Here is a 51,815-nt window from a genome sequence, read left to right on the forward strand (position 1 = left end):
ACCGACGAGACCACCCTGCCCACCGAACTCACCGCATAGCCTCAAAACGAGATCACCGAGTGGCCGTCGATACACCACTCCAGCGGACGTGACCCAGACCGAGACGGCTCACCCTGAACGGGCTGAGAACCTGGACGGGGTGAAGCCGCTGCCAGTGTGGTTCTTCGCCTTCGAAGGGATCGCCGGCGCGGCGTTCGACCTGTGCAAAGCCTGGGACAAGGCGTGGATGGTGCTCATCGCGTTCGGCGCGGTCAACATGATGGTGGGGCTCACGGTGTTCCGCCGGCGGGCCAAGGTGGTGCGGGCCATGCTCAACAACACCCGGTCCCGCAAGATCCTGGCCGGGCTGGTCGCGCTCCGGTTGGGAGTCCACCTCCTGCTCTCCGCGCTCGGTGCCCCGATAACCTCGGCGGTCGGGCACGTCGCGATCAGCGTGGTGATGGCCGGCACCACGGTGGCGTTGCTGTGGTTCGACCAGCGTGTGGCCTTCCGCACCCTCGGACTCACCGCACAGGCCCAGACCGTCCGATGACGTCGCGAGCCGAGAATCAGTCACGATCAGCCGATGCTTGCCGGTAAAGGAAGTGCGCGGCTGCCTCGACCGCCTCCTTCCTTGAGCTTCTCGATCGGGACGCCCCAACTCTCTTACCAATCATTGAGGTTGACCGCACACGCGGCGACCGACTGCAACTCCTTGGATAGTCGAAGCCCCAGGCGACGTCCCGCCAGATTCGGTAGACGCCGAGCGCGGGGCCGAGGGAACCGTCATCATCTGCTCGGCCAGCCAGTAAGCCAATGCCCACTTCGCAGCCCGGGGCGTGGCGGGCACCTCGACACCTCGGCGCTCAGGCGGGCCCGGGTGGCGCGGAGCATGACGCTGGAGGAGGCCGCCGACGCCTTGAACGCGATCACCGGGACATCATCGAAACGCGCGGGAGTGCGCCCTCGGCCGTGGCCGGGGGCGCACTGAGGGCCCTACGCCCCGCCTTCGGCGGTCCAGATCCGGCTACGCAAGTCCCTTCCGCGCGGCGCCTGCACCCGCCATGGGTCGATGCGCAACAGGTGGTACTCCGGGTCCGTCGGTCCGCCGCGCCAGTAGCCGCGGGGGTCGTAGCCGACCCCGGGTGGGCTGCCCTTGCGATAGAGCTCCCACGCGTGGTGTTTGGTGGGCTCGTCCTCGACCCACCTGGAGACGCTGTCGATGAACACGGCGTTCTGCCATGGGTTCCAGTAGGAGTAGGTGGTGTGCGGATTGTTCGCCAGATGCGCCGACTTCACCGGTGTCCTGTAGGCGGCGAGCCAGCCGACGGGGCGGCCGTCGATGACCTCCCAGATGGGCAGGAGTATGCGCGCCCGGGGGCGGCCCTTCTTGTCGACGGTGATCATGGTCGCGTATGCGATGTCGCTTATGTACTGGAAGAACTCGCTCTCCACGTCGGAGAAGGAGCGCGCTTTCAGCGCCATGGCGCCACCTCCATCTCTGCGGGGCTCATCGCGCCGCCCCTGCCGTCTCGGCCCCTTCGCCGACCGGCAGGAACAGGGCGTAGGACAGCGCGGCCAGCACGAGGCCGCCGAGGATGACCCGGGCGTTGCCGAAGCGGTCGACGAGTTTGGGGGTAAGGGTGGGTGAGAGTGCGGCGTCGATGCCGATCACCAGGAGCGCGAGGCTGGTCTGGACCGTGGACCAGCCGCGCAGCTCCCGCAGATACAACACGGCGATGGACTGGAAGCCGAAGAAGCCACCGGAGAAGACCAGAGCGGCGAGGTTGGCGCGCACGAGGGAGCCGCTGCGGAAGATCCCCAGCCGCACGAGCGGGGCGGCCGCCCGGCGTTCGGTCAGTACGAAGACGGTGAGGAGCGCGAAGCCCGATGGAGAACCCTCCGGCCGCGGTGCCGGAGTAGACCAGGAGGGCCTTGTCGCGCAGTGACCCTTCCCCGAAGCCGGTCGTGATGATGGACAGCCCGGCAGGAGTCATGAATGCGGCGGCGACTCCCGTCACGAAGCGGGCGACGATGAGCGTGCGTCCATCGTCGGCGAAGCCGCCCAGGCCGGAGAAGAGCAGGAACACGGTGAGCCAGAACAGAAACATCTGTCGCCGGCCGAAGAGATCCGGGGGCTGAGCCAGGCCCGCCAGCCTCTCGAAGCCGTACAGCCCCTCGAAGCTGTACACCAGTCCCTCGACGACGAGGCCGAACCGCTGATGTTCTACGACTTCCCTGCCGCGCACTGGATGAGTCCGTCTGTCCCCGGCGGCTCCCGGCCGGGTCTGACGGACCCTGAGTAGGGTCGTGGCCATGACCAACGCAAAGGGCCGGTGGCCGAAGGTGGACTTGGAGAGCGGTGTCGAGGATGCCGTACTGCTCATCCTTGAATGGCTCGGTGAGCAGGGTGTGGGGGCCATGATCAGAGTCGATGCAGAACGCATGCAGGAGGGCCGGCCTGCATGGACCTTCGCTGCCGGCGGTGGACCGCTCCAGGGCGGGATGCGGGCTGATGGGGCGTCGGTGGCGCAGTGCATGGGCCGAGCACTGTTCAAGCTGCGAGAGGCCGGACTGGCTGTGCCCTTCTGAGCGGTCACGTGAACTGGCCGGTCATCCCATGCGCAGTGGTTTCGTGCCGCTTCGTGGTGGGTGGGGTGGCTGAACGCCTGCCCCGTCACGAGGACTTGTCCCACGTTACGGCGTACCGCCGGGTGATGGTTTGTCGATCCGGACGGGTCGCGCGGACCGCGCGGGCGGCGTCAAGCTCTGGGGCTCGGAAGGCTGCCCGGGACACCGTGCCAGGTCGATTGCGTGCCTTCGTCCGGCTGCTTCTACCCATGGGGTGTGCGCGCCGGTGGCGTCTACGGTGAGGCCGTGCTCGTCGACGCTCGGACGGCCGAGCGTCAGCCAACGGTCGTATGCGGCCGAGATCTCATCCCACAGGCGTCGCGGGCCGGACTGGGCGACGGCGAACCGGTCGTTGTGATGCCCGTCGTAGTCGACGGTGACCCAGGATGGGCCGGTGGTGTCGGCCACTTCCAGGCGCACCGGGGCGTGGTCGCCACTGGTGTCCCAGGCGAAGGAGGCGCCCGGAACACTGAGACCGACATGGAATTCGGCGTCCAGGTCGCCGCCGGCGACGGCCCACGGCGAGAGCGTGCTGGTGGCGGTCTGCGGGGGGCCGTCCGGGGTGGTCGGGCCTGGGGTGCCGGGGGCGGGGTGGGGGCAGCGCATGGGCATGAAGGCCGCGAAGCGGTGGAAGCGACCCTGTGCGCTGCCGTCTTGATGTGTGGTCAGTGCCAGGGTGCCGTAGCAGCACCAGGCCGAGTTCCAGGGGGTGATGATGCGTCCGCCCGGCGCGGTCTGTGCTGTCCAGGCGGGAGGAAGACGGTCGACGGAGAACGTCGCGAGGATCAGGTCGTAGGGCGCGCGGTCCGGCCAGCCGGCGGCAGCGTCGCCGCGGACCACCTTCGGCGTGTAGCCTGCCGCGCGCAGGTTTCGCTCCCCCACGTCCGCGAGCGCCGCGTCCAACTCGATAGTGGTGACTGCCTGATCGCCTAGGAGGGCGCAGAGCAAAGCTGCGTTGAACCCGGTGGCGGTGCCCAATTCCGCGACGTTGAGCGGGCGGGACAGGGTGGCCAGACCGGCGAGCAGCAGCGTGCGCAGCACCATCGACGGCATCGATGCCGAGGACGTGGGCAGGCTGTCGGTGAACTGCGTGACCAGGGATACGTCGGAGTACGCCGCTTCCAGCCAGCGGTCCGGATCCACTGTGCGGTCGCAGAGGTCATAGCCGCCTTGCCCGTCGCTGCACCAGACGCGCTCGGGAAGGAACAGGTGTCGAGGCACCGTGCGCAGCGCCCGCTCAAGGGCGGGCGGTACGGGGCGATCGAGGAACTGGGTTACCTGGTCAAGCAGTTGCTGGGTACGGGCGGCGGTTGCCGCGGGCGCGCGCACGGCGTCGGCTACTTCTGGTCCGGGGCCGGCGGCGGGGGCGGGGGCGGCGGAACGGGGCGGTTGGGCTGATGCCCGTCGTCACCGATGGGGCTACGGTGCTTGGCCTGCGCTGCTGGTAATGCGCCCACGGGTCCTCCGTGTCTCTTGTGCGGATTGCGGTGCCCACCGTAGACAAGATCGGTGACCGTGTGTAGGGCGCCTGTGGTGAGCCATTGCCGGCGCTCACCAGGGGGGCGCGTCCCAGCCGGCCTCGGTTCGGTATCTGGCAGTGGTCCCTCATGTCGACGCCGTCACGCTGTACGGCGGCAGAGGACAGCAACCAAGCGGTCCCAGCAACCCCGCGTCCGCGCTCGGAGCCAGGTTGGCGCCGGCCACGCTGCGGTCCGCCGCTGCCTTCACGCGACTTCTACCTCCAGGTGGCGGCGACCGCCGGGGCCTCGGACCTCCAGCGCCTCGAAGCCCCAGTTGCGCAGCACCTCTTGGCACCGCCGGAGGTGGTCTTGCTCCTGGTAACGCGCGCCACTCCCCCGCGACCCCACCCAGACGTGCCCGCAACGATTCCGCGGTCAGCGCTCCGGGGGTGCGGTGACGCGCCCAGCATCGGGCGGTGGACGCGGCCCGGACCCGCGCCAACCACAGCGAGGCAATCCCACGAAGGGATGAACATGCCGTTCGAGTGCCCGCCCCGCCCCGCAATCAAGGCCCTGTCTGCCCTCGACCGCTGAAGAGAACATCCGTCCACGATCTGCCCCTTCGTCACCCGTTACGGGGAGCGGAACGGACCGTTCTTTAGAGCACCTGTACCCCTCGCCATCTCCTGGAGAAGTCATGAATCCTGCGCTCGCCCTCACGCATCGTCCTGTTCGGTTCGAACGACGGCAGCCCACGCCCCCGGCGGCCGGTCTGCCCAGGCGCGTTGTTGACGCCTCTTCTCGCCGTGCACTGCGCTCATCCCGTCCGGATGCGTGGTGGTGGGCATGAGTGCGGACGAAGAAGCCACGGCCCCGCCATCGCGGCAGCGGGCGGACCTGCCCGGCCCTCGCCAGGAGCCGCTGGGCCTTCCGCCGGCAGCTGTGCCCACGGCACCGGGGGACGGTGATGTGGCCGATGAGCTGGAAGAGGCGTACTGGTCGGTCTACGACGGCGCCGCGGCCAAGTCGACGGTTGGCGAGGTCCTGGTACGGCTGCCGCGCATCGTGGGACAGATCGGTCGGCTGGCGTGGCAGGCCGACCGGTCGGCCACAGTGGCGGTCGTGGTGTTGCAGCTGGTCTCGGCGGCGACGGCGGCCTTCGGTCTGGTGGCGTCGGTGGGGGTGCTGCGGGAGTTGTTCGGCCATGGGCCGACACCGGACAAGGTCCGCAGCGCGGTGCCGCAGATCCTGCTCGTGGTGGGGTTCCTGTCCGCGCGGGCGCTGCTTGAGGCCGGAGTCGCCGTCGCGCAGGCCCGGGTGACGCCGAAGATCCGTACCGCGCTGGAGTGTGACTTCCTGCGGTTGACCGCGCACGTGCGGCTGGAGGTCGTCGACGATGCCGACTGGCACGACGACGCCTACCGCGCTTCCGACCGCGGCCTGTTCTACGCCCGGCAGATCGTCGGCCAGGTCGTCACCCTGGCCTCCACGCTCCTCGGTCTGATCGGGACGGCCGGCGTCCTCACCTCACTGCACCCCGCTCTCCTCCCCCTGCTCCTGCTGTCCGTCCTGCCGGTGGGCGCCGCGGCAGTACGTACCGCGCGGGCCCGCTTCCACAGCTTCAAGCGGTGGAATTCGCTCCAGCGCCGGGTGCGGGTGTTCTCCTGGCTGCTGCTGGAGCGGGATGCCGCCGCCGAACTGCGCTCCGACACCGCCCAGAACGCCATCCTGGACGAGCACCGCCGGCTGACCGCCCGGATCGCCGACGAGGACACCCACCTCGGCGTGAGTTCCGCCGTACTGACGCTGGCCGGCCGGGCCGTGGGTGGGATCGGGACCGGCGTCACGTATGTCGCCCTGGGAGCCATGCTGATCTCCGGGTGGCTGCCCCTCGCCGCCGGTGCCGGCGCGGTCCTGGCGATCCAGACCGGACAGACCGCGTTGACGCGCTTCGTGGACGTGGCCCACTTGGTCTACGAGCACGCCATGTGGGTCGATGACCTGCTGAGGTTCCAGGAACGCTGCCGTGGCCTGCAACCCCGCCGACGGGCGCAGACCGCCCCCGCCACCGTCGCAGACCTCACTCTGGAGGACGTCGGCTTCACCTACCCCGGCAAGGAGACGCCCGCCCTCAGCGGTGTCTCGATGACGCTGCACGCCGGGGAGACGGTCGCCTTCGTGGGCGTCAACGGCTCCGGGAAGAGCACCTGTTCGCGACTGATCGCCGGGCTGTACGAGGCAGGCGAAGGCACGGTGCGCTGGGACGGGGTGGATGTGCGGGACATGGACTCCGAGTCGCTGCAAGCCCGTGTCGCCACCGTGCTCCAGGACCCGGTGCACTTTCCCTTCAGCGCCCTGGCGAACCTCACGGTCTCCCGCGGCACGCTCACCGAGACCGACCCTCAACGGGCGTTGGACGCGGCGCGGGCATCCGGAGCCGAGCAGGTCATCGCCGGTCTGCCGGGCACCTGGCAGGCGGTGCTGTCCAAACGGTTCCGGGGCGGCCAGGAGCTGTCGGCCGGCCAATGGGCCAAGATCGCCGTCGCACGAGGGCTGTACAAGAACGCTCCCGTGCTCCTGCTCGACGAGCCCACCGCCAGCATGGACCCCAAGGCCGAACACGCCGTCTACCAGGCGGTGTTGCGCAACAAGGCGCGGGCCGACCAGATCACCGTGCTGATCTCGCACCGGCTGGCGAGCGTCGTCGAATGCGACCGGATCTACGTCTTCGACGGCGGGCGGATCACCGAGGCCGGCTCGCACCAGCAGCTCATGGCCCTCGGCGGCGACTACGCCCAGATGTTCACCCTCCAGGCAGCCGGCTACCAGGCCGCCCCCGTGGCCTCCGACTCCGACCCCGGGACGGTGCTTCCGTGACCGAACAGACCACACCGACCGACTCGGCCCTGCCCCACCAACGGCCGCCGGCGAACGCATCGACGCTGATCTACAACAGGGCCGGCGCATACCTGCTGCACCTGCGGGACGACATTCCCGGAATCTGGGAGCCAGGAGCGTGGTCGCTGCTCGGCGGCGGCCGTGAACCGGGCGACAGGTCCCTGGAGGATACGGCCAGACGAGAGCTGCGAGAGGAGGCCGGTCTGGACCTCCTCGACCTCGCCCCCTTCGCCGTGGAAGAGGCGCGCGACAGCGACGGCAGGACCGTCCCCGTCCAGATCTTCACCGGCCACTGGGTCGGCGACCCCGCGACGTTGAACCTGACCGAAGGCGCCATGCTGCACTGGTTCCGGCCAGAGGCCCTGTCACGCCTTCGGATGGCCTCCTCGACCCGCGACCTGATCCGCCGCCACGCCGAACTGCTCCGCCTCGACGGCCTGGGGACCGCCGCCGAGGGGGCTGCCGGCAACAACAGCCCGGCCGACCGGCCCAGCCCCCCTTCAACACCGTCCAGAGGCGGAAGCACCGTCCTCAACGTCATCGGTGCCCATCTCTACCTGGAGGACGCCGACGGCAAGGTCCTGCTCGGTCTGCGCCACCCCGATTCCGCCTACGCAGGCTCCATCTGGCACTTCCTGGCCGGTCACTGCGAGCAGGAGTCCGCCCTCATGTGCCTCGTCCGCGAGGCACATGAGGAGGCGGGTCTGCTGATCGAGCCCGGCGACGTCGAACTCGCCCACGTCGTGCACCTCGTGGACACACCCGGCGGCCGGCCCCGGATGCAGCTGGTCTTCCGGGCCCGCCGGTGGTCAGGGACTCCTGAAGTCCGGGAGCCGGACAAGTGCAAGGGCTGGCGCTGGTGGCCTCCAGACGGTCTCCCGGCGCAGACCGTGCCCTATGCCCGGGCCGCCATCGAGGGCATCCGCGCAGGGCGCCGCTACACGGAAACGGGCTGGTCATGACCGTTGGGACGAGCCAGGGAACGGGCCCGACCGGCACGCCACCACGGCAAGGCAGCGCTTCCCGGCCGGGCGGGAGTGAGGAACTGCTCGCGGTGCTGTACGGCGGCGAGAGCGTACTGATCCAGCACGACGGAGAACCCCAGTCCTCCCGCGCGGCACGGATGCCGCCGCCACCGTCGAGGACGGCTCACTGGCCTACCTCACTCACGTCCTGGTCAAGGAAGGAGGGACGCCTGAAGAGTGCCGCTCCGAGTTCATCGTCCACGCCGTCGGCCCGGCCGGCGCGGAGCTGACGGAGCGGATGGCCGCCTGCGTACGGTCCTGGGACCAGCACGTGCGCGGGACCGGCGACCCGCAGCTGACCGTGCACCCCGCGGGCACGCCCGACCACGAACTTCCCAGCGGGTACGTCCTGGACAAGACCTCCTCCCGCCTGGTCTTCCAGTGGCCGGGCCGGCTCCCCGCCGCACAGACCATCGCCGAAGCAGCGGTCCTCGCAGAGGCCGGTGGCCGATGACCACGAGGACGCAGCAGGTTACGCCGCCGTCGGTGGGGCCCGGCCCGGTGGAGGAGGACATCTGGGAGACGGTTGTCCGCCTTGCCCGTCGCTTCGACGCCCACGACGACGCATGCGGCCTGGACCAGGCACAGCAGTGGACCCTGCAAGTACTGAAGATTGCCGAGGAGACCGGCGAAGCCTCCCAAGCCGTCATCGGTGCCCGCGGCACCAACCCCCGCAAGGGCGAAAGCCACACCTGGCAGGACGTCCACGCCGAGGTCGCAGACGTCGTCATCACGGGCATGGTCGCCCTCGCCCGCATGCGTCCCGACGACGCTGAACAGTACCTCCGAGATCAACTGGCCGCGAAGGCCGGCAAGTTCCTTCCGGCCGCGCCGGCCACCGGCCGGCCGTCCCCCGGGGAGACAGCATGAGTGGCACGTGGCTGCCTCCCGAGCGGTGCATCGCGACCTTGCCCCAAGCCAGGTCACTCCAGGATGCGACCACCCCAAGATGCGGTCACCCCAGGACGACGGCCGACTCTCCGGCCGGAAGTGCGCACGGCCCGCGGCGCCGGGCACCTCGTCGACTCTGCCCAGTGGTCAGGGCGTGCGGGGAGCACCGAGTTCGACGACGCGGACGAAAGTGACCGGTCCGCCGTCTTCAGGGGCCTTGTAGGCGTAGGGACGGTCGCTGGCCAGACGGGCGGAGGCTCCTGCGTCGAGGGGGATCGAGCGCTCTTCGGTTTCCAGCAGAAGCGTTCCGGTGCTGACGAGGATGAGTTCCTCGGAACCCGGTGGGTCGGGTTGGGCCAGATAGTGATCACCGGGCGCCAGGGTCCACTCCCACAGTTCCGGGCCGCCGCGACGGGCACTGGTGACGTGCAGCAGAGCGCGACTGCCTGCGGGGCTGCTCCAGACCTCGACCGCAGTGGAGACGTGGCACGGTTCGGCGGCGGGCGGGGCGATCAGGGTGGCGAAGTCGACGTCCAGAGCGCGGGCGATCTTGTCGACGGTGACCAGGCTCGGATTGGCCGTGCCCTGCTCGATCTGGGTGAGCATCCGCCGGCTGAGGCCCGCGTTGTCGGCCAGCGTCTGGACGGTCAGACCCGCACCCTGACGGCGACTGCGCACCTCGCGGCCGAGGCGCTCGATGAACGGCGGGGTCGGGCCACTCTCGGACGGTGTTGACACAACACTCCCCTTCATGCGCACTATGTTGCCCACCATGAGCAACATAATACCCGCGACGGAGCGTCTGCCCCACCTTCCGCCCGACGATGTGCTGGCCGCGCTGCGCACCGCGTTCAGCAAGCTCGCCGAAGGTTCCGCAGTGCAGCCACCCCAGACTCTCACGCCTCTGCCTGGCGGCGGCGACGTCATCGCCTACCAGGCGGCGCTCGACGACACCTACGGGCTCAAGATCTCCCCGTACCTCCCGCGGACCGGCCGGAGCGCCGTCGTCACCGCCTGGACGCTGGTACTGAGCACCCGCACCGGTCGTCCCTTGCTGCTGTGCGACGCCCAGGCGCTCACCCTGGAGCGCACCGCCGCCACCAGCGCCCTCGCCGTCGACCACCTGGCCCGGCCCGAGGCCGCCACGCTCGCCGTCATCGGCTCCGGCTCTCAGGCACACGCGCACCTGCGCTACGCCCGCGCCGTCCGCGCGTTCACCTCGGTGCGCATGTACTCGCCGTCGCTGACCGGGGCCAGTGCTCCAGACGGCGTGACAGTGGTGGACAGCGCGGAGGAGGCCGCAGCCGGCGCGGATGTCGTGCTGCTCTGCACCTCGGCGGCGCAGCCCGTCATCGACGCGGCAGCTCTGCCGCCGGGCACCGTCGTGACATCGATCAGCACCAACGCGCCCCGCGCCCACGAGATCCCGCCCTCGGCACTGCCCGCCATGGAGGTGTACGGCGACTACCGGCCGACCGTCACCACGGCGGCGGGGGAAATGGTCCTCGCTGTGGAACGGGGCCTGTGGTCCGCCGAGCAGCTCCGCGGTGACCTGCCCGAGCTCGTCACCGGCACCTGCCCGCTCCCGTCCGGTGAACAGCCGGTCTTCTTCCGCTCGATCGGCTTGGGCATCGAGGACCTCGCCATCGCCCGCCTACTCAAGCACCCCTGACCCCACACCCCACCGCGCCCCGACCACCTCCACTCCATCCGCACACCAAACGTCGAAGAGGCCACCATGTCCTTCACACCGTTCGAGCTCGAAGCATGGCAGTCCCGCTACGAGCGCAGCGTCGCCCACAACCTCGCCGACAGCGGCTGCCACCCCGTCGGCCTGGGCGAACTGCTCACTGACGCCCCCCACGCGATCCGGCGCCTCCTGGCCATCGACCTGAACTACCCGCCGGTGGGCGGAACCGACTCCCTGCGCGCGCTGATCGCCGACTGGCACACTGCCGCGGCCGACAACGTTCTGGTCACCGTGGGCGCCGCCGAGGCGAATGCCATCACTGTCGCCACCCTCGTCGGCCCGGGTGATCACGTGGTCGTCATGGAACCCGGCTACCGCCAGGTTCGCGGCTGCGCACTGAACGCCGGCGCCGACGTCGACGCCTTCCCCCTCGACCCCGACCGCCAGTGGCGCCCCGACCTCGACGCCCTTGACCGCCTGGTCCGGCCAGACACCAAGCTCATCGCCGTCACCAACCCCAACAACCCGGTCGGCACCATCCTCACCGAACCCGAGATCGAGGCGATCATCGCGGCCGCCGACCGGGTCGGCGCCTGGATCCTCGCCGACGAGGTCTACCGCGGCACCGAACGCCTCACCGACCAGACCACCCCGACCTTCTGGGGCCGCTACGACAAGACCGTCTGCGTCGGCAGCCTGTCCAAGGCCTTCGGTCTGCCCGGGCTGCGCCTGGGCTGGCTGGTCGCACCGCCCGCAGTCGTGGATGCCACCTGGCGGCGCCACGAATACGCCACGATCTCCGCCAGCACGCTTTCCATGCACCTCGCCGAGACCGCCCTGACCCCGGCCACCCGTGACCGGCTGCTGACCCGCAATCGCACCCTGGTCCGCGACGGCTACGCCCGCCTCCAGAACTGGATCGACGACCACGAGGGACTGCTGTCCATCGTGCCGCCCCATGCCACGGCCCTGGCCTTCGTCCGGTACCACCTCCCCCGCCCCAGTCTGGAGGTCGCCGACGCGCTGCGCGTCCACGGCAAGGTCCTCGTCGGTGCCGGAGCGCAGTTCGGCGTCGAACACCACCTGCGCATCACCCACGGCCTCGAAGCCGACTACCTCGACGCCGCCCTCACCAGCATCAGCAGCGTCCTTGCCGAACTCGCCTGACACACCGACAGACGGGCGGGCGCGACACCCCATGCGCGCCCGCCCGGATCGGTCCCCTTCGGGGTGGTCGCTCCTTGCCGGTCAAGCCGCCGCACTCCGCCACCGACGAGCATTGCGTGCGGCTGGGGCGGTTCGGGCCCGCAGCGGAACAGTTCTTCATCGTCGACGACGAGAATGCGGATGGTCATGCCGCCTCCTCCACCGCGGGAATCCAGGCACGGACCTGGAATCCGCCCCCAGGGCCCGCTGCGGCGAGAAAGGTTCCCCCGAGGACGCTGATCTGCTCACGAAGTCCGTTCAGACCGTGGCCACCGCTGGGCAGGTCCAGCTGCGGCTGCGCCGGGGGAACGTCGTTCTCCACGGTGACGCATACCCAGCCAGGGAGGTAGTGCAGGTGCACAACGGTGGGAGCGTTGCCGGCGTGCTTGTGCACGTTGGTCAGTGCCTCCTGTACGAGTCGGTAGGCGGTGCGCTCCACGGTGCCGCCGAGCGGGTACCGCTCGCCCGAGATCCACGTAGGTTGCCAGCCACCACTGCATGTGACCGGGCTGCCAACCCACGGACCAGGACCTGCCGACGGTCTCGGCCAGGAAGGCGGCACCGGAGACCACCACCACGACTCCGCGCGAGCCCCCGCGCCGAGCCGCGGCGTACAGGGCGATCGGAAACGCGGCGCGGGGCGTGAAAGACGGAAGCGGTGCGAGCACCAACGCCGCGACGGCGACGGCAACGGGACAGCGGCGCCGCACAATCAAGGCCAGACCCACCACAATTCCCAGGAACCGTATGGACAGACCTGAAATCGTCCAGGAGGCATTTGCGACGTACAGCACGTTCACCAACGTGACCACGGTGGTGATGCCGATATCCAGCAGTAGCTCTCTCCTGGATCCCCACCACCACCAACGAAATGTCCGAGGGCGCAGGCCGGCCATGAAGAGCCTGAGTCGGTGTGGATACGGCAGACGATTCGAATCGCCCTCATGGCCAGAGGGAAGCCGCGCTGTCGGCTCGTTGTTCGGCGCAGCAGCAAGGACCGCCGGATCGGGACGTTGCATCTGGCAGATCCTAAGAGCGGCCATACGGCTGGCAAATGCACCCACGAGCTGATCTGACGTTGCCTTCAGGCATACCTCACAGCGGTATTTCCTCATCCTTTCGACCGACGACGCCCAGCCGGCGTCTCTGCACGGACGATCGGACGCCGGCATGCCGTCGTCCTGTTCGTCGTTGTCGTACCACCCGCCGTTGGCTGCGAGAGCCGGCGGATGGCCGGCGGTCAGTGATGCGGGAGCGGGGCCGGCTGCCGCGCGAGGTGGTCGCGGCCCGGCCGGTCCTCGTACGGCGGGCAACGCCCGTGACGGGTGTTCGCGCCCCTCTTCAGTCGAGGGGGCCGCTTCGCTGCCGTGGTCGGGCGATGGCAAGAAGTATTGCGTCGCCACCGCCGGGGCACATCCATCAAAAGAGAGCCGTGCCATGCAACGAAAGTTACAGAGTTCATTTCGGAACGGCCCGGAAGTACTCACCCGACGACAAATCCGCCCTCCCACTGGGCAGGAGTCAGGATCTGTTTCTGGACGCCCTGTTATTCGGGAGATACTCCCTGCCTGCCCTCTCTTCTTGAGAATTCCTGACCCAGCGGAACCGGATCGGGAACCATCGCGTCTTGCGTGGCGATATGCGCTTGCAATGACCGCGAGCGCGCCGGAACCGCGAACAGCACCACCGCCGAAGAGAACTGACACCGGAAAGAGCCTCATGAACGAACACCTCGCTCACCAGCCGCCGACAGCCCATATCCAGGCAGGCGCAGCCACTGCCCCCAGGGCGGGCCTGAGAGGACGTAGCCGCCGCCAGGTCATCGCGGTGCTGCTACTGGTCTTCGGGGGGTACCTGCTGCCGGTGGCGGGCTGGCTCGTCGGCAGCGTCATATGGCTGCTCACCCCGGGATGGAACGCTCGGGCCAAGACGGCCGGGGTGCTGGTCTGGCCGCTGTGCACGCTGGGCCTGGTAGCCACCAGCGCCGCTACCTACTGGCTGATCCTGCCCTTGGGCGACCCGGTCGCCTCCATCGCCACATCGCTCTTCCTTCTGGTGCCGAGCAGTTGGTTCCTGCTGCTGCTGACGGCCGCCTGGACGCTGCTCGGCTCTACGGGCGCAGCGCGCGGTGGGGAGCAGCAGTGACGAGAGCGCGGCACGCGGGGAGGCGAAGTGCGCTCATGGTGACGGTGCTGACCGTGGCCGCCGCCTTGTTCACGGGATGCACACAGCCTCCGGACGGGGCGGCGTCCCGGTCGGCCGGCACACCGCCGCCGCCGACGGTCACGGCTGCCGAGCAGCCGGGTCCCAGACTGCCCCGGCTCTCTCCCACACCCCGTCAGATCCGCCGCACAGGGCCCGATCTGGCGGTCCCCGGCACTGTGGATGTGGTGCGCGGTGAGGGTGCCGACGACGCTGCGGTGCAGCGCATCACCCAGGCAGTGCGCTCGGCGGGCGCCACCGACGTACACGTCTCCCCGCCCAGGAAGGCGACCGCCGCCGGCCGGCAGCCCCTGACCATCGTCGTCGGCCGGATCGACAGTGAGCCGGTGCGCGGTCTGCTCGACCGCAGCAACGCGTTCGGCCGTGGCACGCTCCCCGCAGAGGGCTACCAGATCACCACCGGCTCGCTGCGAGGCCGCGCGGGCGTGGTGCTGGCCGGCAAGGACATCGACGGCGTCTACTACGCGGCCCAGACCTTCGCCCAGCTCGTCCGTCGTTCGGCCATCGCGGGAGCATCGGTCGTCGACTACCCGTCCATCCCGCGACGAGGCGTGGTCGAGGGCTTCTACGGCACGCCGTGGACCCACCAAGCGCGCTTGGACCAGTTGGCCTTCTACGGCCTGATGAAGCTCAACACCTACCTCTACGCACCCAAGAACGATCCGTACGAGCGGGACCGGTGGCGCGACCGCTACCCCACGGCGCAGGCGAGGCGGCTGACCGACCTGGTCAAGAGCGCCCGCGCCCACCATGTGCGCTTCACCTACGTACTCTCCCCGGGCAAGTCCCTCTGCAACAGCTCCGCAGATGACCGGGAGGCCGTCATCGGCAAGCTCCAGTCCCTCTATGACCTGGGGATACGGGACTTCGCCATCGCATTCGACGACATCCATCCACTGCCGGTGTGGAGCTGTGCCGCGGACTTCGCCCGTTGGGGGACGGTCACCGAACAAGCCCTGGCCGCCGCCCAGGTGGAGTTGCTCAACCGCGTGCAGAGAGAACTCATCGACCGCCACCGCGAATTGGGGCCGCTGTGGATGGTCCCCACCCAGTACAGCGACCTGTCCGACACCCTCTACAAGAAGACCCTGCGCCACCAGCTGGACAAGCGCATCGGCATGATGTGGACCGGCACCGACGTCCTCCCCACCAGCGTCACCTCCGACCAGGCACGCGACGCCGTCGCACTGTGGGGTCGCGATGTCATGCTGTGGGACAACTACCCCGTCAACGACTCCGACCAGACCACCGGGCGCCTCCTGCTCGCCCCCTACGCCAAGCGCGCCAGGGATCTGGACCAGCACCTGTCGGGCGTTGTGCTCAACCCGATGAATCAGGCTTCGGCCAGCAAAGTCGCCGAATTCACCGGCGCCGACTACGCCTGGAACACCCGCGCCTACGACCCGAAGGCCAGCGCACGGGCAGCCATCGACCGTCTCGCCGGCGGAGATGCCGCGACCGCGCAAGCATTGCAAGTCTTCTTCGACACCCAGCACATGGCCCCCAGCTGGCGCGGCGCTCCCTGGCAACCTCAGGCCCCCGCCCTGGCCACCCGGCTGGAACGTTTCGACAAGCAGTGGGCAAGAGGCGAGAAGCACCAGGCCGCAGAACAGCTCGGCGCGTACGGCCACTTGATGGCCGCGGCACCCGAGCAGATCAGAACCCACGTCGAGGACCGAGGCTTGGCCGAAGAAGCCAAGCCCTGGCTGGACGCTCTCACCTTGTGGGGCCAAGCCCTCACCGCCACCTGCGACGCGCTCCAGGCACGCCTCGACGGGAAGGCGGAGCGGGCCGACGAGCTGCTGACCCTCTCCCGGACCACGGCGCACCAGGCGTCAGAACTGCGCACCATCCGGGGTGCCCCCCGGCCCCAAGGCACCGTCAAAGTTGCCGACGGCGTACTCGACACCTTCCTGAAACGGGCCCCTTCACTCCGCTGATCACGCCAAGCGCCTCAACCAGGGACGAAGGCGGCGCTGTGTGCATCGCTCAGCCGCAGCGCCGCCTCGGAACCGGCCGCGGTCGGGAACTGCCGTCATGCCGCTTGGTGGCCGAATGGCCGCTCAGCCGAGCTTGTTCAGCGCTGCGCCGATCCGTTCCACCGCCTGTGCGACCTTGTCCCGGCCGTACGCGGTGAAGCACAGCCGGAAGTATCCGGGAGCGGGGCAGAACAGCGTCTGCCCCGGTAGCAGCTGCACCTGCGCCTCCTTCTCCAGGTACGCAGGCAGCTTCAAGGGGCCCTGGTACCCGGGCGTTGCTAGCCGTCGTTCGGGCCGGGGCGGGTCCGCGAGCGGAAGGTGCGGCGGTAGGTGTCCGGGGGCACGCCGACGGTGCGGTTGAAGTGTCGGCGTAGCGTCGTGGCCGTGCCCATGCCGGTGGCTGCCGCGACGGCATCGATACTGTCGTCGGTGGCTTCCAGCAACTCCTGGGCGTGACGGATCCGCTGGGTCAGCAGCCACTGAAGCGGGGTGGTACCGGTCACCGACTTGAAGTGGCGGCCGAGGTTGCGTGAGCTCATCCTCGCCTGACGGGCCAGGTCTTCCACGGACAGCGGATGGTCGAGCCGTTCGATCGCCCAGGGGAGCAGCTCGGCGAGCGGGTGGTCGTCCCGGGCGGGCACCGGGGCGGTGACGAACTGGGCCTGGCCGCCGGCCCGGTGGGGCGGCACGACCAGGCGGCGGGCGATCGCGTTGGCGGTCGACGAGCCGTGGTCGAGGCGGACGAGGTGCAGGCACAGGTCCATCGCGGCGGCCTTGCCGGCGGAGGTGAGGACGCTGCCGCTGTCCACGTAGAGCACGTCCGGGTCCACCTCCACCCGGGGGTAGCGGGCGGCCAGGTCGCCGGCGTGTGCCCAGTGCGTGGTCGCGCGCCGCCCGTCCAGCAGCCCGGCCGCGGCCAGCACGAACGCGCCCGTGCAGAGGGAGGCCACCCGCGCGCCTGCCTCGTGGGCCGCGCGCACCGCGTCGACCAGGTCGGCGGGCGGGTCCTGGTCGACGTCGGCCCAGCCAGGGACGATCACCGTGTCGGCGCGTGGGAGCCGGTCCAGTCCGTGGTCGGGCTCCAGCCGGAACCGGCCGACCCGCACGGCGGCCGGCCCGCACACGACCGTGTCGTACCAGGGATCGGCCATGCCGGCCGGGCCGTTGCCGAAGACCTCGTACGCCACGGACAGCTCGAAGTGCAGCATCCCGTCGGTGACGGCCAGCGCGACAGTACTCACGTCCGTAATTGTATGGGTCATGGCGTTCCGGACACTCGTGTGGGAGGCCCGCCATCGTCAGGATGTCCACGGCAGATCATTCGAGGACGAGGGGGAACCCATGGCATCGAAAGTGGCGGTGTTCGGCGCGTACGGGCACACCGGGCGGTTCGTGGTGGCGCAGCTGCGGGAGCGCGGGTTCGTCCCGGTTCCGTCCGGCCGCGACACCGCCAAGCTGCGGGAACTGGCGGCGTCTCATCAGGGGCTCGACGCCCGCCCGGCGTCGGTCGGCGACCCGGCTTCGCTCGACCGCGCGCTGGCCGGTGCGGAGGCGGTGATCAACTGTGCCGGGCCGTTCGCCACGACTGCCGCTCCCGTGATCGAGGCGGCGCTGCGAGCCGGAATCCCGTATGTGGACGTGGCGGCCGAGATCGAGGCCAACGTGGACACGTTCGCACACTTCACGGACCGCGCCCGCGCCGCAGGAGCGGTGATCGTCCCCGCGATGGCGTTCTACGGCGGCCTCGGTGACCTGTTGGCCACCGCGGCGATGGGCGACTGGACGGCGGCCGACGAGGCGCACATCGCCTACGCGCTGAGCAGTTGGCACCCCACCGCCGGGACGCGCGCCACGAGCGCGGTCTCCCGGCAGCGACGGAACGGCCGGCGCTTCGTCCACACGAACGGGCGGTTGGAGTACCGCCATGACGACCCGCCGAACCTGAAGTGGCCCTTTCCCGACCCGATGGGCACCCGGGCCGTCATCGGGGAGTTCACGATGGCCGACGTCGTCACCGTCCCCAGCCACCTGTCCATCCCCGAGGTGCGCACCTACATGACGGTCGAGGCGGCCAGGGATGTGCTGGCCCCGGACACACCGGCGCCGGCCGCGGTCGACGAGCAGGGACGATCCGCGCAGACCTTCCTCGTCGATGTCGTCGTGCGCGCCGGCGGCGTGGAACGGCGCGCCGTGGCGGAAGGCCAGGACATCTACGCCGTCACCGCGCCGCTCGCGGTGGAAGCGGTGGACCGTATCCTCACGGGACGGACCAGCACGGCCGGTGTCGCCTCCGCCGGCGAGATCTTCGACGCGCCCGACTTCCTCCACTCGTTGTCCCCGCACCTTTCCCTCCAACTACCCCGGTAGCGGGCGGAACTCCACGCTGTGCGCCGGGCTGCTCTCGTCGCGGTGGGCCTTCGTCGCGCGGCCGGTAAGGCCTCCGCCACTCCCCTGCCCGACACCGGAGTCCAGGCCATGTGCAGGGCGTCACGGCGGCCGCCGGGCGGCGGTCACCTCGCAGCCATCCACATCTGGTCTGCGAGGTGACCGCCATGGAACTGTCCAGTACACCGGCAGCACCAGCAGTGTCGTGTGGTTGAGGACGAAGAGGCGGTTGCCGCTGGCGGCGGTGGTGCGGGCTCGGCTGCCGGTGAGGGCGTATGTCCGGTGGGCCGCGCCGGGGTGGCCGCCCGACCTTCCGGACTTCGCGGCCGGCAGCGTCAGTCGACGGCGAGGGCGAGCTCCGGCTCGGCCGCGGGTATGTCGGCACTGCGGCGCCGTCCCAGCACTCCCGACAGCGCGATGAGCAGGCCGATGGCTGACAGTGCGGTGACGGTGAGCAGAGCGGGGGTGAAGCCGGCGAGCAGGGCGTCGGGGCCGGTCTTGCCTTCGCCCCCGGTGGTGAGGGCCGCGGTGACGACAGCGAGCCCTATCGCGCCGCCGACCTGCATGGAGGTGTTCAGCAGGCCGCCGGCCAGGCCCTGCTCGTGGTCCGGGATCCCGGCGGTGGCCTGGATGTTGAGGGACGAGAAGGCGAGGGTGAACCCGATACCGAGCAGGGTCATGCTGGGCAGCACACCGACGGCGTACGGGGCGTCCCGGTCGATGACGAGGAACAGCACATAGGCGACGAGGTGAGCGATGACTCCGCCCGCTATGGTGCGCGAGGTACCGAGCCGTTCTATCAGGGGCTCCATGCGCGGCGAGCCGAAGGCGACGATCAACGCGGCCGGAAGGAAGCCGAGCGCGGTCTGGAGCGCCGACCACTGCAGCACCTGCTGGAAGTAGAGCATCACCACGAACTGGAAGCCGATGAAGCCGCCGAAGAACACCGTCGCACCGAGGTTGGCCCGTGCCAACGGGCCGGAGCGCAGGATGCCGAGACGGACCAGCGGATGCGCACTGCGGCGTTCCAGCATGACGAAGGCGACCAGCAGCAGCGCGGCGAGGGCGAACTGGATCAGCGTACTGGGCGCGGCCCAGCCGGCCTCCGGCGCCTGAACGACGGTGTAGACGAGCAGCAGCATCGCAGCGACCGAGGTGATCGCGCCCGGCAGGTCGTAGCCGCCAGAACTCCGGGGCCCGTCCTTGGGCAACAGACGGCCGGCGGCAGCCCAGGCGATCAGCGCGATCGGTACCGGCAGGAAGAACGTCCACCGCCAGCCGACCTGGGTCAGCAGGCCGGAGAGCACCAAACCGGCCGAGTAGCCGCTGGCACCAAAGACCGCGAAGATACCCAGCGCCTTGTTGCGTGCTGGTCCTTCGGTGAACGTGGTGGTGACGATGGACAGCGCGGCCGGTGCGGTGAACGCCGCCGCCATGCCCTTGAGTATGCGGGTGGCGATCAGCAGCGCTCCGTCGTCGACCAGGCCACCGACCAGTGAGGCCAGGGCGAACACGGCGACCGCGGTCAAGAAGACGCGGCGACGGCCCAGCATGTCGGCGGCGCGTCCGCCCAGTAGCAGCAGCCCGCCGTAGCTGAGGACATAGCCGCTGACGACCCACTGAAGCGCGCTGGTGGACAGCTCCAGGTCGGCCTGGATGGAGGGGAGGGCGACGCCCACCATCGACACGTCCAGGGCGTCGAGGCCCACGACGAGGGAGGCGGTGAGCAGGATTCCCCATAGTCGTGCGTTCCACACGGATGTGGAGGTGGACAGGGGTGCGGAGGAAGTCATGCCATCCACCATTACATGCATGCGCATCGAATGCAATCGCATTTAATACTTACGCATCAAATGCTGGCGCATGCTAACCTGGGTGCATGATGGGCAGCTCGGAGCAACAGTTGGTCGAGGAGTGGCATGAGCTTCTCGCCCGGCACGCCGCCGTGCACACCGCTCTTGAGCGCGAGTTGCAGGCGCAGCACGGCATCGGCGTCAACGAGTTCGAGGCACTCGAGTGCCTCGCCTCCTCCGACGACGGCAAGTGCCGGGGCCAGGACCTCACCAACGTGGTGCACCTGAGTCAGAGCGCCGCATCCCGGCTGGTAGCAAGGTTGGAACGGGACGGGCTCGTCGACCGCGTCATGTGCGAGCTCGACCGCCGCGGCATCTTCGTCGTCCTCACCGACGGGGGCCACAAGCGTTACATCGAGGCGAAACCGACCCACCGCGCCGTACTCGCGCGGGCGCTCCGCGACGACCACTGACCGGTCATCCGCAGCACGTTGACGGCGCGGCAACCGCCCGGCCCCCAGCGGCTCCCGGCAGCAGCTTCCCCGCGTGCGGACCGTCGGGCCCGACTGCTCGTCACCGATCGACGCCCTGGCGGAAATTCCCTACCGTCGCGGCCGGAAAAGGCGGAGACTCGTCTCATGGCTGACATGGCGTCGTTCCGGGAGGCGGTCGCCGCGTGGGCGGCCGGTGGCCCCGGCGACGCCGCGCGCGAGCTGGCCACCCAACTGTCCGTCCGGACAGCCGTCCTGCTCGAAGGGCCCAGCGACGCCGCGGCGGTCAGCGCGCTGGCCGCGAGTCGCGACCGGAACTTGGAGTCCGAGGGAGTCTGCGTCCTGCCGATGGGCGGTGCGATGAACGTCGGGCGCTACACCCGCCTCCTCGGGCCACCCGGCCTGAGCCTCCGCCTCACGGGACTGTGCGACGAGGCGGAACGTCGCTACTACGCCCGCGCCTTGGAGCGGGCCGGTGCAGCGCAGCAAGGCATCTTTGTCTGTGCGGCGGATCTGGAAGACGAGCTCATCCGCGCGCTGGGCGTGACACGGGTGGAGGAGCTGGTCCGCGCGGAGGGCGACCTGCGCGCCCTACAGACCTTCCTGCGCCAGCCCGCACAGCGGGGCCGCACCTCACAGCAGCAGTTGCGGCGCTTCCTCGGCACGAAGAAGGGGCGCAAGATCCGCTACGGCCGCGTCCTCGTCGAGGCACTGGCCCCCGACCACATACCCGCCCCACTCGACGGCCTGCTCACCAGCCTCTGACCGCTGGGCGACGTCGGTCGTACCCCTCCCCCTCCCCCGTACTCGAACCGCCAACTGACGGAAGTCCACAAGGACCTTCCGTGGTGGGATTCCGAGTGCACCGTGCTGCAATCGTCCACCACGTGCAGGGCCAGCGCCTGACCTCGCCGGTGAGGTGTGTGCCTGGCCGGTTGCCGGGGGCGCTCACCATCCAAGGGGTCGTAGCCTGGCGGGATGGAACGGATTTTGGTGAGCGCCTGCCTGCTCGGCAGCCGCGTGCGCTACGACGGTGGTGCGAAGCCGGTGGACGACGAACTCGTCGAACGCTGGCGGGCCGAGCGGCGCGTGGTGGCGTTCTGCCCCGAGACATCCGGCGGCCTACCCGTACCGCGCCCGCCGGCCGAGATCGTCGGTGGTGACGGCGCGGCGGTCCTGGACGGCACCGCCCAGGTGCTCACCGGGACCGGCGAGGACGTCACCGAGCACTTCGTCCGTGGCGCCCACCTGGCACTGGACGCGGCTCGTGCGGCCGGTGCCCGCATCGCGCTGCTGAAGGAATCCAGCCCGTCCTGCGGGAGTCTGCGGATCTACGACGGATGCTTCACGGGGACCCGCACCCCCGGCCACGGCGTCACGACCGCACTGCTGCGGCGAGCGGGCGTACGGGTCTTCAACGAGGACCAGATCCGCGATGCCGCGGCCTGCCTGCATGGCCTGGAAAGCCCCGCCCGTGTGCTGCCCGGACCGCACGAGGCTGTTGACCAGTGCCTGCCGGGCACCGCCACGACGCGCTGAGTCCGGCTGCCGAGCAACTAGCCGCAGTCGACGTCGTGCAGGCTGGGCCAGACCGGGTTGCCGGCACTTCCGCTGACCGTCAGGACGCCGCCACCGAGGCCCCAGTGCAATGTGTACGAGCCGGTGGCGATGGGGCGGCCGCCGTCGTCGGCGGTCCAGGAGCTCGTTCGCCAGCCGATACCACTGGCCCCCACTGCGTAGACGTCGCCACTGCCCGCGAACAGGAACGACACCTCCCGCGTGACAGCCCGACAGCCGTCCGGGCCCTGCGGCTCAAGTATGCGGTAGTCCGCACCCAGGTCGCTCACCGCGCCGAGCGCACTCCCCAGTCCGGCCGCGCCGGCCATCAGCGCAAAAGCCAAGCGAGTTGGGAGGCTGCGTCTCTTCGCCGCCTCAGAGGCCACTGTGCGGCGCATTACGGCCCGGACCAGCACAAGCACCAGCAAGACGAAGAGCAACGCAGAACTCACCAGCCAGCCGGGGATCACCAGCCCCGCGACAACCAGCAACACACTGCTCCAGCTCACCACGTCGGCAAGCAGCACACAGCCGGTGGCTATGAAGAAGAACGGGGCCGGCCAGGCCGCCGTTCGGCCCCCTTGACGCTGTCCAGTTTTCATCCGCCCATACTATTTACCCTGCTCTTCGGCCTGGCCGGGCCGTGCTGAGCCCTCACCGCCTCGCCCGAATCCCTACGACTGACCGAGGAGCCGGTTCACGGCCCGGCGGGTACGGGCGGCAGCCATGGGATCGGCGAGGAGCTGGATTTCCTGATTCAGGGCCATGTAGCAGCCCACCAGCTCGTACACGACCTGATCCGGGTCGGTGTCCGTCGGCAGATCGCCCGCCGCGACGGCCGTGCGCACTTCGGCGGCGAGGCGTAGGCGCCAGGCCCGGAACAGACGGGCCACGGCGTCGCGGACGGGGCCGTGGCGGGCGTCGAATTCGACGGAGGCGGTGGTGAAGAAACAACCGCCGGGAAAGATGTCACGCCCGGTCTCCAGGTAGGCGATCCAGGTGTCGCGGACGGCCCGCAGGCGGGGCAGGCCCGGCTCCTCGTGCGCAACGGGCTCCCACACCAACCGCGAGAAGGCCGCCGCGGCCCCTTGCAGGGTCGCAAGCTGGAGCGCCTCCTTGGTGCCGAAGTGCCCGAGCACCCCGGCCTTGCTCATCTTGAGGTCGGCCGCGAGACGCCCGATGGTGAGCCCTTCGAGGCCGTCGACCGAGGCGAGCGCGATGCCGCGCTCCACGATGCGCTCCCGTGTTCTGCGGGCTTCGGTACGGGAGTTGCGAGGGCTCATGCCGCCATCGTACCGAGCCGCCCGGCCTTTAGCATCCGACCGATCGGTTGCTATATTCCGGTTCGCAGCCGCCGAGTCGAGGAGATCACCTGTGCGTTCCACCGTGCCGGGAAGCCGCATCACCGCCATGGGCCACTACCAGCCGACGCGGGTCCTGACCAACGACGACCTCTCCGCCCTGGTCGACACCAGCGACGAGTGGATCCGGCGCCGTACCGGAATCGCCACCCGCCGAATCGCCGCCTCGGACGAATCAGTCACCGAACGCGGCGAGATCTCCCCCGGCGCCCCGGTCCTGCTGCTCGCCTTCGGCGGCGGTCTGTCCTGGGCCGGACAGGTCGTCATGTGCCCCTGAACCCGAGCACCCCAGCGATGCCAAAGGGGTACACGTTCAAGGTCCGGGATCGGCGAAGCAGTCGTTGCCCAAGGGAAGCGGTAGGAAGGGAATCATGATGACGACTCACACAATCGTGGTGCCGGGACTGTGCGTTGGCTATCCCGGGGTGGCCTTCGGTGGCTACGTCGCCGGCGTGCTGGCGGAGCGGTCCGAGGCGAAGACGGTACGGGTGGACTTCCGAGGGCCGGTGCCGGCGGAGGTGCCCGTGCGGATCGCCGAAACGGCGGGAGGAGGCGTGGAACTCGGCGAGACCGAGCGGCCCCTTGCCACTGCGCGCCCCGCCGAGCTGCTGCTCGACACACCGGCCGCGCCCTCCTGGGACGAGGCGGTCGCCGCGGCCGAGAGGTTCCGGGCGGCGCCGCCGTCGGGTGTGGTCGACTGCTTCGGCTGCGGTCTGCGCACTGCCGACCGCGGCCTGCGTATGCACTGCACGCCGGTGCCGGGTCGCGACGTTGTGGCCTCTGCCTGGGTCCCGTCCCCCGTTTTCGCCGACCCGGACGGCCTCCTCCCGAACCGACTGGTCTGGGGTGCCCTGGACTGCCCGGGAAACTGGGCGGGCCGACTTCTCGGCACCCAGCGTCCGGGCGCGGTCACCGCAGCCCTCACGGGCACGATTCTGCGGCCGGTCGCCGCAGGCGAGCCGTACATTGTGTACGCGTGGCTGCTGTCGGAGTCCGGCCGCAAGCACATGACGGGTGTGGCGCTCGCCACGGCGGAGGGTGAACTGTCCGCCGTCTCCGAGGCGTTGTGGATTGATCCCAAGCCGGCGCCCTGAACAGAGGAGCCGTCGACGCCGTGCGGATTCAGCGCGTCGAGCAGCTGACCGCCGGCCACGACGTCGTCCCGGACCACTGACTGTGGCTCCGGCCCGACCGGGAGGCGTGGACGAAGACCATTGAGGCCGCGGGCGGGCGGACGCCCGCGGCTGGCGCATCTCTCCGTTGTGGCTGTGCAGGTGAGGGACTCCCTCGGACTTGCTGCCGGCCCGTGCCCGGTCGACCGGCGAGGTCCGGTGTGAGCCTCCCTTGAGAGCCCTGACGTGAGAGCCGACGACCGCCGCGTCGTCCATGTCCAGCAATCCCGCGGTGCGCAGTTCGGTGAGCAAGACCTCATGCAGCCGGGCCATCCGTTCCCGCAGGTCATCAGGCACAAGATCACCAGGCACCCGGCGGACCCTGCGACCACGAACTCAACCCGCCAAGCGAGCTCACCGATCTCGTTCTGAAATGACCAGCTACTCGTCCAGGTGTATTCGCCCGACCCATCGGTGACAGATTTGGGCACGGCACCTACCCTCGGCGCACTACCGCCAGATAGCCGTGCGCCAGCGGAGGCCGGGGGTGAGGTGCTTCAGATAGCGGGGGTCGGTCACCGTGAACGTGATGTCAGCGTACGGGCGTTCCTCGAAGGGCCGGGTGGTGATCAGCTCCCAGCCTTCGTCGTACAGATCCGCCTCCCCCTCCTCGAACTCTTCCTGTGCCAGTTCCGCGTCGGTCAGCGGGTTCCCGTCGTTGTACCGGATGATCTCGCTGATCAGCGGGACGTTCCGCAGGCGACCGACCTCATAGGAGGTGACGATGGAGGGGGCATGGCGGACGAGGTCCTCCTCCGGCACCTCTACGGTGAAGTACGAGGAGACCCCGTCGAAGCCGGACGAGCGGCGTTCCCCGGGCACATCTGCCGCCTCTTGGCGAGGCTTGAGCAGGGTCTGCCCGTCATACGACAGGAGGTAGCCCTCCGCGCTGACACGTATCCTCCGCCCACAGTGGATCATCGGCTCCACCTCGGGGCGCTGCGCAGTGACGAAAGGGTCCTCCTCGCCGACCGCCGCCCTGCTCGGCGCCTCGTGGTCCTCCGGAAACCAGGTCTCGAAGATCAGCGACACGGGGAAGGTCCGCCCCTTGGGGACTGAGGCGGCGTCAGGGTTGATGAGGTGCACCCTCCCGCGGAAGGACATGCCCTCCACCGCGTCGACGGAAATGGTGAAAAGGTCAGTCATGCGGTGCACTCTCTTTCGCGGCCGTGCTTCTCAGTACGTGACCAGGTGATGGGCAGGGGAACCTGCAAACAGGCAGCCACTCGATCACCGATCACACGGCACTCTAACTACGCCCACTGACACACGAGTTGTGGTTACTTCTCACCCTCACGGCGAAGCACCTCCTGGGCGGGCGGCCGACGTACGGCCGATCGCAGGAGACGGTGACGGAAGCGCCCGTCTCGCGCCCTCGATGCACCATCCGTGGCGGGCAATACGGTGGGGGACGACGCGGCGGTCGTTGCTTCCTGCGGCGGGTGTGAGTCGTAGGTGGCCGGGTCGGCGGCGACTGGTGGACGGCGTGCGGTGGCGGCCGGCCGAGTACCCGCCCGCTGCGGGGCGGAGCGACAGGGCGTACTCCTCCCGTGCGAACCGCGCCTACCTGCGCAAACGTGGGGTCAGATGCACGATCCCGGAACCGGTCGACCAGATCCGCAACCGCAAGCGTCGTGGCCGTGGGGGCGGCAGCCCACCCGCCTTCGCCCCAGGACTACAAGGCCCGTCATGCCGTTGAGTGCGGGATCAGCCGTCACAAGCAGCATCGAGCAATCGTCACGCGCTATGACAAGCTCGCGGTGCGTTTCGAGGCGGCCATCCACATTGCGGCGATCCACCAGTGGCTGTGAGCCCGAAGGGCGACAGCCGTACGCCGCCCGGCCGCCAGAGACGTAGATCCGGTCGGTGTCGGTGAGCCACACCCGAGTGCTGTCGAGGTCATTTGCGATCCCCCGCGCCATCAGGCTGCCGCCTACTACGAACGGATCGATGTCCCAGCGCGCTTCGCCCCCGGTCGCCGTGCGCTGGTGCTGCGCGCCAACGACGCTCGACTCGGCGTCAGTACTGTGGGCGGGTCGAACTCACGGGTCGCCCGGCGCGCTTCGACGGGAGGCTCGTCAAAGATGCCCAGCATCCTGGCCCACAGGAAGTCCCGCAGGAGGATGCTGCCGCCGTTCTCCTGAAGCAACCGTGAAGCAACCGTGGTTCTCAAGCGGCTTGCCATACCGGCGATGCTCAATGATGACGTGCTGTGGCGAGCCGTTGGCCGCCATCAACTCCCAGAGCACGTCGATCAGTTCCGAGGCGCCGCTGCGGCCGAGCAGTTTCACGTCGGGGCGTTGGCGGGGGGGGCGACTACCCATCCGGTGCGGTGTCTCGTCAATGTGCTCCACAAGGAACACCCGGAAGTGGACTTGCCACCCCGATGCTCTTGTGGCTCCGAGGAGTCAGGGGCAAGGTCGCCCCCGACCCCTCGGAGTCACACGGGGAGCAGCTGCCACTGCCGGTCCCGGTGGTCGCCCTCCGCCCCGTGCTGCTTGATCGCCGTGCGGGCGTTGGTGTCGACTTGCAGGAGCAGACCGCTGTTCCGGTTCGCGATCTCGTACACCCGAGGGGTGTCGGTCACGGAGCCCACCGGGATCAGCCTCCACTGCTGGTGGTGTGCGTCGCCACCCTCGTAGGCGCGTTGCGCGACCACCGCCCCGGGCGCCTCCTGCGCTCCGACGACCTCCAGGACCTTGCCGCTGCGCACGTTCTCGATCCGGTACAGGACCTCGCCGTTGTCCTGGCCCGCCGCGACCAGCCGCCAGCGCTGGTGGTCCCTGGGAGTGGCGAGGGACTGGTGGATCTCGGCCCCGTCCTTGGTGGACTCACGCAGGACCCCCATCCGCAACCTGCTCCGGACGCTGGCCCAGGAGACCACCGTGCCCGAATCGGGCAGCCCGGCCAGCTTCACCGACGCGATCTTCCGAACCCGGTTGTTGGCGTGGTCGGCGATGTAGAGGGTGTCGACGCAGTCCACAGCGAGCCCGAACGGGTTGTTCAGCTGTGCCGAAGCGGCCGGGCCGCCGTCACCGCCGGAGCCTGCGGTGCCGGTGCCGGCGACCGTGCTGATCTTGCCGTCCGCCGTGATCTTCCGGACCCGGTGGTTACTGTAGTCGGAGATGTAGAGGGTGCCGGTGCTGTCCACCACCAACCCCACGGGGAAGTTCAGCTTTGCCGAGGCCGCCGGGCCGTCGTCACCGGCAAAGCCCGCGGTGCCCGTGCCGGCGACCGTGCTGATCTTCCCATCGGCCGTGACCTTCCGGACCCGATGGTTGGCGGCATCGACGATGTAGAGGTCGCCCGCGCCGTCCACCGCCGCTGCGTACGGGGCATTCAGCCGGGCTGAAACCGCTGGACCACCGTCTCCCATGAAGCCTGCGGCCCCGGTCCCCGCGACCGTGCTGATCTTCCCGTCGGTCGTGATCTTCCGGACCCGGTGGTTGCCGTGGTCGGTGATATAGAGGGTGTCGGTGCTGTCCGCCGTCACCCCCAACGGGGTGTGCAGCCGGGCTGCGGTGGCGGCGCCGCCATCGCCGCTGAAGCCCGCGGTGCCCGTGCCGACGATCGTGCTGATCTTTCCGTCGGTCGTGATCTTCCGGACCCGGTGGTTGTTGGTATCGGCGATGTAGACGGCGCCTGCGCTGTCCACCGCCACCTCACGCGGGTAGTGCAGCTGGGCCGAGACGGCAGGGCCGTTGTCCCCACTGAATCCCGGGACCCCGGTCCCTGCGACCGTGCTGATCTTCCCGTCGGTCGTGATCTTCCGGACCCGGTGGTTGATGTAGTCGGAGATGTAGAGGGTGCCGGTGCTGTCCACCGCGATCCCGTACGGGCGGTTCAACTGAGCCGAAACGGCAGGCTCGTTGTCCCCCTTGAACCCCGCGACCCCGGTCCCCGCGACCGTGCTGATCGGAGGGGCGGAGTGCTCGCCACCTGTGGTTGCCGTGTGGGCAGTGCTCATCGTCATCCCTTTCACCGTTCACCGACCGCCTACTACAGTCAGTTGTGAGTTGATTCCAGACCCGGGCACTACTGGGAACGGGACGGCTTCTCGGCGGTCGCCTTGGGGGCCTCGGGAGCCTCGGGAGCCTTGGGCGCTTCGGGGGCCTTGGGGGCCTTGGTGTAATCGCTCTTCTTCGGCTTGTTCTCCAGGTCCTCGTCCTTCTGAAGGCCGCTGTGCTCCGTCACCGTCGCGCTCGACTCCTGCATGCCGGCGGCCGCCGCCGTGGACACCGAGCTGGGATTTTGGGCGTACTGGGCCTGTTCACCGGCCGACGCCTGAGTGGTCTGGATGAAGGAGCCGAGGAAGCCCAGGATGGCCCGCGCTTCGGGCGACTGCTCCTGCACGACCTTGGCGCGGGAGGAAGCCCCGTGGATCGCGCTGTTGAACAGGCTCGTGCTCGTGTCGTCGTATGTGTCCTCTTCGGCGTCCTCGAAGTCGACGCCTGCACCCGGCTCCGGCTTGGCGCTGTCGGTGGTCACTGAGAAGAGCCCCGCGCTCTTGCCCGCGAAGCCGAAGATGTTGTCGAACACCATGGTCGTCATCCCTGGTCGTCGTCGTGGCGGCGCCGGCCGCCGGTCAAGGCTGCTTGTGCAGCGCTCGTTGGCTGTCGGTCAGGCTCTCGCCGTCGAACATCGTGTGGTGGACCTCCAGAGCGGAGACGACCTCGGCCAGTCCCTTCATGCGGAAGCCGCCGCCCGCCAGGTCGAGGTCGCCGATGTCACGGGCTACCAACTGGTCCAGGCCGGGATACTCACCGGGTTGCGGGGGAGACAGGACCGCCACCGGCACGTCGTACTTCACCGCGATGAGCCCGGAGAAGGTCACCGGGATCTCGTAGGAGTACTGCTTGCGGGTACGCCGCTGCGTGACGATGGTCTGCACGCGGGAGTTCGGCGGGACCTGGCCGGAGATCTGCGACTTCGAGGCCCAACTGGTTGTCAGGGAGCCGCCGACGGAGGCCGTGATGCCCAGCATCAACTGGGCGTTGAGCGTCGCGGTGCCGGTGGCGCTGCCCTGGGTCGTGAACGCCACCGAGTTCGTCACCGAGTTCGCCGCGGAGTTCGTCGCCGCGTTCCGCACGCCCGTCTCGGTGGCGTTGGCGTTGTCCACCCCGACGTTGTCCTTGCTGTTCTTGTTGGTCACCGTGTTCGCGTTCTTGTTCGCCACCTCGTTCTGGAGCTGTGTCTGAAGCTGCGTCTGGAGGTCCATCTTGAGTTGGTTCTGGAGCTGGAGCTGGAGCTGTGCGCTGACGCTGCCGCCGAAGGTGAGCTGGGCCGACCCCTGGAGCGACCACGTGACCCCGTTCGACACGCTGAAATCGACCGAGTCGGTGAAGGTCATCGGGGACGTCTGGCTGCGGTTGGCGTAGGTGCGCGAGGAGAACGTGTCGGGCGGGGGCTGGCTGATGTTGCGCCGCTCCTCGATCAGCGGCTCCCCGAGGTTCATGTAGGCGAGCCAGCCCAGCTGGAAGGCGGAGCCGGGGAAAGCGCCGAAGCTCGACTTGTTCACGGAGAACCCGACGGGCTTGTGCCGCACACCGTAGTCGTCGACGTAGACCAGGTTGGGGTGGTCCAGGATGGACTGCCAGGTCTGCTCGATGTTGAGTTCCCGCAGGTTCTTCTTCGTCAGTGGCTGGCGCTTGGCCCGTTCCAGGTTGTATGCGTTGGAAGGCATTCCCCGTCCTCGACTGATTCTGGTCGAACCGCGCTCGGTGAAGTGCAAAAATTGATTTGCACACGTTCCGGCAAGCGAAGTTATCACGAGCCGCATTACCCGGAAAGGTGCCTCCGTGCATCACGCCGCAATTGGCTGATTAAGGCCACTGGCCATTGACCGAGTCTCCCAACTTGCGGAAGCCTGTGGTGTGTTGAAGCACTGTCGGCCACTCGATCGATGACTTTTCGATAGTCCCGCCTGCGGGCGTTGCGACCTCGACCGTTGCCGTGGGTGAGGATATCCGCATCGGTCACCCATTCATTTTCGAATTCTTTTCGATCGAAAATGATCGGGCTTGCGGTAATGCCGCTTGATGGACGAGTGCACTGAGTGACCGACGCGTTGTTCTCCACATTCAGAACAGGTGAGGTTTCCGCGATGTACACCCAAGAACGCACGGCGATGGCGAATTTGGTGGTCGGCGGCCCGGTGGCGGTGAACAGCTATGACAACGCGATCGTGGCAGCGCTGGTCGAGAATCGGCCGGTCATGCTCGTCCACGCCTTCAACGGCGGCTACCTGCGGCCCGCCGAGCTGAAGGAGGAGAGCCACGACAAGGGGGTCAAGCTGGCCACTGCGCTCGACCCGGCCACCAAGGAGGCGCAGGGCCACCTCTGGCACATCACGCCCGGCGGCTTCTTCGGGCAGCGACCGCTGTACTTCATCGAGAGCGCCGCGGGCCAGGTGTCGCCCAAACCCGCCGGCGCAGGCGACGCCGACGCCGGGCGCGGCGACGACGGCGCGCCCAAGCCGCAACGCAGGCGTATCACCGTCCACCAGGAGGCTCCCAAGAGCACAGCCGACACCGTCCAGGTCGGCCTCCCCGACAAGGTGGGCGACAAGTGGCGCGGGAAGAACGGCGCAATCGAGGACACCCAGCTCTGGGTCGTCACGGTGACGCCGTGGGGCGGGATCACCTTCGTGCCGATCACCCACCCCGACGCCATCCTCGGGTTCAAGGACCACGCGGTGGCGGCCGACAGCGAGGTGCGTCTCACCTACAACTGGGGCGGGGACTTCACCGGGACGGTCATCAACACGTTCTATCCGCGGTTGCCCAGCGAGTGGAACGTGCCGTACCACCACGTCTTCACGTGATCCGCGGCCACCGCCGCGCCACACCCGTCCCGAGCCAACGCCCCAACCGCCTGGAAGAGGCACCACGATGCCCGTGCCCACGGAAGAACTGAAGCTGGAGATCGTCCACGCCGCCACGGGGAAGACCCTCGGCACCAAAGCTGCGCCGAGCACGGACGGGGCGCTCGTCGTCCGCGACTTCCCCGATGGCGGCCCGAGCCCGGAGCAGTGGCAGCTCACCCCTGTGCAGACCGCGCAAGGCGGGCAAGCACAAGACGCTCAGGCATATGTGATCCGCAACGCGGTCGGCGGCAAGGTGCTCGACAACCCTGCCGCCGCGGACCGCGGTGTCCGCCAGTGGGACGCCGCCGCCGGCAAGAAGGGCCAGCAGTGGCACGTCGTCCCCGTCGAGGGCGAAGCGGGCCTCTACTTCATCGAGGGCGCGACCGATGGTGCCGTTCTCGACCTCGCCGACCCCGGCGCGGACGACACCCGGGTCGTCCTGCGCGAGTACGACGACAGCGCGGAAAGCCAGCGGTGGCGGTTCGTCCCGGCCGAGCCCGAGCGCATCAGCGACCCGGTGCTGCGCTGGGCACCACTGAGTCACTGGAACGGCCGCCGGTCCTGGCGGCTGGTCCGCCCGACCGCGCTGCGGCCGGCACCCGACGCGACGCCCTCCTTCAGCGACATGCTGCTGGTCCTCGAGCGGTTCGGCAGCGACCAGGACGCCGGCGGGTGGAAGCTCGACGGGGCCAACCGCTCTCCCAGCGGGCAACCGGGCTGGTGGGCCGGGGTCGGTGCGCGGTTCCTCGCCGACACCACGGGAACAGGGCGGGCGGACATCGTAGGGCTCAAACCCGCGAAGGGCGCTGTGACGTCATCCAGCAGAGGCGACGGCACGTTCGACGACGACGAACGCGTCCTGCACCAGCCCGCGTCCTCCGCGAGTCCCGCGGACCTGTGGACCCTCGTGGACACGACGGGCGACGGCAAGCCCGGCGTCGTCGTGCTTGCCGCTGACGGTGTCCGGGTGTCCTCTCAAGACGAGGCCGGGGCGTTCGCGCCCGCGGGCGGCAAGCTGGTCCTCAAGGCGTTCGGACACGGCCAGCAGGCCGGCGGGTGGCTTGCCGACAAGCACCCCCGCTTCCTCGCCGACACCACCGGCGACGGCAGGCTCGACATCGTCGGCTGCCACGACGACGGCGTCTGGGTGTCACTCCAAGACGAGGAAGGAAAGTTCGCGCCGATCGCCGACGAACCGGTCCTCCGGGCGTTCGGCCACAACGAGAAGGCGGGTGGCTGGCTTGTCGACAAGCACCCCCGCTTCCTCGCCGACACCACCGGCGACGGCAGGCTCGACATCGTCGGCTGCCACGACGACGGCGTCTGGGTATCGCTCCAAGACGAGGAAGGAAAGTTCGCCAACCCTCTGTACGTCCTCGACGACTTCGGGACCGACCAGGGGTGGAGCTCGGTCGAGGAGCACCCCCGGGTCCTGGTCAGGACTACCAGTGACGGAGCACTGGACATCGTCGGGTTCGGCCCACAGGGCGTCGTCGTCTCACGCGGGCGCGGCGACGGCACGTTCGAGCCCTCGAAACTCGTCCTGAACGACTTCGGGCTCGCCCAGGGGTGGACCAGCGGGAAGCACCTTCGGTTCCTCGCCGATGTCACCGGCGACGGCAACCCGGACATCGTCGGCTTCGGCGACGAGGGGGTCTGGGTGTCGCACAGCAGCGGCGACGGCCAGTTCGAGCAGGCCCAGCTGGTGTGCTGCGGCTTCGGGTACAACGAGGACGCAGGCGGCTGGCGGGTCGACCGCCACCCCCGCTTCCTCGCCGACATCACCGGTGACGGGCGCGTCGACATCGTCGGCTTCGGCGGCCCCGGCGTGTACGTGGCCCGAAACCTCTTCCGCCGCTTCAGAACCCGATAACCCCCGGAGGGCCACCACAGCCCCGTCACGGCGACTCGTCATCGGCGTGCCGGAACCGGTCGCCCCGACCCGACGTGCGGCCTGGCACGCCTTCGCCGGCGAGGCCGCACGACGAGCAACCGCAGTAACCGACTACCGCGGTTGACAATGGGAAAGGCTGCCACGTCGACGTCCCGTCCGAGGACGCCCTGTTCAGGCTCATCAGCGATCTGAACGACGCGGGCGACACCTTCGCTGTCATCCAGCCGGACGAGGACGAATCCGCCTGGTTCGCCTCCGTTCCCGTGCTGGACGAGGGTGGCTACGAGGTCGTCCCGCGCGACATCAACCGCCGCGGACACGACGTCAGCGTCGAGACGGCTATCGGCCACATCGCGGGCGACCTCACCAAATGGCCGACCACCCAATTCCTAGAACACGCCCTAGTCCCAGAGCCCGTTCCAGGACGGGCACGCCACCTGAAGTTTCGCCAACTCCCCCTGGAACCAGGCACGTTACGGACGCTTGGCCAAGGTAGCCACTGTGTGCGCTCCCTGCGCACCGCGGAGACCGCCGCCGCACCGGGAGGCGGTCCCCTATGCGGCGAGCCGGTTTGTTCCGGATGTGTTTCCTTACCACGACAACGACAGTTCGTGGCTACGGTCCGTGTGTCTCGTTGTCGTGGTAAGCGGGTAGGGCGAAGCGTTGTTTGAGGGTGTCCAGGCCGGTGGCGTAGATGGTGTCGCCGAAATGCTTCTCGATCTCGGGGACGAGTTCGTCGGCGGCCTCGTAGGTCGCGGCCCAGCGGATCTCGGCGCCCGCCTCGTGCGGGTGCACGGACAGTGTGGAGACATAGTCGGAGACGGGGACGGCGGATTCATGGATGGTGTAACGGAGCATCCGGCGCGAGTCGTCCTTCTCCAGGAGCCGTTCCCGGATGACCACTTGGCCGTTGACGGAGAACGCCTGCACCGCCCCGGGCGTCTCGGGATCGGCGCCGTCCTCGATCACCGACGGCGGCAGCAGGGGGTGCCAGTCGGCAAGGCCGCCGAACCTGCCGACGATCTGCCAGACGGCATCGGGATCGGCAGTGACGACGATGGTGCGAGTCAGGGTGTGCACGGTGAGCCTCCGATGACTGCGGATTGCGATGATCGCGGGTTGTCACTGACCGGCCGCTGCCCTCGACGGCTCACCACGTGCCGTCGCCGCGCAGTACGGCGTCGGCGCCGCCGTCGATGAAGACGACCTGGCCGGTGACCAGTTCGTTCTCGGGAGAGGTGAGCCAGGCCAGGAGGGGGGCGATCTGTGTTGGCTGGGCGTGGCCGTGGAGCGGCATGGGGACGGTCGCATCGACGATCTTGCGCACGTCGGGGCTGGCCAGCATGGGTTCGGTCATGGGGGTGACGACGGTTCCGGGGGCGATGGCGTTGAGGGGGATACCGGCGCCCGCCCAGTCGGCGGTCACGGCGGTGCGGCGTATCCATCGGGCGATGGCGGCCTTGGTCGAGCCGTAGATCGCAAAGCCCTCTCCCCGGTCGACCGCTGCCTGGGCGGCGGCCAGCGCCGCTTGCTCGTCACCGGCGAGCGCCGCGTCGGCAATGGCCGTGTCGTGAGGGTGGACGGAGGCGACCGAGGCGATGACGACGGCGCGCGGGTCCGTACCGGCGGCCAGCAGGGGGCGCAGCCCTTCCAAGGTGGCGACGGCGCCGAAGTAGTTGACGCTGACGGCGCGCGGTTCGAAACCGGCGAGGCCGGCGCCCGCGATCACGGCGTCGAGCCGCCCACCGCTCAACTCGCCTGCGCGCCGGACCAGATGGGCCCGGCCGTCGGGGGTGGCGAGGTCCGCGACGATATCGGCGTCCTTGAGGTCGACGCCGATGACCGTGTGCCCCTGCTCCTTGAGCCGGGTGGCGGTGGCCTTGCCGATGCCGGAGGCAGCTCCGGTGATGAGGTAGGTGCGAGACATGGTCGGCTCCTTCGCTGACGTTGTGCGTTCGCCGGTCACTGATCACCGCGCGTCGGCCGTTGGCCGTACGCCGCCGGTCGCCAATCACCCGTCACCGGTGACCGGTCACTGGTCACCGATCGGCAGTCGCCGTTCGCCGCGTGGCTCCACCGGCGCGCGGGCATGCAGGGACAGCGCGACAGCACGGGCCTAGCGGATGTAGTAGACGAATCGGCCGCTGGTCGATCGGCTCCTGATCAGTCGCTGAACAACATACTCTTTTTTGGCACGGCATGCCAAAAATTCTGTCTGTGACAATGAGGGCTGAGGCGAAGCACGGCAAGGAGCACACAATGGCGGCAGCGCGGGGCCGTCCGTCCCTGACGGAACATCGGCGCCTTCAGACTCGACTGGAGATCGCGGAGGCCGCGGCGACCCTGTTCGCCGATCGCGGTTACGACACGACGACCGTCGAGGACATCGCCTCGGCCGCGGGCATCTCCCTGCGCACCTTCTACCGCTACTGCCCGGCGAAGGAGGACGCCCTCACTCCCCTCTACGCCTCCAGCGTCGGCCAACTCGTGGACGTTCTCGCACAACATCCGGTCGAAGAGCCGCTCAGCTCCGCCATCGAGGCGTCTTTCGGGACGGCGACGGCCGAGCGGCGCCTGGAGGACACCGCTCGGGCCCGTCGGCTGGTCCGGGTCCTGGGGACCGTCCCCGCCCTGAAGATGCGCTGGCTCGCCGCGGGACGGGAGATGCAGGAACGGCTCGCGCCCGCGCTGGCGTCCCGCGCGGGCGCCCCCGTCGACAGTCTCGAAGTGCGTCTGCTGACCACCGCGGTGCTGGATGCGTTCACCGTCACCATGGAGCACTGGGCCTGGCAGGACGAGCCCGAGGAACTCGTCGATCTGATGCGCCGTGCGCTGGCGTTTCTGCGGCTCGACGAGCTCCAGGCGAAGCCCGAGCCATCCGTCGACAAGTAGTCAGCGCGCCCACTGGACGTGCCCGACGGGTCGGGTCCGGTGGCTCCAGGCTCAATCAAGGCCGCTCGACTGACGCTGCCACAGCGCCCAGGCGTCCCCCGTCCCCCTCTCCCTCCCCCCTCCCCTTCCCCCGCCTCCGTTCCTCGTCAACGGAGCGGCCGGGGGTTAGCCCTACCTGGAACTGGGCGGGTAGCACGATCGTCCCGTGCGGTCGCTTCCGGAGATGCTGGGCCCAACAGCCGGTGGTACCCGACGGTCCCGTAGGAGTTGGCTCGTGCGTGAGCAGGCATGGCAGACGTTTCGCAGGTCCGGGCGGCGGAGTGGTCGGCGCAGAACCGTGCCGGTCGCGGCCGCGATGGCCGTCGGCGTCATGACGATGGGCGCCCTGGCCCCGCCCGCGGCGTCTGCCGCCGCCAGGCCGAACTCCGTCCAGCAGGGCCTGAACGCGCTGGTGCACACCGACGGCGTGCCCGCCGCACTGGCGAGCGTCGAGGACCGTGAGGGCCGCACCCGTACCTACACGGCAGGGGTCGGCGACCTCGCCACCGGTGCGAAGGTGCCCAGGAACGGTCAGGTGCGCATCGGCAGCAACACCAAGACCTTCACCGCAGTGGTCGTGCTGCAACTGGTCAGTGAAGGAAAGATCGGCCTCGACACCCCGGTCGACACCTATCTGCCCGGCCTCGTCCGCGGGGACGGGATCGACGGACGCCGCATCACCGTCCGCCAACTACTGCAGCACACCAGCGGACTTCCCAACTACAGCAAGTACCTCAGCGACGGCATCCGCTACTACGGCCCCCGCGAACTCCTCGACCTCGCTCTCCAGCACAAGGCCGACTTCGTCCCTGGCACGAAATGGGCCTACAGCAACACGAACTACGTGGTGACCGGCCTGATCGTGCAGAAGGTCACCGGCCGCCCCCTCGCCGAGGAGATCGATCGGCGCGTCATCAAACGCATCGACCTGCGCCACACCTACTTCCCCGCCCCCGGCGAGGTGGCGATCCGGGAGCACCATCCCAGGGGTTACGACCGGGATTCGGCAGGTGCGCCTCTGGTCGACGCCACGGAGTGGGACCCTTCCTGGGCCTGGGCCGCGGGCCAGATGGTGTCCACCAACTCCGACCTGAACCGGTTCTTCACCGCGCTGTTGGCCGGCCGCCTTCTCCCGAAGACTCAGCTTGACCAGATGCGCACCACCGTTCCCGCCAGTTACCCCTTCCCCACCGGTGCCCGTTACGGGCTGGGCCTCGTGAGCACGCCTCTGTCGTGCGGCGGTATGTACTGGGGCCACGGCGGCAGCATGACGGGATACGAAACCCGAGGCGGCGCCACCGACGACGGCCGCGCCGCCAACGTCGCCGTGACCACGCAGCCGAGCCGGACAGCCAAGGAGCGCATGGACGGTGTCGTGGACACGGCCCTGTGCCGCTGAACCGCGCCTCCTGAGGAATGCCCGACGGGTCACTGACGGAGCCAAGGCCGGGCCGGTGGCACCCGGCGGCGCTCAGCGACTCCCGCCCCTCTCCGGTCGGCCCCGTCCCTCCCGGGGCCGGACGTGTGGACAAGGGCCAGCCCTGCCCCTGGCGTGTGGACAGGGTCCAAGTAGTTGGTGGCGCTGTGATCTTCGACCACAACTGGCCTTGCGGTGCAACCTTTTGCCCCGCCAGTAGTCACGTATGCGCAAGCCCCTGACAGCCAGGGTGACAACTCAGGAAGGTCCTTTTTGATGAAGTTCCGCCGAGCCTTAACGGCCGCCGCGACGGCGGCTGCCGTCGTCGCGCCCGTCGTTGTAGTAACCGTGCCCGCCACCGCGTTCGCCACGGACGCCCAGAGCTCGTCAGCACCCACCCATGCGTCGCAGACGACAGGCGGCTCGGAGAACGGTGGCGACGCGGCACGGTCGGACGGGGCGACGGGGCCGGACGGGGCGACGGGGCCGAGCGAGTCGCCCGGGGTCGGCGGCCCGACCATCGAGACTGAGGGGACCGTAAAGCCCGGGACGGGCGGCGACACCAAGCCCGCGCCCGGCGCCAAGCCCAGCGAGGAAACCGGTGCCGAGGCCGGCACCACGCCCGGCGTGTCCTCCTCCGAGGAGAGGCCCTCGGGCGAGGACTGCGCGATCGGGCCCAAGCGCCTGCACATGGCGATCAAGGGGCTACAGTCCGCGTTCGTCGCGGGTGCCGACTGGAGCCTGTCCTCCATAACGGTCAGCAACACCTCCGACAAGGCCATGGAGAAGGTCCGGCCGCAGCCGTACATCTCCTCCGCCGAGATCGTCGACCGGCCGTACGAAGAATTGGAGGCGCAGTTCCGCAATCCCGTGACGGGCAAGTGGCTCAGCTTCGAAGATGCCACGATCGACAGCGAGTTCACCGGATTCCCCGTCGCCGCGCACAGCACCGTCACGCTGCCGCTGCGCATCCGCGCGATCAATCCAGCCAAGCCCGGTGCCGGTTACGCGATCGTGGAGGGGATGTTCCACAATCGGGACGGCTCCTGCGGCACCTCCAACCACGCGCAGTACGACTTCAAGATCCTCCCGGCGCGCGGCAAGCCCGGCCGACCCGGCAGGCCGGACAAGCCCCGTGAGAGCGCCGCGCCCGGCGGTGGCACCACCGGCGGCACCACCCCGCAGGGCGGCGGCACGCCTGCCTCGGGCGAGCGCCAGCTGGCCGCGACCGGCTCGTCCTCCGCACTGCCGGCGATCGCCCTGGTGGGCGGCGTGGCGATGGCCGTCGGGGCGGGCGCGATTATCGGCGTGCGTCGCCGCAAGACCGCTGCCGGTTCGGGCGGTGGCACGGGAGCCGTAGCGTAGGGGGCTGTGCGCCGGGCCCGGCGACAGTCCGGGCCCGGTGAAGGTCAGAGCCTGGAGAAAGCCAGGGCCCGGTGAAGGCCAGGGCCCGATTCGGTGTCCGGATACGTGCTCCCGAGGTCAGCTCCGGTCCCGGCCGACCGAGCGCGTTGCCGCGGTGGAGCCGAGGGCGAGGCGGCGTCGTGCGGGCGCGGGCACAGATCAGGCGGCACAGGGAGGGCGGCGCCGGGTGACGACCAGGATGGCCATGTCGTCCGCGCGTTCGCCCTCGGTCCAGCGGTCGACGTCTTTGGTGAGGGCATCCACCAGCGCCTCGGGGTCCGTGAACGGCCTTCGCATGCGCCCGGAGAAGACCGGGTCATAGAATTTCCCCCGCCTGTCCCGCGCCTCGGTGACACCGTCGGTCACCAGCAGCAACGAGGCCCCAACGGGCAGCCGCACCACATCGACAGGCACGGAGCCGGCAGGAGTGACATCGCTCAGCCCCACTCCGAGAGGCAGCCGTGGAGCGGTCGGGTCGAGCCGTACGAACTGTCCGTCGTGCACCAGGTACGGGGGCGGATGCCCACAGTTAACCAAGCTCAGCACCTCACCCTCGGCGGCCACCTCGGCCAACACGGCGGTGGTGAAGCCCTCCGTGGAGATCACCGGGCCGCTCCGGGCGGCTTCCCGCGCCATCGCCTCGTCCAACCGCTGTGCCAGCGTGACCAAGGTGGGGGCGTACTCGGCCTCCTGGCGGAACGCTCCGATCGCGACCGACACGGCGGCGACAGCCGCAAGACCTTTGCCGCGCACATCCCCGATGATCATCCGCACCCCGAACGGCGTCTCCTGCACCACGAACAGATCCCCGCCGATCTGCGCCTCGGCCTGCGCCGCCGTGTACCCGGCAGCCACGGTCAGCGGCCCGACCTCCCTCGGCGGTTCCGGGAGGACCGCCCTCTGGACCGCCTCCGCGACATCCCTGGCCAGCGCCAGATCGCGGCCCTGCCGCGCAATGAAGCGGTTGACCGCGAGAGCCAGCACACCGATCACGCCCACCACGGCCAGATCGACGACCAAGGGCGTCACCGGACGTCGGCGTTCGATGTCCACCGCCACCGACACCACGCACGTGACACACACGACGGCGAGCGCGGAGCGAAAGGAGAGCGTGGCACCCGCGACGAGCGGTGCAGCGGCCAGCAGCGGGAGTCCCGTGTACGGCTGGGGCGCGAAGAGGTCCAGCAGGACGCCGGCCACGAGGGCCAGCGCTGCCAGGATCCACGGCACCCTGGCCAGCGTGGGTTGCAGGACTTTCACAGTGCATCTCCTGCTGTCGGGCCGTGCTCGTGGCCCGACAGGAACGAAGCCACCGCACGGTTCGGCCTACCGCACCTGTTCGTACTGCCGATGGCTTCACATATACGCCTTGTGCGCCGGCCCTGCTCGTTCCAGGTGCACTGCCGCATGTGACAAGGGCCGTTGACCTGCAATCCTTCCCGATATCTGCCGGTCACGGCGGCTTCACCGGGCCGGGCTTCCCGGGCTTCCGGGGCTTCCCGGCCCGGGCGAAGTGGGGCAGGAAGCAGCGGCGTGATCCTGATAATGGCCACGATTGCGGCGCCGCTGCGGCCCAGGCTCTGCACGATCGGTGAATCACCGGTCACGGGATGCACACCGTGCGGTGACGAGCGGTCGCGCAGCGAAGCCACTCGACGACGAACGTCGCCCTTGCCTTGACGACCCCGGAGCGCGCTCCGGCCAGGTGACCCGGCAGTGACCCGTCCGAATCGACGAACTCAAGGGCCAGTGAGGGCTCATGGGGCCCTGCGGGTGAACCGTGCGCCAGCGCGGCGGTGACGCCCTGGTCGGCACCAATCGGGATTGGCTCTGCCGTCTTGAACCGGGTGCGGCAGCTCTGGAGGTCGTGCGGTTCAGGCGGCGTCTGCGAGGAGTTCCTGGGAGAGCGTCCACAGACGCCGGGCGCCCGCCGGGTCGAGGGCGTAGCGGGCCACGCCGTGCAGGGTGCCGGTGCGGCGGTCGACGGTCTCGGTCTCGTTGCAGTCGATGAAGTAGCGGCCGCCGATGCCTTCCAGCAGGGCCGAGGTGGCGAGGGCGAAGTGGCCGAGGTGGTTGGTGGCGAACTGCCACTCCCAGCCCTGTTCGGTGTACTGCTCGGGGCAGGCCATGACGCCTGCGTTGTTGACCAGGATGTGCAGCGGCCCCTGCCAGGCCGTGGTGAAGGCGGCGACGGATGCCGGGTCGGCGAGGTCCAGGTGGGCGACGTGCAGGTCCTGGTTGCCGGTCGCTTCGGTGATGTCCTTGGCGACGCGTTCGCCGGCCGGCACGTCGCAGACGGCCAGGGTGACGGCCGCCCCCGTTCCGGCCAGGGCGCGGGCGGTCTCCGCGCCGAGCCCGGAGGAGGCTCCGGTGACCAGCGCGCGGCGGCCGGTGAGGTCGATGCCGTGTGCGACCTCTGCGGCCGTGCTGGAGAAACCGTAGGGTGTGGTGATCCGGCTCATGGGGGAACTCCTGGTTCGGTGCGGCGGGTTGGGCCGGGGCGGGGTATCGGGCTCAGGGCGTGAGCATGCGGTCCTGTTCCACCAGGGGCGTGCCTGCGTGCCAGTCCAGGGCCTTGCCGAAGCGGATCAACTCGCCGTACAGGGCGGGGTCGACGTGCTCGGCGAACACGACATCGAGCACCGCCCGGGCCGCCTCGGAGGGCGATTGGGCCTGGCTGTAGTCGCTGAACCAGGGCCGGGAGGTCGCGGTGTCGACCATGCCGGGACAGACGGAGGCGATCAGGGTGCCGGTCGCGAGGTCGCGCTCGCGGCGTGCGGCGGCGACCGCGCGTACGGCGGCGACCTGGGCCACCTTCGACGGCACGTTCAGCCAGCGCGGCCAGCCCGCTTCTTCGGCTGTGTGGTGGTGGATGGCGTTGCGCCAGGACTCGACGGCGTACTCGACCTGGTCGAGGCCCGCGCCGTCGAACAGGGGGTGCAGCCGGCGGTCGAGGTGGCCGAGCGTGCCCAGGCTGCTGGCCACGACGAGCAGCCGGCCGCCGGGGCGCAGCACCGGGCCGAAGGAGCGCAGGACCGCGTGGGTGGCCGTGTTGGACACGTCGATGAACTCGTCGGCGCGCGCGGCCTGCGACTCGTGCGGCAGCACCCGGGCGACGGCGTTGGAGATCACCACGTCGATGCCGCCGTACTCGGCCCGTAGTTCGTCGGCGAGGCGGGCTATGGCGTCGGTGTCGGTGACGTCGAGGGCCCGGCCGCGCACCTGGGCGCGGGTGGCGGGCAGTTGCGCCACCTCGCGGGCGGCGTCGGTGACCCGCCGCTCGCTGCGTCCGGTGAGCAGGACCAGGTCTTCCTTGCCCATACGGGCCGCGAGTCCTTCGACCAGGGCCCGCCCGAGACCCTGGTTGGCGCCGGTGACGAGGGCGATGCGAGGAGTGTTCATGCCGGCAACGGTAGGAACTCCCCGCCCCATGCGTCCAACGAAAGTTGTGCACAGGTGGTATGCGTATACGTCATGGACTTCACCGATGTGTCACTGACCGCGCTCCGGGTCTTCCGCGCGGTGGCCGAGCAGGGGACCTTCACCGCGGCCGCCGTGTCGCTGGGGTACACGCAGTCGGCGGTCTCCCGGCAGATCGCCTCGATCGAGCGGGCCGCGGGCGCGGAGCTGCTGGAGCGGCGGCGCGACGGCGTGCGGCTGACCGCGGCCGGACGTCTCGTCATGCGCCGAGCGACAGTCGTACTGGACGAGATCGACGCGACCGCCCGGGAGTTGTCGGGCCTGCCCGAAGAGGGCGGCGGCACGGTGCGCCTGGGGTGGCTGCCCACCGCCGGCGTCACCCTGGTACCGCAGGCCCTGGCCGCGCTGCGCCGCAGCGACCCGGGCGTGCACGTCATCAGCCGCGAGGGGACCACCCCGGCGCTGGTCCGCGCCCTGCGGGCGGGGAGCATCGACCTCGCGCTGCTGGCATCGGCGCCGCCGTTCCGCGCGCCGGACACCGAGTCGCCCCCGCTGGTGATTCAGACGCTTTCGGAGCGCCCCCTCTGCCTGGCTGTGCCGGCGGCGCATCCCCTGGCCCGCGGCGATTACGTCGACGTGGCCGACCTGCGCGGCCGGCGGTGGATCGCCGGTCCGTCGTCCGGCGCGGACCAGCTGATGGGGGTGTGGCCGGGCCTGGACGAGCGGCCCGAGATCGTGCACACGGCCCGGGACTGGCTGGCGAAACTGCACCTCGTGACCGCGGGCTGTGGGCTGACCACCGTGCCCTCCGGGCTGGCCGACGCCGCGCCACCCGGCGTGCGTATCCTGCCGGTACGCGGCGGGCCGCAGGAGCTGCGGCGCCTGCTCCTGGCCCGGCTTCCCCAGCCGCCCGCCGAACCCGCCGTCCGCCTCGCAGCCGCCCTGCGGGCCACGGCCCTCGACACCGACACCGCCCCCGAGCCGTGACACACGCCCGCGATCGGGCATCACATGCGGCGTGACAGGGCTGTTGCGGGCCGCCTCACCGCCGGTCCGGCTCGGGCGGCGGGACGATCTCCCGCTTGAGGATCTTGCCGGTGGGTCCCTTGGGCAGCGCGTCGGTGATCCATACCTTCCGCGGATACTTATAGGCGGCGACCTGACGCTTGACGTACTCACGCAGTTCCTCGGCTGTCGTTCGGGCGCCCGGCTTGAGCGGTCCCTGTGCGTCGGCCTTGCAGCCCACAGGGAACAGCCCTGAGCACGCGACCTGTACCGCGATACCAAGGAAGCGCTCGATTCCTGGGCGCACAGCCCGATGCGCCGACACTGCCGCCGGCCGAGGCTTGCCTCATGGATCCGCCCCCGGACGCTTCGACGTTCCACCAGCGTTCAACGGACTGATGGCGGGCCAGGACGCGCGGCAAGGCGCGCGACCGTTCGCCGAGATGCGCGCCCCGTCCGACTCGGCCGCCGATACCGGTCGCGCCAGCCGCCTCCCTCTCCCCCAGCCCGCGTCAAACCTTCAGGAGCAGTGACCAGCCATGATTTCGCACAGGCCCGTTCACCGTGTGGCGATCGTCGGGACCGGCACCATCGGTGCGAGCTGGGCAACGCACTATCTCGTCCGCGGCTTCGATGTCACGGCGACCGACCCCGCCCCCACCGCGGAGACGGCCCTGCGGTCGTACGTGGCGGCGGCATGGGACGCGGCTGCGTCGATCGGGCTCGTGCCCGGGGCCTCGCTCGCGCGCCTGAGCTTCACCGCGGACATGCGTCAGGCCGTCGCGCACGCCGATTTCGTGCAGGAGAACGCGCCGGAGCGCCCGGAGCTCAAGGTCGGGCTGTTCGCCGACATCGACGACGCCTCGCCGCCTGACGCGATCATCGCGTCGAGTTCGTCGGGCATCACGATGAGCGTCATCCAGACCGAGTGCCGGCGTCCGGAGCGGACCGTCATCGGCCATCCCTTCAACCCACCGCACATCGTCCCGCTGGTCGAGGTCGTCGGCGGGAAGAAGACCGCCCCGGAGACGATCCAGGACGTCATGTCGTTCTACGCCGCGATCGGCAAGAAACCCATTCACCTCAAGAAGGAACTTCCCGGGCACGTCGCCAACCGCATCCAGGAGGCGCTGTACCGCGAGGTCGTGTACCTGGTCCAGGAGGGAGTCCTCGACGTGGCGGACTCCGACGCCGCGGTGTCCTGGGGGCCGGGGCTCAGATGGGGCGTCATGGGCCCCCATCTGCTGTGGCACCTCGGCGGAGGAGAGGGCGGCATCCAGCACTTCATGGACACCCTCATGCCGCGGATGGTGGAGGCCTGGCAGCAACTGGGCACCCCCGAGTTCACACCGGAGCTCAAGGACACGATCGTCGACGGTGTCCTCAAGGAGGCCAACGGCCACTCGGTCGACGAACTGGCCGCCCGGCGCGACGCGATGCTCTCGGCCCTGCTGGCCGTGCGTGCCCAGCACGAACCGTCGCCGAGCGAGGCATCCGGTCCCGAGGGGAAGGAACAGCCGTGACGCAGCGTCAGGAGAGACTGTTCGTACTCGAAGCCAGCGGTGGCGGCCGCCTGTTCTCCGTGAACCCCGACGGCTCCGACAAGACGGTCCTCGTCACCGGGTGCAGGGTCCCCGACGGGGTCGCCGTCGATACGGCGGCCGGGCACATCTACTGGACGAACATGGGCGTCCCGTCGGAGAACGACGGCTCGATCGAGCGCGTGGACCTGGACGGAGGCAACCGGACGACGATCGTCCCGAGCGGCGTCACCCACACACCGAAGCAGCTCCACTTCGAGGCCACTGACCAGAAGCTGTACTGGGGTGACCGCGAGGGCATGCGCGTGATGCGCTGCGACCTCGACGGCTCGAACGTCGAGACCCTCGTACAGACGGGGCAGGGGGAGGACGACGCCCGGGACGAGACCAGGTGGTGCGTGGGAGTCGCCGTCGACCCGGTCGGCGAACACCTCTACTGGACGCAGAAGGGCCCGAGCGACGCGGGACGCGGCAGGCTCCTGACGGCCGGAATCGACCTGCCCGCCGGGGAGAGCCCGGCCGACCGCAGCGACATCGAGGTGCTGTTCGAGGGGCTTCCGGAGCCGATAGACCTGGAGCTCGACCTCGTGGAGCGCATGCTGTATTGGACGGATCGCGGGGACCCGCCGCGCGGCAACACCGTGAACCGCTCGCCGCTGAACCCGCCGGACGCGCAGCGGACGCCCGAGATCCTCGTGACCCACCTGATGGAAGGCATCGGCATCGCCCTCGATCCGGCCGGCGGCCACATGTACGTGACCGACCTGGCCGGGAGTGTCTACGCGGCCGGTCTCGACGGATCGGACCGGAAGGAGATCCTCGTCGCACAGGGCAACCTCACCGGCATCGCTCGTGCCGTGCTGCCGACCGGAGCGAGGGTCCGGTGAGGTGAGTCCGAGAGAAGGTCCGTTGACCGCATCCATCGCCCACCCAACCGCACATTATCGGCCACCTCGATCATGGAACGCGCAGCGCCAGCTCTCGCGTACGGCACCACCTCAGCCAGCCCAAAAGCGCCAGCGTCACGCCATATTGGACATAGTGACCACTCCATTCGGTGACGCAATTGCATCGGCACATTTCCGGTCACCTCGACCAACATCATTAAGCGCTGCTTCACTTGCGCGGCGGGAGCCCGTCGTCGTCCGATCGGACCATTCCAGGGGCTCCTTCTTGACGTATGCGCCAGACGGAAGGGACCGGAGCGGATGTCGACCGCAGTGCATCGGCAGCAGCCGGAGCAGCCCGAGCAGACAGCAGGCCGGGCACAGCTCAGTCTGGGGATCGCCGCCGCCCGGAACCTGGCGACCACCACCAAGACCGTGCCGCAGATGCAGGGCCTCAGCTCGCGGTGGCTGCTGCGGATGCTGCCTTGGGTGGAGGTCAAAGGCGGTACGTACCGGGTCAACCGGCGGCTGGCGTATGAGGTCGGCGACGGCCGCGTGACGTTCGTCCAGGAAGGGGCCGCGGTCAAGGTCGTCCCCGCCGAACTGGGCGAACTGCCACTGCTGCGCGGGTACGACGACGCCGCGGTGCTGCGGGCGCTGGCCGAGCGGTGCGAGCAGCGGGAGTACGAGGCAGGCCAGGTGATCGCCGAGCGGGGTCGGGCACTCGACGACGTCCACCTGATCGCGCGCGGCAAGGTGGAGAAGCTCGCCCCTGGCGCGTACGGCGAGCAGTCACGGAGGGGCGTGCTGGCGGACGGCGCGTTCTTCGGCGGGCAGGCGGTGGCCGAGGAGCCGGGCACGTGGGAGTTCACGGCGCGCGCGATGACGGCGTGCACGGTGCTCGCGCTGCCCCGGGCCGCGTACGAGGAGGTGGCGGGCCGGAACGAGGAGCTGCGGGCGCACGTCCGGCGGCGCCAGGCCGACACGGCACGGCCGCAGAACAAGAAGGGCGAGGCGGCCGTCGACCTCGCCTCCGGGCACGTCGGCGAGCCCGTGCTGCCGGGCACGTTCGTCGACTACGAGCTCCAGCCCCGCGAGTACGAGCTGAGCGTCGCGCAGACGATCCTGCGTGTGCACAGCCGGGTCGCGGACCTCTACAACGACCCGATGGACCAGGTCGAGCAGCAGCTGCGGCTGACCATCGAGGCGCTGCGCGAGCGCCAGGAGTCCGAGCTCGTCAACAACCCCGAGTTCGGGCTGCTGCACAACGCCGACTACAGCCAGCGCATCTCCACCCACTCCGGCCCGCCCACCCCGGACGACATGGACGAGCTGCTCAGCATGCGGCGCGGGACCAAGGTGTTCTTCGCCCACCCCCGGGCCATCTCGGCCTTCGGCCGTGAGTGCAACAAGCGGGGCCTTGCCTTCGACACCGCCGATGTCGACGGCCATCCGGTGCCGGCCTGGCGGGGCGTGCCCCTCGTCCCCTGCGGCAAGATCCCCGTCTCGGAGGCGGGCACCTCCGCGATCCTCGCGATGCGGCTGGGCGAGGACGGACAGGGCGTGGTCGGGCTGCGCCAGACCGGGATCCCGGACGAGTACGAGCCCGGTCTGAACGTCCGGTTCATGGGCATCAACGAGCAGGCGATCATCTCCTACCTGGTCAGCACCTACTACTCGGCGGCCGTTCTGGTGCCCGATGCGCTCGGCGTCCTGGAGAACGTCGAGGTCTTCGGCACGCCGGCCTGAGGCTGAGGAGTCATCCGTGTCGTTGCTCTCCCGCATGACCGCGCCCGCGGCCCGTCACGACGTGGCGCGGCTGATGGCCACGCTGCTCGCCTCTCCCCCACACCAGGACGTCCGCCCGGCTGCACCGAAGCTGCTGCCCGGAACCGGTGGCGCCCTCCCGGAGAGGACCGCCCCGCTCCCGACCGGGCCGACGGGGCTGGGCACCTCGGCCGCCCGTATCGCGGCCGGACGCAAGGACGTTGCCGGACGCAAGGACGATGCCGGGCGCAAGGACGTCGGGGGCGCCGCCGTCCCGGACCTGTACTGCCCGCCCGCACTCCGCGTCGACCAGGCGCTCGCCGACGAGGTCAACGCACGCCTGGTGGCGTGGGCCGAGGAGATCGGGCTCTACGCAGGACGGCTCGACCGCGTCCGCGCGGCGGACTTCGGGCGCCTGATGATGCTGGCCCACCCCGACACCGACGACCCGGACCGGCTGCTGGCGGCGGCCAAGTGCGCGCTGGCGGAGTGGGCCACGGACGACTACTACTGCGACGACGAGACGATGGGTTCCGCACCGGCGCTGCTCGGCGCTCAGCTCGGGGTCGCGTACGCGGCCGTCGACCCCGCCCACCCTCCGCTCCGCTACCTTCCCGCCGTCGAGAAGGCCATGCGGGACGACCCGGTACGCACCGCCCTGCGCACCGGCTTCGCCCACCTGTCCCGGTACGCGGACCCGTCCCAACTTGCCCGGCTGCACCACGAGTTGGCCGTCCTGTTCGTGGGCTACGGCCAGGAGGGCTCCTGGCGCACGCAGGGCAGGATGCCCGCCGTCTGGGAGTATCTGGCGCACCGTCAGATCAACAGCTTCCTCCCGTGCATCGCGATGACCGACATGGTGGGCGGCTACGCGCTGCCCGCCGCCGAATACGCCGACCCACGGGTGCGCCGCGCCGTGACCATGGCCTCCACCGCCGCCACCCTCGTCAACGACCTGTACTCGATGGCGAAGGAACGCCACTCGGCGAGTGTGGAGTTCAACCTGCCGACAGTGATCGCCGAGGAGGAGCGGTGCTCGCCGCGCGAGGCGGTCGAACGGAGCGCGGCGATCCACGACGAGCTGGTGCGCACCTTCGAGACGGAGGCTGCGGCCCTGGCCCTCGCCGGCTCGCCCCAGCTGCGCCGCTTCCTCGCGGGGGTGTGGGCCTGGCTGGGCGGCAACCGCGCATGGCACAGCGGCAGCCCCCGCTACACCTCACCGACTTCCTGACATCCGTACATCGCAAGGAGCCTCACCCCATGAGCACCACACCTGCCGCCTCCGCACCCGTCCTGCGCACCGCCTACCAGAAGTCCGTGGCGGACTACTGGAACAAGGAGAAGGACCAGGTCAACCTGCGCCTGGGCGACGTCGACGGGCTCTACCACCACCACTACGGCCTCGGCGACTACGACCCCTCCGTCCTGGACGGCCCCGAGGGCACCCGCGACGAGCGCATCATCGGCGAACTTCACCGCCTGGAGTCGGCCCAGGCCGACATCCTGCTCGACCACCTCGGCCCGATAGCCCCGGACCACCGCCTGCTGGACGCCGGCTGCGGCCGCGGCGGCACCAGCATCATGGCCAATGCCCGCTTCGGCTGCCGGGTGGACGGCGTCTCCATCTCCGAGACCCAGGTCGAGTTCGCCAACGGCCAGGCCCGCAAGCGGGGCGTCGACGACAAGGTGCGCTACCACTTCCGCAACATGCTGGACACCGGCCTGCCGACCGCCGCCTTCCAGGGCATCTGGAACAACGAGTCCACCATGTACGTGGACCTGTCCGACCTCTTCGCCGAGCACGCCCGCCAGCTCTCCTTCGGCGGCCGTTACGTCGTCATCACCGGCTGCTCCAACGATGTGACGGGTGGCCGTTCCAAGGCCGTCAGCCGCATCGACGAGCACTACACGTGCAACATCCACCCGCGCAGCGCCTACTTCAAGGCCATGGCGGCCAACGGCCTCGTCCCGATGAACGTCGTCGACCTGACGGCCGCGACGATTCCCTACTGGGAGCTGCGGGCCAAGTCCTCGCTGGCGACCGGCGTCGAGGACCCGTTCCTCACCGCCTACAAGGAGGGCAGCTTCCACTACCTGCTGATTGCGGCGGACCGGGTCTGAGAGGTCGTTCTCTCCCGGTGTCTCATCCCGGAACCGTGAGCCGAAGCACGGTGGATGTCGTACGGGCAGGTTTGTTGTCACCGGCCGTACGGGGCCGCATGGCTCACACGACGTAGCGGCTCATGGGGTCTGCTCGTGTCCGGTGAACGCGGTGACCAGGCCGTGGGGTGCGGTGTCGCCGAACATGAGCTCGTGGAGTTGGGCGGCTTCGGTGGCGGCTTCGGTGGCGGCTTCGGTGCCGCGGGGGAACATGGCCTGCTCGTACTCGGTGAGGGCGGCCTCGACATCATCGGGGTGCGCGGCGAGGGCCCTGCCGAGTTCGGCGCCGTCGTACATGGCCAGGTTGGCGCCTTCGCCGTTCGGGACCGAGAGGTGGGCGGCGTCGCCGACCAGGGTCACCCCCGGCACCCGATCCCACCGGTGCACGAGTGGCAGGCCGTTGAGGAGGCGCAGGACCGGCGCGGTGTCACTGTCGGTGATCAGCGCGGTGAGCTCCGGCGCCCAGCCGTCGAACTCCTGGGCGATCCGCGCGGTGGCCGCGGCGGCATCGGTGAAGTCGATGGCGTCGAACCAGTCCTGCGGCTTGGACAGCGCCACGTAGGTGTGGAGGGTCCCGCCCCTTTCCCGGTGGGCCTGGATCCCCTTGCCCGGCGCGAGCGCGAGCAGCGACCCACCGCCGACCGCTTTCGCGGCGGCGGGGTGCCGGGTGTCGCCGTCGAACACATAGGTCTCGACGAACGATCGGCCGACGTACTGCGGTGTGGCGGTGGAGAGCAGCGGCCGGACCCGTGACCACGCGCCGTCCGCGCCGACCAGCAGGCCCGTGACGACGGTGCTGCCGTCGGCGAAGGTCACCTCGTGGCGGCCCTGGCCGAGGGCACGGGTACTGCTGGCCTTGTGGCCCCACCGGACGGTGCCGGTCGGGAGCGAGTCGAGCAGGATCTGTCGCAGCTCGCCGCGTTGCACCTCGGGGCGTCCACCAGCGCCGTCGTCGGGTTGGTCGAACAGGACGGTCCCGTTCCGGTCGAGGATCCGCATCGCCTGGCGCCCCTCCAGGATGAGGCTGCGGAACTCGTCGATCAGACCTGCCGCCTGGAGAGCCAGTTGGCCGTTGTGTTCGTGGATGTCGAGCATCCCGCCCTGCGAACGCGCCGTCGGTGAGGGCTCCGCCTCGTAGACCGTGGCCGGGATGCCGTGGACATGGAGGACGCGGGCGAGGGTCAGTCCTCCGAGCCCGGCGCCGATGATCGTGACGTGAGTGGTCATGGTGATTCCTTGCCTGTCGCACGTCTGCCGGGTGGGCACCCGGCAGGATCTCTCGCAAGGTCCCAGGCTCCACCGACACGCCGCCGGCATCGGACCTGTAGCCCTCCGATACGTGACCGACACCGCACATCGGTCCCGACAACTCACCGTCCAGGACCGTCGATCCACTGGTGGGCAGTGGTCGTGAGCCGCTCCACCACCTTGTACCGGTGCGCGGCCGGGCCGCCGTGGCCCGGCCGCGCACCCGTTCCCTGACCGTCGTTGTCCGTACGTCCCGTCCATCCACGGTGGTGTGACCTCCACCTGCGTCAAGGATCCGTAGCCGCAGCAACCCGAACGGCTCGTTCCGCAGGGTGAGCGCCGCACAGCAACGGCCCCCGCCGGGCGACGGGGGCCGATCACCGTTCCCCTGTGAATGACCAGGGGTACCGTTCTGGTGTCGAGTCAGAACGGAGTTCAGTAGTGCGACACGAAGTCGCTGTCACAGCAGCGGTTGATGGCAGGGAGGTAGCCATGAACCCCGACCCGTGACCGACGGTCGGTCCCCAGCCTCGGG

At 69.6% G+C, this 51,815-nt stretch carries 47 protein-coding genes and 5 pseudogenes; 29 read left to right on the forward strand and 23 right to left on the reverse strand.

Features of this window, described 5'->3' with window-relative positions; translation table 11 throughout:
- Positions 1 to 139 precede the first annotated feature (139 nt).
- Positions 140 to 532: a hypothetical protein gene (locus tag AB0C96_RS36310; RefSeq protein WP_362923645.1), complete on the forward strand. Its 393-nt coding sequence runs from the start codon at positions 140 to 142 to the stop codon at positions 530 to 532.
- Positions 533 to 975: 443 nt separating this feature from the next.
- Here AB0C96_RS36310 and AB0C96_RS36315 read toward each other — a convergent pair whose 3' ends face one another.
- Positions 976 to 1,464, reverse strand: a complete 489-nt coding sequence (locus AB0C96_RS36315; RefSeq protein WP_362923646.1) for a pyridoxamine 5'-phosphate oxidase family protein — start codon at positions 1,462 to 1,464, stop codon at positions 976 to 978.
- A gap of 58 nt (positions 1,465 to 1,522) precedes the next feature.
- Positions 1,523 to 2,111 (reverse strand): annotated as a pseudogene (locus AB0C96_RS36320) (hypothetical protein); the annotation flags it as partial.
- Between the two features lie 184 nt (positions 2,112 to 2,295).
- On the opposite strand from AB0C96_RS36320, the gene AB0C96_RS36325 reads away from it, so the two are divergent.
- A complete protein-coding gene (locus AB0C96_RS36325) occupies positions 2,296 to 2,571 on the forward strand; it encodes a hypothetical protein (protein ID WP_362923648.1) in 276 nt (91 codons plus the stop codon).
- 105 nt (positions 2,572 to 2,676) lie between these two features.
- Here the strand turns inward: AB0C96_RS36325 and AB0C96_RS36330 are convergent, their stop codons facing one another.
- Positions 2,677 to 3,939 (reverse strand): methyltransferase, encoded by a 1,263-nt coding sequence (locus AB0C96_RS36330; protein WP_362923650.1) that lies wholly within the window; start codon positions 3,937 to 3,939, stop codon positions 2,677 to 2,679.
- A gap of 977 nt (positions 3,940 to 4,916) precedes the next feature.
- Here AB0C96_RS36330 and AB0C96_RS36335 point away from each other — a divergent pair.
- The 4 genes from AB0C96_RS36335 (at position 4,917) to AB0C96_RS36350 (ending at position 8,863) form a co-directional block, all read left to right on the forward strand.
- A complete protein-coding gene (locus AB0C96_RS36335; protein WP_362923652.1) occupies positions 4,917 to 6,947 on the forward strand; it encodes an ABC transporter ATP-binding protein in 2,031 nt (676 codons plus the stop codon).
- Positions 6,944 to 7,930, forward strand: coding sequence for an NUDIX domain-containing protein (locus AB0C96_RS36340; RefSeq protein WP_362923654.1), 987 nt, complete (start codon positions 6,944 to 6,946; stop codon positions 7,928 to 7,930). Before AB0C96_RS36335 ends, AB0C96_RS36340 begins: the two co-directional genes overlap by 4 nt.
- Positions 7,931 to 8,231: 301 nt before the next feature.
- Entirely contained in the window at positions 8,232 to 8,447 is a 216-nt protein-coding gene (locus tag AB0C96_RS36345; protein WP_362923656.1) for a hypothetical protein, read from the forward strand.
- Complete coding sequence (locus AB0C96_RS36350; RefSeq protein ID WP_362923658.1) at positions 8,444 to 8,863, forward strand: MazG-like family protein; 420 nt, start codon at positions 8,444 to 8,446, stop codon at positions 8,861 to 8,863. Before AB0C96_RS36345 ends, AB0C96_RS36350 begins: the two co-directional genes overlap by 4 nt.
- Before the next feature lie 168 nt (positions 8,864 to 9,031).
- Here AB0C96_RS36350 and AB0C96_RS36355 read toward each other — a convergent pair whose 3' ends face one another.
- Positions 9,032 to 9,658 carry an XRE family transcriptional regulator gene (locus tag AB0C96_RS36355; protein WP_362923660.1) on the reverse strand — a complete coding sequence of 209 codons (627 nt, stop codon included), beginning with the start codon at positions 9,656 to 9,658 and terminating at the stop codon, positions 9,032 to 9,034.
- On the opposite strand from AB0C96_RS36355, the gene AB0C96_RS36360 reads away from it, so the two are divergent.
- Both AB0C96_RS36360 and AB0C96_RS36365 read left to right on the forward strand, forming a co-directional pair.
- Complete coding sequence (locus AB0C96_RS36360; RefSeq protein ID WP_362923662.1) at positions 9,657 to 10,556, forward strand: ornithine cyclodeaminase family protein; 900 nt, start codon at positions 9,657 to 9,659, stop codon at positions 10,554 to 10,556. The genes AB0C96_RS36355 and AB0C96_RS36360 overlap by 2 nt on opposite strands.
- A 66-nt stretch (positions 10,557 to 10,622) precedes the next feature.
- Positions 10,623 to 11,741 carry an aminotransferase class I/II-fold pyridoxal phosphate-dependent enzyme gene (locus AB0C96_RS36365; RefSeq protein WP_362923664.1) on the forward strand — a complete coding sequence of 373 codons (1,119 nt, stop codon included), beginning with the start codon at positions 10,623 to 10,625 and terminating at the stop codon, positions 11,739 to 11,741.
- A 184-nt stretch (positions 11,742 to 11,925) separates the two neighbouring features.
- Here AB0C96_RS36365 and AB0C96_RS36370 read toward each other — a convergent pair whose 3' ends face one another.
- The gene (locus tag AB0C96_RS36370; protein WP_362923665.1) at positions 11,926 to 12,219 is read right to left on the reverse strand and encodes an ATP-binding protein; all 294 of its coding nucleotides are present in this window, start codon (positions 12,217 to 12,219) and stop codon (positions 11,926 to 11,928) included.
- 1,280 nt (positions 12,220 to 13,499) lie between these two features.
- Between AB0C96_RS36370 and AB0C96_RS36375 the strand changes: the two genes are divergently transcribed.
- Both AB0C96_RS36375 and AB0C96_RS36380 read left to right on the forward strand, forming a co-directional pair.
- Entirely contained in the window at positions 13,500 to 13,925 is a 426-nt protein-coding gene (locus AB0C96_RS36375) for a hypothetical protein (protein ID WP_362923667.1), read from the forward strand.
- Between the two features lie 35 nt (positions 13,926 to 13,960).
- The gene (locus tag AB0C96_RS36380; protein WP_362923669.1) at positions 13,961 to 15,943 is read left to right on the forward strand and encodes a beta-N-acetylglucosaminidase domain-containing protein; all 1,983 of its coding nucleotides are present in this window, start codon (positions 13,961 to 13,963) and stop codon (positions 15,941 to 15,943) included.
- Positions 15,944 to 16,066: 123 nt separating this feature from the next.
- Here AB0C96_RS36380 and AB0C96_RS36385 read toward each other — a convergent pair whose 3' ends face one another.
- A complete protein-coding gene (locus AB0C96_RS36385; protein ID WP_362923671.1) occupies positions 16,067 to 16,237 on the reverse strand; it encodes a hypothetical protein in 171 nt (56 codons plus the stop codon).
- 23 nt (positions 16,238 to 16,260) lie between these two features.
- A complete protein-coding gene (locus AB0C96_RS36390; protein WP_362923672.1) occupies positions 16,261 to 17,223 on the reverse strand; it encodes a helix-turn-helix domain-containing protein in 963 nt (320 codons plus the stop codon).
- A gap of 100 nt (positions 17,224 to 17,323) precedes the next feature.
- On the opposite strand from AB0C96_RS36390, the gene AB0C96_RS36395 reads away from it, so the two are divergent.
- A complete protein-coding gene (locus AB0C96_RS36395) occupies positions 17,324 to 18,349 on the forward strand; it encodes a saccharopine dehydrogenase NADP-binding domain-containing protein (RefSeq protein WP_362923674.1) in 1,026 nt (341 codons plus the stop codon).
- A gap of 353 nt (positions 18,350 to 18,702) precedes the next feature.
- On the opposite strand, the gene AB0C96_RS36400 is transcribed toward AB0C96_RS36395, so the two are convergent.
- Positions 18,703 to 20,160, reverse strand: a complete 1,458-nt coding sequence (locus tag AB0C96_RS36400) for an MFS transporter (protein WP_362923676.1) — start codon at positions 20,158 to 20,160, stop codon at positions 18,703 to 18,705.
- An 86-nt stretch (positions 20,161 to 20,246) separates the two neighbouring features.
- Between AB0C96_RS36400 and AB0C96_RS36405 the strand changes: the two genes are divergently transcribed.
- From AB0C96_RS36405 to AB0C96_RS36415, 3 genes are all read left to right on the forward strand, one after another.
- A complete protein-coding gene (locus AB0C96_RS36405; RefSeq protein ID WP_362923677.1) occupies positions 20,247 to 20,633 on the forward strand; it encodes a MarR family transcriptional regulator in 387 nt (128 codons plus the stop codon).
- A gap of 165 nt (positions 20,634 to 20,798) precedes the next feature.
- On the forward strand, positions 20,799 to 21,416 hold the full coding sequence (locus tag AB0C96_RS36410; protein ID WP_362923678.1) for a TOPRIM nucleotidyl transferase/hydrolase domain-containing protein: 618 nt from the start codon (positions 20,799 to 20,801) through the stop codon (positions 21,414 to 21,416).
- Between the two features lie 213 nt (positions 21,417 to 21,629).
- The gene (locus AB0C96_RS36415) at positions 21,630 to 22,190 is read left to right on the forward strand and encodes a DUF523 domain-containing protein (protein ID WP_362923680.1); all 561 of its coding nucleotides are present in this window, start codon (positions 21,630 to 21,632) and stop codon (positions 22,188 to 22,190) included.
- A 17-nt stretch (positions 22,191 to 22,207) separates the two neighbouring features.
- Here the strand turns inward: AB0C96_RS36415 and AB0C96_RS36420 are convergent, their stop codons facing one another.
- Together AB0C96_RS36420 and AB0C96_RS36425 are read right to left on the reverse strand one after the other, a co-directional pair.
- Positions 22,208 to 22,810 carry a hypothetical protein gene (locus AB0C96_RS36420; RefSeq protein ID WP_362923681.1) on the reverse strand — a complete coding sequence of 201 codons (603 nt, stop codon included), beginning with the start codon at positions 22,808 to 22,810 and terminating at the stop codon, positions 22,208 to 22,210.
- Between the two features lie 72 nt (positions 22,811 to 22,882).
- Positions 22,883 to 23,491, reverse strand: coding sequence for a TetR/AcrR family transcriptional regulator (locus AB0C96_RS36425; RefSeq protein WP_362923683.1), 609 nt, complete (start codon positions 23,489 to 23,491; stop codon positions 22,883 to 22,885).
- 103 nt (positions 23,492 to 23,594) lie between these two features.
- Here AB0C96_RS36425 and AB0C96_RS36430 point away from each other — a divergent pair.
- Together AB0C96_RS36430 and AB0C96_RS36435 are read left to right on the forward strand one after the other, a co-directional pair.
- Positions 23,595 to 23,753 (forward strand): annotated as a pseudogene (locus AB0C96_RS36430) (3-oxoacyl-ACP synthase); the annotation flags it as partial.
- A gap of 190 nt (positions 23,754 to 23,943) precedes the next feature.
- Positions 23,944 to 24,663 carry a hotdog fold domain-containing protein gene (locus tag AB0C96_RS36435; RefSeq protein WP_362923685.1) on the forward strand — a complete coding sequence of 240 codons (720 nt, stop codon included), beginning with the start codon at positions 23,944 to 23,946 and terminating at the stop codon, positions 24,661 to 24,663.
- A gap of 198 nt (positions 24,664 to 24,861) precedes the next feature.
- Here AB0C96_RS36435 and AB0C96_RS36440 read toward each other — a convergent pair.
- Positions 24,862 to 25,005: pseudogene (locus AB0C96_RS36440) on the reverse strand (IS5/IS1182 family transposase); the annotation flags it as partial.
- Between the two features lie 186 nt (positions 25,006 to 25,191).
- A complete protein-coding gene (locus tag AB0C96_RS36445) occupies positions 25,192 to 25,887 on the reverse strand; it encodes a hypothetical protein (RefSeq protein WP_362923687.1) in 696 nt (231 codons plus the stop codon).
- 494 nt (positions 25,888 to 26,381) lie between these two features.
- Here AB0C96_RS36445 and AB0C96_RS36450 point away from each other — a divergent pair, with 494 nt between their 5' ends.
- Entirely contained in the window at positions 26,382 to 26,552 is a 171-nt protein-coding gene (locus AB0C96_RS36450; protein WP_362923688.1) for a transposase, read from the forward strand.
- Between the two features lie 267 nt (positions 26,553 to 26,819).
- On the opposite strand, the gene AB0C96_RS36455 is transcribed toward AB0C96_RS36450, so the two are convergent.
- From AB0C96_RS36455 to AB0C96_RS36470, 4 genes are all read right to left on the reverse strand, one after another.
- On the reverse strand, positions 26,820 to 27,032 hold the full coding sequence (locus AB0C96_RS36455; protein WP_362923690.1) for a hypothetical protein: 213 nt from the start codon (positions 27,030 to 27,032) through the stop codon (positions 26,820 to 26,822).
- Positions 27,033 to 27,181: 149 nt separating this feature from the next.
- Positions 27,182 to 28,708 (reverse strand): RICIN domain-containing protein, encoded by a 1,527-nt coding sequence (locus tag AB0C96_RS36460; RefSeq protein ID WP_362923692.1) that lies wholly within the window; start codon positions 28,706 to 28,708, stop codon positions 27,182 to 27,184.
- A 68-nt stretch (positions 28,709 to 28,776) separates the two neighbouring features.
- A complete protein-coding gene (locus AB0C96_RS36465; RefSeq protein WP_362923694.1) occupies positions 28,777 to 29,283 on the reverse strand; it encodes a hypothetical protein in 507 nt (168 codons plus the stop codon).
- A 43-nt stretch (positions 29,284 to 29,326) separates the two neighbouring features.
- Positions 29,327 to 30,424 carry a hypothetical protein gene (locus tag AB0C96_RS36470; protein WP_362923696.1) on the reverse strand — a complete coding sequence of 366 codons (1,098 nt, stop codon included), beginning with the start codon at positions 30,422 to 30,424 and terminating at the stop codon, positions 29,327 to 29,329.
- A gap of 420 nt (positions 30,425 to 30,844) precedes the next feature.
- Here AB0C96_RS36470 and AB0C96_RS36475 point away from each other — a divergent pair, with 420 nt between their 5' ends.
- From AB0C96_RS36475 to AB0C96_RS36485, 3 genes and pseudogenes are all read left to right on the forward strand, one after another.
- Entirely contained in the window at positions 30,845 to 31,564 is a 720-nt protein-coding gene (locus AB0C96_RS36475; protein ID WP_362923697.1) for a hypothetical protein, read from the forward strand.
- Between the two features lie 67 nt (positions 31,565 to 31,631).
- Positions 31,632 to 33,479, forward strand: a complete 1,848-nt coding sequence (locus AB0C96_RS36480; RefSeq protein WP_362923699.1) for an FG-GAP-like repeat-containing protein — start codon at positions 31,632 to 31,634, stop codon at positions 33,477 to 33,479.
- A gap of 164 nt (positions 33,480 to 33,643) precedes the next feature.
- Positions 33,644 to 33,874: pseudogene (locus AB0C96_RS36485) on the forward strand (hypothetical protein); the annotation flags it as partial.
- Positions 33,875 to 34,115: 241 nt separating this feature from the next.
- Here the strand turns inward: AB0C96_RS36485 and AB0C96_RS36490 are convergent.
- Together AB0C96_RS36490 and AB0C96_RS36495 are read right to left on the reverse strand one after the other, a co-directional pair.
- Entirely contained in the window at positions 34,116 to 34,580 is a 465-nt protein-coding gene (locus tag AB0C96_RS36490; RefSeq protein ID WP_362923701.1) for an SRPBCC family protein, read from the reverse strand.
- A gap of 70 nt (positions 34,581 to 34,650) precedes the next feature.
- The gene (locus tag AB0C96_RS36495) at positions 34,651 to 35,427 is read right to left on the reverse strand and encodes an SDR family oxidoreductase (protein WP_362923703.1); all 777 of its coding nucleotides are present in this window, start codon (positions 35,425 to 35,427) and stop codon (positions 34,651 to 34,653) included.
- Positions 35,428 to 35,759: 332 nt separating this feature from the next.
- Between AB0C96_RS36495 and AB0C96_RS36500 the strand changes: the two genes are divergently transcribed.
- From AB0C96_RS36500 to AB0C96_RS36510, 3 genes are all read left to right on the forward strand, one after another.
- The gene (locus tag AB0C96_RS36500; RefSeq protein WP_362923705.1) at positions 35,760 to 36,392 is read left to right on the forward strand and encodes a TetR family transcriptional regulator; all 633 of its coding nucleotides are present in this window, start codon (positions 35,760 to 35,762) and stop codon (positions 36,390 to 36,392) included.
- Between the two features lie 370 nt (positions 36,393 to 36,762).
- Positions 36,763 to 37,830, forward strand: a complete 1,068-nt coding sequence (locus AB0C96_RS36505) for a serine hydrolase domain-containing protein (RefSeq protein ID WP_362923729.1) — start codon at positions 36,763 to 36,765, stop codon at positions 37,828 to 37,830.
- A gap of 294 nt (positions 37,831 to 38,124) precedes the next feature.
- The gene (locus AB0C96_RS36510) at positions 38,125 to 39,213 is read left to right on the forward strand and encodes an LPXTG cell wall anchor domain-containing protein (protein ID WP_362923707.1); all 1,089 of its coding nucleotides are present in this window, start codon (positions 38,125 to 38,127) and stop codon (positions 39,211 to 39,213) included.
- Positions 39,214 to 39,411: 198 nt separating this feature from the next.
- Here AB0C96_RS36510 and AB0C96_RS36515 read toward each other — a convergent pair whose 3' ends face one another.
- From AB0C96_RS36515 to AB0C96_RS36525, 3 genes are all read right to left on the reverse strand, one after another.
- Positions 39,412 to 40,512: a PP2C family protein-serine/threonine phosphatase gene (locus tag AB0C96_RS36515; RefSeq protein ID WP_362923709.1), complete on the reverse strand. Its 1,101-nt coding sequence runs from the start codon at positions 40,510 to 40,512 to the stop codon at positions 39,412 to 39,414.
- A 614-nt stretch (positions 40,513 to 41,126) separates the two neighbouring features.
- Positions 41,127 to 41,714 carry an SDR family NAD(P)-dependent oxidoreductase gene (locus AB0C96_RS36520; protein WP_362923711.1) on the reverse strand — a complete coding sequence of 196 codons (588 nt, stop codon included), beginning with the start codon at positions 41,712 to 41,714 and terminating at the stop codon, positions 41,127 to 41,129.
- Positions 41,715 to 41,766: 52 nt separating this feature from the next.
- Positions 41,767 to 42,654, reverse strand: coding sequence for an SDR family NAD(P)-dependent oxidoreductase (locus AB0C96_RS36525; protein WP_362923713.1), 888 nt, complete (start codon positions 42,652 to 42,654; stop codon positions 41,767 to 41,769).
- A gap of 72 nt (positions 42,655 to 42,726) precedes the next feature.
- On the opposite strand from AB0C96_RS36525, the gene AB0C96_RS36530 reads away from it, so the two are divergent.
- A complete protein-coding gene (locus tag AB0C96_RS36530; protein WP_362923715.1) occupies positions 42,727 to 43,659 on the forward strand; it encodes a LysR family transcriptional regulator in 933 nt (310 codons plus the stop codon).
- 55 nt (positions 43,660 to 43,714) lie between these two features.
- Here the strand turns inward: AB0C96_RS36530 and AB0C96_RS36535 are convergent.
- A pseudogene (locus tag AB0C96_RS36535) lies at positions 43,715 to 43,888 on the reverse strand (long-chain fatty acid--CoA ligase); the annotation flags it as partial.
- A 328-nt stretch (positions 43,889 to 44,216) separates the two neighbouring features.
- On the opposite strand from AB0C96_RS36535, the gene AB0C96_RS36540 reads away from it, so the two are divergent.
- The 5 genes from AB0C96_RS36540 to AB0C96_RS36560 all read left to right on the forward strand — a co-directional run bounded on the left by AB0C96_RS36540 (position 44,217) and on the right by AB0C96_RS36560 (position 49,993).
- On the forward strand, positions 44,217 to 45,200 hold the full coding sequence (locus AB0C96_RS36540; RefSeq protein ID WP_362923717.1) for a 3-hydroxyacyl-CoA dehydrogenase NAD-binding domain-containing protein: 984 nt from the start codon (positions 44,217 to 44,219) through the stop codon (positions 45,198 to 45,200).
- Positions 45,197 to 46,105, forward strand: coding sequence for a 3-hydroxyacyl-CoA dehydrogenase (locus AB0C96_RS36545; RefSeq protein ID WP_362923719.1), 909 nt, complete (start codon positions 45,197 to 45,199; stop codon positions 46,103 to 46,105). The genes AB0C96_RS36540 and AB0C96_RS36545 overlap by 4 nt, the downstream gene beginning before the upstream one ends.
- 321 nt (positions 46,106 to 46,426) lie before the next feature.
- Positions 46,427 to 47,854, forward strand: a complete 1,428-nt coding sequence (locus AB0C96_RS36550) for a family 2B encapsulin nanocompartment shell protein (RefSeq protein WP_362923721.1) — start codon at positions 46,427 to 46,429, stop codon at positions 47,852 to 47,854.
- 16 nt (positions 47,855 to 47,870) lie between these two features.
- On the forward strand, positions 47,871 to 49,103 hold the full coding sequence (locus AB0C96_RS36555) for a family 2 encapsulin nanocompartment cargo protein terpene cyclase (protein ID WP_362923723.1): 1,233 nt from the start codon (positions 47,871 to 47,873) through the stop codon (positions 49,101 to 49,103).
- Positions 49,104 to 49,132: 29 nt separating this feature from the next.
- Positions 49,133 to 49,993, forward strand: coding sequence for a geranyl diphosphate 2-C-methyltransferase (locus AB0C96_RS36560; RefSeq protein WP_362923725.1), 861 nt, complete (start codon positions 49,133 to 49,135; stop codon positions 49,991 to 49,993).
- A 120-nt stretch (positions 49,994 to 50,113) separates the two neighbouring features.
- Here AB0C96_RS36560 and AB0C96_RS36565 read toward each other — a convergent pair whose 3' ends face one another.
- Positions 50,114 to 51,259 carry an NAD(P)/FAD-dependent oxidoreductase gene (locus AB0C96_RS36565; RefSeq protein ID WP_362923727.1) on the reverse strand — a complete coding sequence of 382 codons (1,146 nt, stop codon included), beginning with the start codon at positions 51,257 to 51,259 and terminating at the stop codon, positions 50,114 to 50,116.
- Positions 51,260 to 51,815 lie beyond the last annotated feature (556 nt).

The organism is Streptomyces sp. NPDC048506 (assembly GCF_040651315.1).
In the GTDB taxonomy this organism is placed as follows: domain Bacteria; phylum Actinomycetota; class Actinomycetes; order Streptomycetales; family Streptomycetaceae; genus Streptomyces.

Bases quoted from the DNA above. Each gene is read 5' to 3' on its own strand.
- AB0C96_RS36315 (WP_362923646.1), bottom strand. From the start codon at position 1,464: ATGGCGCTGAAAGCGCGCTCCTTCTCCGACGTGGAGAGCGAGTTCTTC.
- AB0C96_RS36325 (WP_362923648.1), top strand. From the start codon at position 2,296: ATGACCAACGCAAAGGGCCGGTGGCCGAAGGTGGACTTGGAGAGCGGT.
- AB0C96_RS36335 (WP_362923652.1), top strand. From the start codon at position 4,917: ATGAGTGCGGACGAAGAAGCCACGGCCCCGCCATCGCGGCAGCGGGCG.
- AB0C96_RS36345 (WP_362923656.1), top strand. From the start codon at position 8,232: ATGGCCGCCTGCGTACGGTCCTGGGACCAGCACGTGCGCGGGACCGGC.
- AB0C96_RS36350 (WP_362923658.1), top strand. From the start codon at position 8,444: ATGACCACGAGGACGCAGCAGGTTACGCCGCCGTCGGTGGGGCCCGGC.
- AB0C96_RS36360 (WP_362923662.1), top strand. From the start codon at position 9,657: ATGAGCAACATAATACCCGCGACGGAGCGTCTGCCCCACCTTCCGCCC.
- AB0C96_RS36355 (WP_362923660.1), bottom strand. From the start codon at position 9,658: ATGGTGGGCAACATAGTGCGCATGAAGGGGAGTGTTGTGTCAACACCG.
- AB0C96_RS36365 (WP_362923664.1), top strand. From the start codon at position 10,623: ATGTCCTTCACACCGTTCGAGCTCGAAGCATGGCAGTCCCGCTACGAG.
- AB0C96_RS36375 (WP_362923667.1), top strand. From the start codon at position 13,500: ATGAACGAACACCTCGCTCACCAGCCGCCGACAGCCCATATCCAGGCA.
- AB0C96_RS36380 (WP_362923669.1), top strand. From the start codon at position 13,961: ATGGTGACGGTGCTGACCGTGGCCGCCGCCTTGTTCACGGGATGCACA.
- AB0C96_RS36395 (WP_362923674.1), top strand. From the start codon at position 17,324: ATGGCATCGAAAGTGGCGGTGTTCGGCGCGTACGGGCACACCGGGCGG.
- AB0C96_RS36400 (WP_362923676.1), bottom strand. From the start codon at position 20,160: ATGACTTCCTCCGCACCCCTGTCCACCTCCACATCCGTGTGGAACGCA.
- AB0C96_RS36405 (WP_362923677.1), top strand. From the start codon at position 20,247: ATGATGGGCAGCTCGGAGCAACAGTTGGTCGAGGAGTGGCATGAGCTT.
- AB0C96_RS36410 (WP_362923678.1), top strand. From the start codon at position 20,799: ATGGCTGACATGGCGTCGTTCCGGGAGGCGGTCGCCGCGTGGGCGGCC.
- AB0C96_RS36415 (WP_362923680.1), top strand. From the start codon at position 21,630: ATGGAACGGATTTTGGTGAGCGCCTGCCTGCTCGGCAGCCGCGTGCGC.
- AB0C96_RS36420 (WP_362923681.1), bottom strand. From the start codon at position 22,810: ATGAAAACTGGACAGCGTCAAGGGGGCCGAACGGCGGCCTGGCCGGCC.
- AB0C96_RS36425 (WP_362923683.1), bottom strand. From the start codon at position 23,491: ATGAGCCCTCGCAACTCCCGTACCGAAGCCCGCAGAACACGGGAGCGC.
- AB0C96_RS36435 (WP_362923685.1), top strand. From the start codon at position 23,944: ATGACGACTCACACAATCGTGGTGCCGGGACTGTGCGTTGGCTATCCC.
- AB0C96_RS36445 (WP_362923687.1), bottom strand. From the start codon at position 25,887: ATGACTGACCTTTTCACCATTTCCGTCGACGCGGTGGAGGGCATGTCC.
- AB0C96_RS36460 (WP_362923692.1), bottom strand. From the start codon at position 28,708: ATGAGCACTGCCCACACGGCAACCACAGGTGGCGAGCACTCCGCCCCT.
- AB0C96_RS36465 (WP_362923694.1), bottom strand. From the start codon at position 29,283: ATGGTGTTCGACAACATCTTCGGCTTCGCGGGCAAGAGCGCGGGGCTC.
- AB0C96_RS36470 (WP_362923696.1), bottom strand. From the start codon at position 30,424: ATGCCTTCCAACGCATACAACCTGGAACGGGCCAAGCGCCAGCCACTG.
- AB0C96_RS36475 (WP_362923697.1), top strand. From the start codon at position 30,845: ATGTACACCCAAGAACGCACGGCGATGGCGAATTTGGTGGTCGGCGGC.
- AB0C96_RS36480 (WP_362923699.1), top strand. From the start codon at position 31,632: ATGCCCGTGCCCACGGAAGAACTGAAGCTGGAGATCGTCCACGCCGCC.
- AB0C96_RS36495 (WP_362923703.1), bottom strand. From the start codon at position 35,427: ATGTCTCGCACCTACCTCATCACCGGAGCTGCCTCCGGCATCGGCAAG.
- AB0C96_RS36500 (WP_362923705.1), top strand. From the start codon at position 35,760: ATGGCGGCAGCGCGGGGCCGTCCGTCCCTGACGGAACATCGGCGCCTT.
- AB0C96_RS36505 (WP_362923729.1), top strand. From the start codon at position 36,763: ATGACGATGGGCGCCCTGGCCCCGCCCGCGGCGTCTGCCGCCGCCAGG.
- AB0C96_RS36510 (WP_362923707.1), top strand. From the start codon at position 38,125: ATGAAGTTCCGCCGAGCCTTAACGGCCGCCGCGACGGCGGCTGCCGTC.
- AB0C96_RS36520 (WP_362923711.1), bottom strand. From the start codon at position 41,714: ATGAGCCGGATCACCACACCCTACGGTTTCTCCAGCACGGCCGCAGAG.
- AB0C96_RS36525 (WP_362923713.1), bottom strand. From the start codon at position 42,654: ATGAACACTCCTCGCATCGCCCTCGTCACCGGCGCCAACCAGGGTCTC.
- AB0C96_RS36530 (WP_362923715.1), top strand. From the start codon at position 42,727: ATGGACTTCACCGATGTGTCACTGACCGCGCTCCGGGTCTTCCGCGCG.
- AB0C96_RS36540 (WP_362923717.1), top strand. From the start codon at position 44,217: ATGATTTCGCACAGGCCCGTTCACCGTGTGGCGATCGTCGGGACCGGC.
- AB0C96_RS36550 (WP_362923721.1), top strand. From the start codon at position 46,427: ATGTCGACCGCAGTGCATCGGCAGCAGCCGGAGCAGCCCGAGCAGACA.
- AB0C96_RS36560 (WP_362923725.1), top strand. From the start codon at position 49,133: ATGAGCACCACACCTGCCGCCTCCGCACCCGTCCTGCGCACCGCCTAC.
- AB0C96_RS36565 (WP_362923727.1), bottom strand. From the start codon at position 51,259: ATGACCACTCACGTCACGATCATCGGCGCCGGGCTCGGAGGACTGACC.